Source organism: Rubellimicrobium thermophilum DSM 16684, from assembly GCF_000442315.1.
GTDB classification, from domain to species: Bacteria; Pseudomonadota; Alphaproteobacteria; order Rhodobacterales; family Rhodobacteraceae; genus Rubellimicrobium; species Rubellimicrobium thermophilum.
On record NZ_KE557320.1, the window covers coordinates 194,127 to 249,721 of the forward strand.

The following is a 55,595-nucleotide window of genomic DNA, read 5'->3' on the forward strand; positions in this document are numbered from 1 at the left end:
GGGGCGCGGGCGGGGCGGACTGGTTCTGGGCCCGCGTCTCTCCGGCGCTTGCCGATTCGCGGCCCGGCCGCCTGGCCGAGGCGCTGCAGGCCCTGGACGCGGCCCCCGGCGGCGCGGCTTTCACGCCGCCGCGCCTTCAGGCCCTGCAGGAGATCGCCCATGCCCATGGGCGCGAGATCCTGCGCGCCACCGTGGGCACGCGCGTCTCACCCGCTCTGGTTCTGGCGGTGATCGCGGTGGAAAGCGCAGGCGATCCCTCGGCCGTCTCGCGGGCGGGGGCGCAGGGGCTGATGCAGCTCATGCCCGCTACGGCGGCGCGCTTCGGCGTGCAGGACAGCCTCGCCGCGGCGCAGAACATCGCCGGGGGCGTGGCCTATCTCGACTGGCTGTTCGGCCATTTCGGCGGTGATCCGATCCTGGCTCTGGCCGCCTACAACGCGGGAGAAGGGGCCGTGCGCGAAGCCGGCGGCGTGCCCCCCTATCCCGAGACGCGCGCCTATGTCCCCAAGGTGCTGACCGCTTGGACGGTGGCGCGCGGGCTTTGCCGGACCCCGCCCGAGCTGCTGTCGGACGGCTGCGTCTTCGTGGTGGACATGCTCTGAAGGGGGCGACCTCCCGCCGGTTCGGCCGAATGCAGTTCGGCAGAATGCACCGGGGGGCAGAGGCGTTTACCGGATCTTAACCCTTTCCTGCGATGCTGGCGGCATCGAATCGGACAGGGGTATGCATCATGGTGTCGGACAGGCAGGCAGCGGGGGCAGGGGGATCGGGCCCTGTCATGCCGTGCCCTGTCCTGCCACTCCCCTCGTCTGGTGCCTTGCGGCGGGGCGGGGGGCGGTTCGCGCTCAGTCGACGATGCGCGCCTCGGTGGCGGCGCGGATATCGGCGTCGGTGACGTCCGGGGCGCATTCCACGATGCGCAGGCCGCCTTCGACCACGTCCAGCACGCCCAGATTGGTGATGATCCGGTCCACCACGCCCTTGCCGGTCAGGGGCAGGGTGCATCGGCGCAGCAGCTTGGATTCGCCGGCCTTGTTGGTGTGGTCCATTACGACGACGACGCGCCCCACCCCGGCCACGAGGTCCATCGCCCCGCCCATTCCCTTCACGAGCTTGCCGGGAATCATCCAGTTGGCGAGATCGCCTTCCTCGCTGACCTCCATCGCGCCCAGGATGGCCATGGCGATCTTGCCGCCGCGGATCATGGCAAAGCTGGTGGCCGAATCGAAATAGGCCGAATGGGGCAGTTCGGTGATGGTCTGCTTGCCGGCATTGATCAGGTCCGGGTCTTCCTCTCCCTCATAGGGAAAGGGCCCCATGCCCAGCATGCCGTTCTCGCTCTGGAGCGTGACCGAAATGCCTTCGGGGATGTAGTTGGCCACCAGCGTCGGGATCCCGATGCCGAGATTGACATACATGCCGTCGCGCAGTTCCTGCGCGGCACGTGCGGCCATCTGGTTGCGGGTCCAGGGCATCGGTGCTCCTCCTCAGGGGGTGGTGGCGGGGTGATCGTTTCCGATCTCCGTCGGAACGTCCAGTGCGATGCGTGTGCCGGCCGGGCCGGAGGTCACGGACAGGTCGGCCCCCATTCCCTCCACGAGCTGGATCGCGATGCGCCCGCCCATGCTGGCCATGTCCGGCCATGCGGTTCCGGGGGCCAGGCCTATGCCGTCATCGGCGACGATGAGGGTCAGCCGTCCGTCCTCTGCGGCGGTCAGGCGGATATCGACGGTGCCGCTTTCGCGGCCCGTGAAGGCATGTTCGAGGGCATTGGTCACGATCTCCGACAGCAGGAGGCCGAGCCGTGCCGCCAGGTCCACGCTCACAAGGGCATGATCCGCGCGGAACTGGACGCTGATTCCGGCGCGGCCATCCAGATGGGCCACGGCATTGGCCACGCGCGACAGATAGGCCTCGAGGGGGATCCGTTCGCCACGGTTGGCAAAGCCGGCTGCGCTCAGCTCCTCATAGAGGAGCTGGAGGCTCTCCACCCGCCGGACGAGGGATTCCGGATCGGCGCTGCCGCCGCGTGCATGAAGCCGGATCAGACCGACGATCATGGCCAGATGATTCTTCACCCGGTGCTGGATCTCGCGCAGGGCCAGATCGGGCGAGGCATTGGCCGCGCGTCGTGCCTCCTCTTCGGAAAGGGCCTTCTGGATACCTAGGAAATGGGTCACCTCGCCGTCCGGTCCGTGTACCGGCGCGACAAGCAGGCGGTTGCGGAAGGGCCGTCCGTCGGCCCGGTAGTTGAGCAGATCGACCGAGATCTCGCGCCGTGCCGCGATCGCCTCGCGCAGCAGGCGCACCTGATCGGGGTCGCTGTCCGGCCCCTGGAGGAAGCGGCAGTTGCGGCCTATGGCAGCACTGCGTTCATAGCCCGTCACGCGCGAGAAGGCGTCGTTGACATAGACGATGGGATTGTCCGGCAGATTGGGGTCCGTCAGGACGAGGGAGACGCCCGCGCGCAGCATCGCATCGAAGGCCGCATCATCGGCCAGGACGCCCGGAACAGGCGTGGGGGTGTCGGGGGACATGGGGAGGGCGGCTCCGATGGGGACGCGGTCATGCGCCGGAAGGAGGCATCACGACGCCGTCCCGGGGCCTGTCCCTTCGCTCGGCGTCGGTCTGGGACGGGTCGTGCGCTGTTCGATGCGCTTCTCGTGCTGGCCCTGGATCAGGCGGTGGACATAAATGCCGGGCAGATGAATGCAATCGGGGTCGAGGGTGCCGACCGGCACGATCTCCTCGACCTCGGCCACACAGACCTTTCCGCAGGTCGCGGCGGGGACATTGAAGTTGCGCGCCGTCTTGCGGAACTGGAGGTTGCCGGTGGGGTCGGCGCGCCAGGCCTTGACGATGGCGAGATCGGCCACGATCGCCCGTTCGAGGATGTAGGTCCTGCCGTCGAATTCCTTGTGCTCCTTGCCCTCGGCCACGATGGTGCCCACCCCCGTGGGGGTATAGAAGGCGGGGATCCCCGCGCCGCCGGCCCGCATCCGCTCGGCCAGGGTGCCTTGGGGGTTGAATTCGAGTTCCAGCTCGCCTGACAGGTATTGGCGCATGAACTCGGCATTCTCGCCCACATAGGAGGACATCATCTTCCGGATCTGCCGCGTCTCCAGCAGGATGCCCAGACCGAAGCCGTCCACGCCGGCGTTGTTGGACGCAACGGTGAGATCCTTCGTCCCTGCATCGCGGATGGCGGCGATCAGCAGCTCGGGGATGCCGCAGAGGCCGAACCCGCCTGCGGCGATGGTCATGCCGTCGAACAGCAACCCTTCGAGTGCGGCGCGTGCGTCCGGATAGACCTTGTTCATCCTCACCCTCCCGCGGCACCTGCCCATTGCCGGGCCGGCCCCCCCGGCCCGGCGCCACGGACCGTAGCGCTGCAGCGCCGCAAGGAAAAGAGGCGGATGCGTCATTCCTCGATCCGGTCCGGCTTGCCCGAGGCCGGTCGGGCCGTTGCCTTGCGGGCAGCGGTCCTCCCGGTCGCCGACCGTCCGGCGGATGTGCCCTCTGGGGCCGGGGCGGCCGTTTTCGCAGAGGCCTTCTTCGCTGTGCGTCTGGCGGCAGTCTTGGCCGGATCGGCGGCCGTTGCGGTCTTCCCGGTCGTGCCTCTGCCCTTGCTGCCCTTGCGCCCTGCCGCGGGGGCAGCGGTCTTCGCCTCGATCAGGGCCAGGGCGTCCTCGAGCGTCAGCGTCTCGGGGTCGCGCTCGCGCGGAATGGTGGCATTGATCTTGCCCCATTTGACATAGGGGCCGTAGCGGCCGGGCATCACCTGGATCTCGCCCCCTTCGGGATGCTCGCCAAGGCTCCGCCCTGCGGGCAGGGCGGATCGCGCACCGGCTCCGCGCCGTCCGGCCGCCTTCTGTGCGAGCAGCTCGACGGCCCGGTTCATGCCGATCTCCCAGACATCCTCGACCGAGGGCAGGGTCGCATAGAGGGTCCCGTGCCTGACATAGGGGCCGAAACGTCCGATCCCCGCCTCGACCGGTGCGCCATCCTCGGGATGGGTGCCCACCTGGCGCGGCAACGACAGAAGCCGCAGCGCAGACTCGAGCGTCATCTCCTCGGGCCGCCATCCGCGGGGCAGGGATGCGCGGGGTGGCTTGGGATTGTCGGCCGTCGCCTCGCCGCGCTGCACATAGGGGCCGAAGCGTCCGTCCCGCAGCCAGATCGGTTCGCCCCCGTCCTCGCCGAGAAGGCGTTCACCCGCCGGCGCCGCCTCGGCATCCTCGGGCGGGGGGCCGAAGGGGCGGGTATAGCGGCATTCGGGATAGCGCGAGCAGCCGATGAAGGCGCCGCCCGTGCGGGCGGTGCGCATCGACAGCCGCCCTTCGCCGCAGGCCGGGCAGCGGCGCGGATCGCCCCCGTCGGCCCGCGGGGGATAGAGATGCGGCGCCAGCACCGCATCGATCCGCTCCAGCACCTCGCCGATGCGCAGATCGGCGGTCTCTGCCAGCGCGGCGGAAAAGTCCCGCCAGAAATCCGAGAGAACCGTCTTGTAGTCGGTCTGTCCCGCGCTCACCTGATCGAGGCGATCCTCGAGGCTCGCGGTGAAGTCGTATTCGACATAGCGCGGGAAATAGGTCGCCAGGAACGCCGTCACGAGGCGCCCCTTGTCCTCGGGGATCAGGCGTCCGCCTTCCTTGCGGACATATTCGCGTTCCTGGATCGTCGAGACGATCGTGGCATAGGTGGAGGGGCGGCCGATGCCCAGTTCCTCCATCCGCTTGACGAGGGTCGCCTCGGTATAGCGTGGCGGTGGTTCGGTGAAATGCTGCGCGGGCGTGACGGAACCTTCTCCGCCCCTTCGCCGGCGGCCATCGGGGGCAGGCGCGCGTCGTCCTCTCCGCTGTCGGGGGTGTCGTCGCGCCCTTCGGTATAGACGCGCATGAAGCCGTCGAAGAGCACGACCTGCCCCGTGGCGCGCAGCCCCACCTGGCCGTCGGCAGAGCCGATCTCGACGGTCGTGCGTTCCAGCCGGGCCTCGGCCATCTGGCTGGCCAGCGTGCGCTTCCAGATCAGGTCATAGAGCCGGCGCTGATCGGCATCGGCGATTCGGAGCGATTCGGCATCCCGCGCCATGTCGGTTGGCCGGATGCATTCATGCGCTTCCTGGGCGTTCTTCGCCTTGTTCTTGTAGAGCCGCGGGGCCTTGGGAACGTAATCGGCGCCGAACCGTGCGCGAATCGCCTCGCGCGTGGCGGTGACGGCCTCGGGTGCCATGTCGATGCCGTCGGTGCGCATGTAGGTGATCAGACCCGCCTCGTAGAGACGCTGGGCCGCCGCCATCGTCGCCTTGGCCCCGAGGCCGAGCTTGCGCGAGGCTTCCTGCTGCAGCGTGGAGGTCATGAAGGGCGGCGCCGGATGGCGCGAGGCAGGCCGGGCCTCGACCGAGAGGATCGACAGGTCGCGGTGGCGCACCGCCTCGACCGCGAGGGAGGCGGCCGCCTCGTCGGCGAGGTCGAAGCGATCGAGCTTCCTTCCCCCGAGCGAGACCAGCCGGGCCGTGAACTCCTTGCCGCGGATGGTGCGCAGCACGGCCTCGACGGTCCAGTATTCGCGCGCACGGAAGGCTTCGATCTCCATCTCGCGATCGACAATGAGCCGCAGGCAGACGGACTGGACACGCCCTGCCGATTTCGCGCCGGGCAGCTTGCGCCACAGGACGGGCAACAGGTTGAACCCCACCAGATAGTCGAGCGCACGCCGCGCCAGATAGGCCTCGACCAGGGCGCGATCCACCTGACGGGGGTGCTTCATCGCCTCGGTGACCGCGGCCTTGGTGATGGCATTGAAGGTGACGCGGCTGACCACGCTGTCCTTGCGGAGCGCCTTGCGCTCCCGCAGGGCCTCGGTCAGATGCCAGGAGATCGCCTCACCCTCGCGGTCCGGGTCGGTGGCCAGGATCAGCTCGGGGTCATCCTTCAGCGCGTCGGCGATGGCCTTGAGGTGCTTGCGCGATTCGGTCGCCACCTCCCATTCCATCGCGAAGTCCCTCTCGGGATCGACCGAGCCATCGCGGGCCGGCAGGTCGCGGACATGACCGTAACTGGCCAGCACGGTATAGTCGCGCCCCAGATAGCCGTTGATCGTCTTGGCCTTGGCCGGAGACTCGACGACGACAACGGGCATGGGCACACTCCGTCCGGGCAGGGGGCGGTCTGGGGCGGCGGTATGCGGGGGGGGCTCCGGGATTGTCAATCCGGAGCTGACGGGGCTGACCGGGACGGGACCGCACAGGCGGACAAAAACAGGGGAGACCGGCATCATCCCCCCCTGGCCAGCAGGCCGCCGGGCTGGCGCCGGATGAGGCCCTCGATCTCGAGATCGAGCAGCACGGGAGCAACCGTGGCAAAAGGGATGGCCAGATCGCGGATGAGCTGATCTTCGGCCAGGGGAGAGGGGCCGAGACGCTCGAGGATGCGGCTGCGCAGATCCGTCGCCCTCGTCGGGGCGGAGGAGGGAGCGGCCACAGCCGGTGGCGGGGACAGAGACAGGCTGCAGGGCGCATTCCCGGATGCCGGGGCCGGGGCCGGCAGGGATGCGCCCCACCTCATCCCGGCAAGAGCCGGGGCAAGCGCTTCTTCCACATCGGCGGCGGAGCGGACCAGTGTCGCCCCGTCCCGGATCAGCGTGTTGCAGCCAGATGCGCGGGGATCCAGCGGATGGCCCGGGACGGCCATCACCTCCCGCCCCTGGTCGCTCGCCTGCCGGGCGGTGATGAGCGAGCCGGATCGTTCGGCGGCTTCGACCACGACGACGCCCAGCGACAGCCCCGCGATGATGCGGTTGCGAGCGGGGAAATGCCGGGCCTGCGGCTCCATCCCGACGGGATGTTCGGACAGGCGCAGGCCCTGTTCGGCGATGCGGGCGGCAAGTCCTGCATTTTCCGGCGGGTAGATGTGATCGACCCCCCCCGCCATCACCGCGACGGTGCCGGTCGGCAGGGCCGCCTCATGCGTGGCCGTGTCGATGCCGCGGGCGAGGCCCGAGACGATGACGAATCCCTTCTCCCCCAGCCCGGCGGCCAACGAGCGCGCCATGCGCAGGCCCAGAGAGGAGGCGTTGCGCGACCCCACCAGGGCGACCATCGGACGGGAGAGCAAGGCGACATCGCCCAGCGCCCAAAGGAGGGGCGGCGCATCAGGCAGAAGGGCAAGGGCGGGCGGATAGTCCGCATCCCCCCGCAGCAGCAGCCGCGCCCCCTGGGCCAGACCGCGGCGGTATTCGGCAAGGGCCACCCCCTCGGGGCAGGGGGCATAGTCCTCGATTCCGGCGGCGCGGGCCACCGACGGAAGGGCCCGCAGGGCGGCGCGGGCCGATCCGTGTTCGGCCAGAAGGCGGAAGAAGGTCGTCACGCCCACCCGGCGCGAACGCAGCAGGCGAAGCCAGGCAAGGCGTTCCTCCTCCTGCTGGATCACGGCAGGGCGGCCTGCGTTGCCGGTTGGTGCTGATCTGTCCAGGGCCATGCGGGATTCCCATCCTCCTTCAGGGAATCAGTCTGGCATGGAAAGGTTAATATAAGGTTTATGATCCCGGCTGCCGGCGCAGCGGATTCAGCCGTTGCCGTCGCGCTCCGGTTCGATCTGCCCGCTGGCTCCGAGGGCCTGCGCCACGCCATAGCACAGCAGGGCCCAGGCTGTTCCCAGCGCCCAGCCGGCCAGCACGTCGGAGGGCCAGTGCACCCCGAGATAGACGCGGCTGATCCCGACCGCGATGACGATCGATGCGGCCAGCACGAGATAGAGGGCCTTGAGCCGCCGCCGCGGTTCGGCCCGGGCGAGCATCGCGGCCAGCGTCAGCCAGGTTGCCGCGGACATCATCGCATGACCCGAGGGGAAGGAGGCGGTGAGGGCTTCGGTTCCCCAGGGGACAAGATCGGGGCGCGGCCGGTCGAACAGGGTCTTGAAGGCAGAGGACAGAAGCTGTCCGCCCGCGACGGCCGTGGCCAGCAGTCCGGCCGAACGCGGCTGCCCCCGCACGACCAGAACCACCAGCGCCACGAGCACCAGCGGCAGCAGGATGGCGACCCCGCCGAGAGCGGTGATGTCGCGCATGGCCGTCTCCACCCAGACGGGGCCGATCGGATCGGCAGGGTTGCCGGGGCTGCGCAGGGCCAGCAGCAGCGCCTCGTCAAGGGCGTGGGTGCCGCCTTCGGCCATCTCCGAAGCCAGTCTCGCAAAGCCCCACAGCAACAGAGCCACCGCCAGCAGCAGCAGCAGGCTGCGGGTCTGGATGCGGGCGAGGAGGCGGATCATGGCAATCTCCCGAAGAACTTGCGCAGCAGCTGGCACGGATCGATCCGCTGTCAACGGCCATGCGCCGGCCCCTGGCTCAGGTGGCGGCGCCGCCGACCGTCAGCCCTCCGATCAGCACAGAGGGTTGTCCCACCCCCACCGGCACCCATTGACCGGCCTTGCCGCAGTTGCCGATGCCGGGATCGAGGGCGAGATCATGGCCCACGGCGCGGATGCCGCGGAGCGCGGTTGCCCCGTCGCCGATCAGTGTGGCGCCCTTGACGGGTTCCATCACCTGTCCGTTGCGGACGCGGTAGGCCTCGGTGCAGGAGAAGACGAATTTCCCGCTGGTGATGTCCACCTGTCCGCCGCCGAAGCCTACCGCCCAGAGGCCGTCCTTCAGATCCGCGACCAGGTCCTTCGGGTCTGCGTGGCCGGCCAGCATGTAGGTGTTCGTCATGCGCGGCATGGGGATATGGGCAAAGCTCTCGCGCCGGCCGTTGCCGGTCGGGGCCATGCCCATGAGACGGGCATTCTGCCTGTCCTGCATGTAGCCGGTCAGGATGCCATCCTCGATCAGCACGGTGCGGCCGGAGGGCGTGCCCTCGTCATCCACGGTGAGGCTGCCGCGGCGCTCCGGAAGCGTGCCGTCATCCACCACCGTCACCCCCCGGGCGGCAATCTGCGTTCCCATCAGTCCGGCAAAGACCGAGCTGCCCTTGCGATTGAAATCGCCCTCGAGCCCGTGGCCGATCGCCTCGTGCAGCAGGATGCCCGGCCAGCCGGGGCCGAGCACCACATCCATGATGCCGGCCGGGGCGGGCCTTGCCTCGAGATTGACCAGCGCGATGCGCAGCGCCTCGCGCAGGGCGGCCTCCCAGGTTTCGCGCCGCATGAGCCGCGAGAGGTCATGACGGCCGCCGGTGCCGTGATGACCGGATTCGCGCCGCCCGTCCTGTTCGACGATGACCGAGACATGGAGCCGCGCCATCGGGCGCACATCCGTCACCAGATCGCCTTCCGGGCGCAGGATCGCCACCTCCTGATGCGAGGCCGAGAGGCTCGCGCTCACCTGGACCACGCGGGGGTCCATGGCGCGGGCGGTGGCGTCGATCTCGCGCAGCGTCTCGACCTTGAGGGCGAAGCCGGCCTCCTCGAGCGGATCGGCCTCGCCATAGAGGCGGCGGTTGGTGCGCGGCGGCGGGGGGGCGAGCGTTCCGCCCCCCTGACCGACGGCAAGGCGCGCGGTGGCCACGGCGCGGGCCAGCGCCGGTTCGCTGATGTCGGTGGAATGGGCATAGGCGGCCGTTTCACCCCGCACGGCGCGCAGGCCGAATCCCTGGGCCGCATCGAAGCTGGCGGTCTTCAGGCGGCCATCGTCGAAGGTCAGCGCCTCGGAGCGGCGCCGCTCGAGAAAGAGTTCCCCGTCATCGGCCCCTGCGGTGGCTGCGCGCAGATGGCGCAGGGCGGCATCGCGGTCGATGAGGTCCTCGAAGGGGCGGAAGGGCGCGGAAGGCATGGGCAGGGTCCCCTCTGGGCTGGATGCGGGCCGGCGGGGCGCGGCCTGTCGCCGCGCCGCTTGTGATGCCCCGACAGATATGGGAAGAGAGGCGCGACCGACAGGGGCTCGCGTCCGGCAGGGCGGCCGGGCCCTGCCATCCGTATGCGCGAGGAGCCGTTCATGCGCCTGACTCAGACCTTCCGGACTCTCGCCGCTGCTGCCGGGGCCTCGTTGCTCGGGGCTGCCGCCTGGGCCCAGGAGGCTGCCACGACCTTCGGCCAGTCGGCGGGCGGCGCGCTGCCCATCATCGGTCAGCCGGTGCCGGGGGGGATCAACTTCCAGCCCTCGATGAGCGAGGTGGCCCGCAACACCCGCTGGCTCGACAACATGGTCCTGTGGATCATCACCTTCATCGTGATCCTGGTGGTCGCGCTGCTGCTGTGGGTGATGCTGCGCTACAACGAGCGGCGCAATCCCGTGCCGGCCCGCTTCACCCACAATTCCCCGCTCGAGGTCACCTGGACGGTGGTCCCGATCGTCATCCTGGTGTTCATCGGCGCCTTCTCCCTGCCTGTGCTGTTCAACCAGCAGGAAATCCCCGAAGGCGATGTCCACATCACCGTCACGGGATACCAGTGGTTCTGGAACTACCAGTATCCGGACGAGGGGATCGCCTTCGACAGCTACATGATCGGCTACAACGAAGGCAACCTGAACGAGGACATCAGCGCCCAGCTGGCCGCCGCCGGCTTCTCGGACGAGCACTGGAAGCTCGCCACCGACAATGCCGTGGTGGTGCCGGTGGGGGCGACCGTGGTGATGACCGTGACGGGCGGGGACGTGATCCATTCCTGGGCGCTGCCGGCCTTCGGGGTGAAGCAGGACGCGGTGCCGGGCCGTCTGGCGCATCTGTGGTTCAGGGCCGAGGCCGAGGGCGTCTATTTCGGCCAGTGCTCCGAGCTGTGCGGCAAGGATCATGCCTTCATGCCCATCGTGGTCCGGGCTGTTTCGCCCGAGGCCTATGCCGAATGGGTCGAGGCTGCGCGCGAGCAGTTCCCGGCCAGCTGATCCGCGCGCGGGGCGGGTCATCCGCGCGACACCCTGTCGCGGCGCTGCAGGATGCCTGCGGCGCCGTCATCCGTTAGCTTCGGGGGCGATCATGAGCGATGCGAGCCTGACCACCCGTCTCGGTCCTGCGGCCGCCCCTGCGGGCGAGGGGTCCTTTGGCGATTATTTCGCGCTTCTCAAGCCGCGTGTGATGTCCCTCGTGATCTTCACGGCACTGGCCGGGATGATCGCCGCGCCGGGGGCGATGCATCCCTTTGTGGGATTCGTCGCGCTGCTGTGCATCGCGGTGGGGGCAGGGGCCTCGGGTGCGCTCAACATGTGGTGGGACGCCGATATCGACCGGCTGATGCGGCGCACCCGCGGCCGGCCGGTGCCCTCGGGGCGCATCGGGGCGGGCGAGGCGCTGGGCCTCGGTGTGGCGCTCTCGCTGTTCTCGGTCATGATGCTGGGGCTCGCGGCCAACTGGTTCGCGGCGGGGCTGCTGGCTTTCACCATCTTCTTCTATGCGGTCGTCTACACGATGTGGCTCAAGCGGCGGACGCCGCAGAACATCGTCATCGGCGGGCTGGCGGGGGCGCTGCCGCCGCTTGTCGCCTGGGTTGCGGCGACCGGCTCGGTCGCCTGGGCGCCGCTGCTGATGGTGGCCTTGATCTTCCTGTGGACCCCGCCGCATTTCTGGGCGCTGGCGCTGTTCGTCCGGGGCGACTACGGTCGTGCCAATGTGCCCATGCTGACCGAAACGCATGGCGACCGCGCAACGCGCAACCAGATCGCGCTTTATGCCGTGCTGCTGGCCCCGGCGTCGCTGGCGCTGGCACTGTCCGCGGCGGGGGGCTGGCTGACCTTCGGGGCCTCGATCCTGCTCACGGTCCTGTTCGGGCAGGCAGGATGGGCCGTCTGGCGGCGCGATGCGGCACAGGCCGAGGGCGACGGATGGGCAGCCGAAAAGCGCCTCTTCCGCCTCTCGCTGTTCTACATGGCCGGGCATTTCGCGGCCGTGATTCTCGATTCGCTGCTGGGCACGGGCTGGGGGGGCTGAGTCATGGCGATCCGTGTCGAGCACGAGCTTCACCGGCGCCGGCGGAGCCGCAACTGGGGTCTGTTCGCCGTGCTGGTCGCCTTTGTCGCGCTGGTCTTCGGCCTGACCGTAGTCAAGGTGCTGAGCCTCGACAGCATCGCCCAGTTCCAGGGCTATGACCATGTCATCCAGCCCGCCAATCTGATTCCCGAACCTCAGGCGGAGTCTGCCCCATGACCCCGAATGCCCGTGTCGCCCTTTCGGCTGTCGGTCTTGTCGCCTTCATGGGGGCGATGTCCTTTGCCGCCGTGCCCTTCTACGACTGGTTCTGCCGCGTGACGGGCTTCGGCGGAACGACATCCGTCTCCGACGGCACGGGCATCGAGCCGACGGACCAGACCGTCATCGTGCGGTTCGAGGCCTTCACCGAACGCGGCATGCCCTGGCAGTTCCGCCCCGTCCAGCGCAGCATGACCGTGCGCATCGGCGAGACCAACCTCGCCTTCTACGAGGCCCACAATCCGACTGACCGCCCCGTGGCCGGACAGGCCAGCTTCAACGTCGTGCCCTATGCGGCGGGCGGCTATTTCTCCAAGATCCAGTGCTTCTGCTTCACCGAGCAGGTGCTTCAGCCGGGCGAGACGGTGCAGATGCCCGTGAGCTTCTATGTGGATCCGGCCATCCTCGACGATCCCGACGGGCGAGGCGTGCGGGAGATCACGCTGGGCTACACCTTCTACGAGATCGACCTGCCGCCGGAGCAGGCGCAGGCCGCCCTGGCCCGCCCCGTCGCGGAGGTGCCCGAGGGGCTTTGACAGTGGCGGCGCCTGCCGCCATAGAGTGACGCCGAAGACCGCAGCCGAGACCGCAGAGGAACGCGCGCGATGGCCCATGCCAAGAACCACGACTACCACATCCTGCCGCCCTCGATCTGGCCCTTTCTTGGTGCGGTGTCGGCTTTCGTGATGCTCTTCGGCGCCGTGCTGGGCATGCACGGCACCAGCGAGAGCTTCCTTGGCAACTACTGGCTGTTCCTGATCGGCGCGGTGGGTGTTCTCTACACCATGTATGGCTGGTGGGCGGATGTGATCGCCGAAAGCCGTGTGGGGGACCATACGCCCGTCGTGCGCATCGGGCTGCGCTACGGCTTCATCCTCTTCATCATGTCCGAGGTGATGTTCTTCGCGGCCTGGTTCTGGTCCTTCTTCAAACATGCGCTCTATCCGATGGGGCCGCAGTCGCCGGCGGTGGACGGCGTCTGGCCCCCGGCCGGCATCGAGACCTTTGACCCCTGGCATCTGCCTCTCATCAACACGCTGATCCTGCTGTGCTCGGGCGCGGCGGCGACCTGGGCGCACCACGCCCTTGTGCATGAGAACAACCGGCAGGACATGAAATGGGGGCTGTGGCTGGCGATCCTGCTCGGCCTGTCTTTCACGGGTCTGCAGCTCTACGAATACAGCCATGCTGCCTTTGGCTTTGCCGGCAACATCTATGGCGCCAACTTCTTCATGGCGACCGGCTTCCATGGCGCGCATGTGATCATCGGCACGATCTTTCTGGCTGTCTGCCTGCTGCGCGTCTATCGCGGCCATTTCACGCCCGAACAGCATGTCGGCTTCGAGGCTGCTGCCTGGTACTGGCACTTCGTCGATGTGGTCTGGCTGTTCCTCTTCTTCTCTATCTACATCTGGGGCTCCTGACGGGTTTTTCTCCCTGATGAGTGTGGCGGCGCGCGGATCTGTCTCCGCGCTCCCCTCCGAGGAGATGGCGTGAAACGGCTGTGGTTCCCCTTCCTGCTTGGCCTGGCCGGTGTCGCCGTGCTCTGCTCGCTCGGGGTCTGGCAGCTTCATCGCCTCGCCTGGAAGGAGGCGCTTGTTGCCGACATCGCGGCCCGGATCGCTGCCGCCCCCGGCCCCCTGCCCGTCACGCCCGACCCAGAGCGCGATCAGTATCGTCCCGTGACGGTCGCCGGCGCCTTCGAAGGACAGGAGGCGCATGTCCTGACATCCCTGCCGGGGCGCGGCCCGGGTTTCCGCGTGATCTCGGTGCTCGAGACCGGAGAGCGGCGGCTTCTGGTGGATCTCGGCTTCGTCCCCGAGGCGCAGAAGGAGACGCCCCGCCTTGCCCGGCAGGCCGTGGTGACGGGCAACTTGTTCTGGCCCCCCGCTTCGGCCTCGGCCCCGCCGCCGGATGCGGAGCGGGGCATCTGGTTCGCCGACGACCCCCAGGCGATGGCGGCGGCGCTCGGGGCCGAGCCGGTGATCCTCGTCGCGCGCGAGATCGCCGGTGCCGATCTGGGCACCACACCGCTTCCGGTCAGCCCCACGGGGCATCCGCAATGACCATCTGGGCTATGCCGTCACCTGGTTCGGCCTGGCCGCGGTCTGGGCGGCCATGAGCGCCTGGCTGTTCTGGCGCAGTCTGCGGAGGCCCGCATGAGACAGGTCCCGCCCCAGGTCCCGCCCGGTGCCAGGGCTTGCCCCGGCCGCCCCGACTGAAGAGGAAACCCCATGCGCTATGTCTCCACCCGCGGTCAGGCGCCCGTCCTCGGTTTCGAGGAGGCGATGATGACGGGTCTGGCCGCCGACGGGGGGCTTTATGTTCCCGAGAGGGTTCCGGCGATGTCCGCCGCCGAGATCGCGGCCCTGGCCGGTCTGTCCTATGAGGAGGTGGCCTTCCGCGTCATGCGCCCCTTCGTGGGCGAGGCCTTCGGCGAGGAGGAATTCCGCGGGCTGATCGCGGAGTCCTATGCGGGCTTCGGTCATGCCGCGCGGGTGCCGATCGTGCAGATCGGGGCGAATCATTTCCTGATGGAGCTGTTCCACGGCCCGACTCTGGCCTTCAAGGATGTGGCGATGCAGCTCATCGGGCGGCTGTTCCGCGCCTCGCTGGCGCGGTCGGGACGGCGCATCGCGATCGTGGGGGCGACATCGGGCGATACCGGTTCGGCGGCGATCGAGGCCTTTCGCGGCGTGCCGGGCGTGGAGGTGTTCATCCTCTTTCCCCATGGCCGCGTGAGCGAGGTCCAGCGCCGCCAGATGACCACCCCGGCCGAGGCGAATGTCCATGCCATCGCCGTGGACGGCACCTTTGACGACTGTCAGGCACGCCTGAAGGAGATGTTCGCCGACCGCCGCTTCGCCGAGGAGGTGGGCCTTGCCGGTGTCAATTCGATCAACTGGGCCCGGGTGCTGGCCCAGGTCGTCTATTACGTGACGGCGGCAGTCGCGCTCGGCGCGCCCCACAGAGCGGTCAGCTTCACCGTCCCCACGGGCAATTTCGGCGACATCTATGCCGGGCTGATCGCAAGGCGGATGGGCCTGCCGGTCGAACGTCTGGTGGTGGCGACCAATCAGAACGACATCCTGCACCGGACGCTGACGGGCGGCGAATACCGCAAGGCGGGGGTGCGCCCCTCGATCAGCCCGTCCATGGATATCGAGGTGGCATCGAATTTCGAACGCGCCCTCCACGATGCCCATGGGGGCGACAGCGCGGCGGTGCGCGCCGACATGACGGCCCTGCGCGAGGAGGGGGGCTTTCGCGTGGCACAGGGGGCGCTGTCGGCCTTGCGCGACTGGTTCGCCTCGGGCCGGGCGTCCGAGGAGGAGACATCTGCCGCCATCGCCCGCACCCTGCGCGAGACGGGGCATCTTGTCTGCCCGCATACCGCCGTCGGCCTGCATGTGGCCGCAGGATTCCTGGGGGCAGTGCCGATGGTGACGCTGGCGACGGCTCATCCCGCCAAGTTCCCCGAGGCGGTCGAAGCGGCGACCGGTCTGCGCCCGCCCTTCCCCCGCGCATGGCCGACCTGTATGACCGGCCGGAACGGCTGACTCGGGCGCCGAACGACCTGTCCGCCCTCCAGACCCTGATCCGCAGCCGCATCGAGAGGCCGCACGCCGCATGACCGTCCGCCTTCATACCCTGCCCAACGGATTCCGTGTCGCCACCGAGGTCATGCCGGGCCTGCGCTCGGCCTCGGTCGGTGTCTGGGTCCTGGCAGGGGGGCGGCACGAACGGGCCGAGCAGAACGGCATCGCCCATTTCCTCGAACACATGGCCTTCAAGGGCACCTCGCGGCGTTCGGCCCTCCAGATCGCCGAGGCGATCGAGGATGTCGGCGGCTACATCAATGCCTATACCTCGCGCGAGATGACCGCCTATTATGCGCGCGTGCTCGAAGGGGATGTGGCCCTCGCGCTCGACGTGATCGCGGACATCCTTCTCGACCCCCTCTTCGCCGAGGAGGAGATCGAGGTCGAACGCGGCGTGATCCTGCAGGAGATCGGTCAGGCGCTCGACACCCCGGACGACATCGTCTTCGACTGGCTGCAGGAGACAGCCTATCCCGATCAGCCCATCGGCCGGCCGATCCTGGGAGAGAGCGCGCGCGTCAGCCGCTTTGGCCGCGAGGATCTGAGGCGCTTCGTGGGCGAACATTACGGGCCGGGGCAGATGATCCTGGCTGCAGCGGGCGCCGTGGACCACGAGGCCATCTGCCGCGAGGCCGAACGACTGTTCGGCCATCTGCCGCCGCTGCTGCACCCGTCCCGGCCGGAGCCTGCGCGCTGGCAGGGCGGCGAGCGGCGCGAGATCCGCGCGCTCGAGCAGGTCCATTTCGCCCTCGCCCTCGAAGCGCCGGCCTGGCGCGACCCGGACCTGCAGACCGCCCAGATCTGGGCCACGGCGATGGGGGCGGGCATGTCCTCGCGCCTGTTCCAGCAACTGCGCGAGGAACGCGGGCTGTGCTACACCATCTTTGCCCAGTCCGGTGCCCATGAGGATACGGGGATCGCCACGATCTATGCCGGCACCTCGGCCGAAGACATCGAAAGACTGGCCCTGCTGACCGTCGATGAGCTGCGCCGCGCCGCCGAGGATCTGACCGAGGCCGAGATCGCCCGCGCGCGCGCGCAGATGAAGGCGGGTCTTCTGATGGGGCTCGAATCGCCCTCCAGCCGGGCGGAACGGCTGGCGCGGATGCTCCAGGTCTGGGGCCGGGTCCCCAGCGTCGAGGAGCAGATCGAGCGGATCGACGCCGTCACCCTGCGCGATGTGCGCGATTTCGCGGCGCGCATGGCGGGGCGGACAGGCATGGCGCTGGCGCTCTACGGCCCGGCAGAGGCGGCGCCGCATCTGGACGCCCTCAGGGAGAGGCTCGCGGCCTGATGTTCTGGGGGCGGCGGGAACTGCGGCTCGAGACCGAGCGGCTCATCCTCCGCCCCCCGCGTCATGGCGACTGGCGCGCCTGGGCGGCATTGCGCGAGGAATCCGCCGCCTTCCTCCAGCCCTGGGAGCCGACCTGGGCCCCGGACCATCTCACCCGTCGCGCCTTCACCGCGCGCGTCTACTGGTCGCAGCGTTCGGTCGCCAACGGAACGGCGCTGCCGCTGTTCCTGATCCGCCGTTCGGACGATGCGCTGCTGGGGGCGATCACGCTCGACAACATCCGCCGCGGTCCGGCCCAGTCGGCCACCACGGGCTACTGGATCGGCGCGCCCCATGCCCGGCAGGGCTACATGCGCGAAGCCCTCCTGGCCGTGGTGCGCCATGCCTTCGGACCGCTCGACCTCAGCCGTCTCGAGGCCGGCTGTCTGCCCGAGAACACGCCCTCCCGCCGCCTGCTCGAGAGCTGCGGCTACAAATACGAAGGCGTCGCGCAGGCCTATCTCCAGATTAACGGACGCTGGCGGAACCATGTTCTCTACGCCAATCTGCGGCATGACCGGCGCGGACGCACCGAGGCGGGCTGAGCCGCCCTTGTGCTGCGGGGTGCAGTGAGGCACGGAAGGATCATGATGCCGTTGTCCGCCGAGGTCAGGCCCGCCGATCTCTCTCCCGCCGACGAGGCCTTTGCCGCCCGCCTGCGGGAGCGGCTGCCCCCCTCCGCCTTCCGCGAGGCGACCGAGGCCGAACTGACCGAACCGCGCGGCCGCTTCCGGGGCGATGGTCTTCTCGTGTTGCCCGGCTCGACCGCAGAGGTGGCGACGGTGCTGGCGCTCTGCCATGAGGCACGGGTCCCGGTGGTGCCGCGCGGGGGCGGCACGGGCCTGGTGGGCGGCCAGATCATGCCGCCGGGCGGGCCGCGGCCCGTCATCCTCGGGCTCGAGCGCATGGCGCGCATCCGTTCCATTCACCCCGAGGAGAATGTGCTGGTGGCCGAGGCTGGTGCGACGCTGGCCTCCGTGCAGGAGGCCGCGCCAGGGCCGGGCGGCTCTTTCCCCTTTCGCTGGCCTCCGAGGGATCGGCGCGGATCGGCGGGATCCTCGCCACCAATGCGGGGGGAACCCAGGTTCTGCGCTGGGGCAATGCGCGCGCCCTCTGCCTCGGGCTCGAGGCCGTGACGGCCGATGGACGCATCTGGCACGGCCTGACCCGGCTCAGGAAGGACAATCTCGGCTATGATCTCCGCGATCTGCTGATCGGCTCGGAAGGGACGCTCGGGATCATCACGGCGGCGGCGCTGCGCAGCGTGATGCCGCCGGCTTCGGTGGCGGCGGCGCTGCTGGCCGTGCCCACGCCCGGCGCGGCGCTGGCCCTACTCGCTCTGGCGCAGGGGCGGGTCGGGGATGCGGTCCAGGGATTCGAGCTGATCGGCCGCATGGGATGGGAATTCCTTGCCGAGACAGCCCTGGGCGTCTGCCCCCTTTCGCCCGTGCCGGACTGGTGCGTCCTCTTGGAGCTGGGGCTGCCGGCGGGCCTCGATCCGCAGGCGGCGCTGGAAGGCCTCTTCGAGGCGGCGCTGGAAGCCGGACTGACCGGCGATGGCGTGCTCGCGGTCTCGGAGGGGCAGCGCCGGCATCTGTGGGATCTGCGCGAGCGCATCCCCGAGGCCAACCGGCGCATCGGCTCCGTCTCTTCGCACGACATCGCCCTGCCGCTGTCCGAGATCGAAGGCTTCCTGGCCGAGGCCGAGCCGGCGGTCCTCGCGCTCGGGCCGCTGCGGATCAATGTCTTCGGTCATCTGGGCGATGGCAACCTGCACTGGAACGTGTTCCCCGCCCGCGGCACGGATCGCGCCGCCCATGACGCGATCCGGGAGCGGATCAAGCAGACCGTGCATGACCTTGTCCATGCCCGTGGCGGTTCGGTCGCGGCCGAGCATGGGGTGGGGCGGCTCAAGGTGACCGATCTCGAACGCTATGCCGATCCCGTCCGCCTGGCCATGATGCGCGCCGTCAAGGCGGCGCTCGATCCGCGCGGCATCCTCAATCCCGGGGCAGTGCTGCGCGTGCAGGCCCGGACGTCCTGACCGCACCATCCGGGCCGGACCATCCGGGTTCGCGATCGGCCCCGGCCCTGATCACGGGCCGCAGGGCCGGCAGGCCTCGGCGAAGGGGCCATTTCCAGGCAGGCCGCATCATCCGGGGATTTCCAGCCGATCATGCCCGGACGATCCGTGCGGGCGATGGCGGCCCTGCGCCATGGCTTGCGTTTCCTGATCATTTTTATAGGAATAATTTTTGAAAGGTATTTCCGCACAGCTCAGGGAGCGGCGATGGGGTATCCTGCCGAATTCCGCCCGCGCATGCAGGCCAGGACTCGGGCCCTGCGAACGCTGGAGCCGCTGGCCTTTCAGACCCTGGAAGGGGCCGTCGCCGATGTCTGGGCCGTCCATGGTGAGGCCGGCGGCGGTGGTCACTACATCGCTCCGGATCCGCGGATCGTGATCTTCCTTGATGACCAGCCGCCGCCGATGGTCCTGCGCGCCGGCTCGCCCGAGGCGGCACCGATCGTGGCTCAGGCGTTCTTCATGCCGGCCGATCTGCCGATGTGGGCCCGGATGCAGAGCCCCGCCCGGATGACCCATCTCGACATTCACTTCGAGCATGCCGCGCTGGAACGCCGGCTGGCGGCGGGGCGGCTGCGGGTCGATCTGGCCCGGCCCCGCCTGCTGGCCAGCAACACCTCGCTGGTCGCACTCGGGCGCATGGCCGCAGCCGAGATCCGCAGCCCCCGCGCAGGACGGATGCTGCTGGACGGTCTGCTGACGGCGGTGCTGGCCGAACTCTTTGCGGCAGGGCCGGTTGTCACCGGCCCTTCCCGGCACGAGGCGACAGGCCGCCTTGCCCCCTGGCAGATGGCGGCGGTGCGCAGGCTGGTCGAGGAGAACATGGCGCGGCCTGTGTCCGTCGCCGACATGGCCCGGGCCGCCCGTCTCTCGGAAAGCTGGTTCGCCCATGCCTTTCGTGCCGAAGTCGGCCAGCCGCCGCATCGGTGGCTTGCCGGGCTGCGACTGGAACGGGCCGCCCAGATGATCCGGGAGGGCGCGCGCCCGCTGGCCGAGGTGGCCCAGATGACGGGTTTTGCCGATCAGTCCCATCTGTCGCGTCGCTTTCGCGCCCATTTCGGGATGACCCCAACCGATTGGCGGCGCGCACAAGGCCGCAGATCCGAACAAGCCGAAGCAGGATCCTTCAAGACCGGCCGGGAAATCTGGAGTTAAACGCTCGGGATTTTTTCGACTCGAATGGACATCGCCCATGATGCTTTCCCGTCTCCTCCTGCTTGGCAGCAGCGGCCTCGCGCTGATCGCGCCGATGGCCCTGGCCCAGCAGACCGAAGAAGGCCGCCCGACCTTTCTGGGTGTGATCGATCTGGAGTTCGGCGAGAATCCCACCGCGCCGCTTGAAGGTCCCGTCGCGCGATCCGCGGCCACGACCAAGACAGGCACACCCATCGCGGAAACGCCGGTTTCGGTCTCTGTCGTGCCGCGTTCCCTGATCGAGGCGCAGGGGGCCGCCAATCTGGCCGAGGCGCTGACCTATTCCGCCGGGATCGTGGCCGAGAACTATGGCGGCGATCCCCGCTTTGACAGCCTCTATCTGCGCGGCTTCAACCTCGAGAACGACAAGTTCCTGGACGGGCTGCGCCTGATGCGTTCGACCCAGTATCCGACCAGCGCGCCCAGCTTCGAGCTCTACGGGATCGAGCGTGTCGAGGTGCTGCGCGGCCCGGCCTCGGTGCTCTATGGGGCCGGCACCCCGGCGGGTCTGGTGAACCTGGTGCAGAAGCGCGCGCAGGCCGATGGCGATTTCACGGAGCTGGGTTTCGGAGCCGACAGCAACGGATCCCTAGCCCTCTATGGCGACATGAACCGCGTCGTGGACGACCGTTTCGCCTATCGGATCACCGGCAAGCTGGGCAATCAGCGCACCGATGTGCGGGACATCGACAACGAGCGCGCCTATCTGGCCTTTTCGGCCAGCTATGCCCTGACCGACGCGACCGAGCTGGAGTTCATGGCCAGCCGTCACGACGACGCGCCGATCTCGCCCACCGGGGTGCCGAACGGCTTTGTCGGGATCTACGATCTGGACGATCTGCGAGACTTCGACTTTGCCGATCCGTCCGTGAACAGCAGCGATCGCGCGATGACCACGCTCTCCTTCGGGGTCACGCATGACTTCGGGACCGGCTGGAAGCTGAACGGCACCTTCCGCTACACCGATTTCGACTGGACCTATCGGAACATCTACATCTCCGGCAACACCGGTTCGATCGTCCATCGCGGCGTGATCGACCAGGACGAACATTTCGACAGCCTGGCCTTCGACCTGCGGCTGGCGGGCAGCCTGACCACAGGCGCGATCGATCATGCCCTGACCTTCGGGCTCGATGCCCAGCGGTTCAACGAGCAGGCGACCACGGCCTTCTCCGCCACGGATGACATCGACTACTCGCGCCCAGCCATGGCGACCTGACCATCGGCGCCCCCTGGTATCTGGCCGACAAGACGGTCGATGCCGAACAATACGGGCTGTACGGGCTGGACGAGATGGCCTGGGGCCACTGGCGCGCGACGCTGGGCCTGCGGCATGACTGGACCCATCAGTCGGGCGGCAATGCGACGACCTTCGGGGATACCGATTTCGGGCGCGACGATGAGGCCACGACCGGTCATGCCTCGGTGGGCTATGCCTTCGACAACGGGCCCTTTGTCTATCTGGCCCATGCCACCTCGTTCCTGCCGCAGATCGGCACCGATGTGGATGGCAATCCGCTGCGCCCGACCCGCGGACGGCAGTGGGAGCTGGGCGCCAAATGGCAGCCTTCGGCTCTCGAGGGGTTGTTCACCGCCGCGCTCTATGACCTGACCGAATACAACCGCACGACGGTGGTCGGACCGGGTTACCCCGCCCCCGTCGCCCAGACGGGCGAGGTCAACATCCGCGGTCTGGAACTCGAAGGCGTGGCCGAACTGGGTGCCGGCTGGACGCTCAAGGGCGCCTATACCTTTGCCGACAGCCGCATCAGCGGCGACAATGACGGCAACGAGCTGGCCAATACACCGCGCCATTCGGCGGCGCTCTGGCTTGCCCATGAGATCCAGGGCGGAATCATGGAGGGGCTCACCCTGTCGGGGGGGGCTGCGTTACATCGGCGAACGCTGGTCCTCGGATGAGAACACGACCCGGCTCGAGGCTGTCACGCTCCTCGATCTGGGCGCCAGCTATGCCTGGGACAATGGACTGGAGCTGCAGGTCAACCTGACCAATGCGGCCGACAAGGCCTATGTCTCGGCCGTCGGGTTCAGCTCCAGCTATATCGGCGATGGGCGGAACCTGCAGGCGAATCTCACCTACCGGTTCTGATCCGTGGATCGCGGGCCGCCGCCTGGTCCGGCCGGCGGTCCCGGAAGGCCGGTGACGGGGACAGGGACGGAACCGCCATGATCCCCGGCATCGGCCTCGTGACGGGGTGATTTCCCGGCCCGCAGGGGGCTGTTCCGGCCGGCCCCGTTCCGGCAGGAACCCGGCCCCACCCCCCGGGGTCGGCAGCGGGCATGCAGCGGCGTCCCACAGCGCCGGGGAGGGGGCGGCTAATGCCCCTCGAAGGCGCAGAGCGTATGGACCCGATGGCCGGCGTCCTCGAGCAGCCGCCGCCTGCCCAGGTCGGGCAGATCGACGACAAAGGCACAGCCCACGGCTTCTCCGCCCAGCCGCTCGATGAGGCGCAGTCCCGCCAGCGCCGTTCCCCCGGTGGCGAGCAGATCGTCCACCAGCAGCACCTTCTCTCCGGGCCGGATCGCATCCTCATGCGCCTCGAGCACGGCAGTGCCGTATTCGAGATCATAGGCCTGTTCGATGGTGCGGCCCGGCAGCTTGCCCTTCTTGCGCAGCGGCACGAAACCTGCCGAGAGCTGATGCGCCACGGCCCCGCCGAGGATGAAGCCCCGCGCCTCGAGCCCCGCCACCTTGTCGAAGCGTGTTCCCGCCCAGGGCAGCAAAAGCTGATCCACGGCCATGCGGAATCCCCGCGCATCGCCGAAGAGGGTTGTCACGTCGCGGAACAGGATCCCCGGCCGGGGAAAGTCGGGGATCGTGCGGATATAGTCCTTTACGGTAAAGGCCTGGGTCACGGGGAACCTCCCGGATAGTGGCGGCGCAGGGCCTCGCGGTCCTGCGGGCCGAGATGGGCGACGCTGTTGCTGTCCTCGGCAAGGACAGACAGGCTGTCATAGAGAGGGTTGCGGATATCCGTCATCAGTCCCATCGCCTGGGTCAGTTCCTCGAGCATGATGGGCAGGATGTCGGCGGGGGGGATTGTCTCAGCCATCACGATCGCGGCAGAGGTCAGAGCCATGCGATCATCCCACCAGATGGTGACGAGCGCAGCCTCGATCGGCGAGCCATCCACGCCCTCGATGCCGGTGCCGGTGATCAGCCCTCCCTCCGGCACGCGCGGCAGATGCACGGTGATGTCGGCCGCCGCGGCCGCCGCGACGCGGCGCAGGCGCAGCGCGGCACCGACGCTGTTGATCTCGGCGATGGCATGATCGAGAGCGACGGACATCCGCCGTGCCGTGCCTTGAGGATAGCCGGGGGGCGGGTCGAGCAGCGCCACGCGCAGATCGATGGCCTTTTCGGGCGGCCAGCGGACGGGGTCGAGCGTGCAGGGCCCGCCAGGCAGCGCCCGGCAGGAGACCAGGCGATAGAAATCCTCGCCCGAAAGCTTGCCTGTGGTGGCCAGCCAGTCGGCCTGCTGGGCAGGGGCCTCCGTCGCGAGAAGGCCGGCGAGGATCAGGGCGGCCCTGCGGCTCACAGGACGCGGCCGGCGATGGAGCGCAAGCGCGCCACGAGGGCGGGGTCGCGGGCCTCGGGCGCCGTGACCACGGCGTGATCGAGTGCGCGGTCGCAGCCATGCGGACAGGGATGCGGGGTCAGCTGCGCGGGCATCCGCATGGCGAGGGTCCGCCCGGCTTCGGCATTGGCCGCCAGCACCGCCAGGACGGCGGCCACATCGACTGCCCCTTCGCCCTCCCGCCAGGCGTCATAGTCCGTCACCATCGCCACGGTCGCGTAGCAGAGCTCGGCCTCCCGGGCGAGGCGGGCCTCGGGGAGCATCGTCATGCCGACCACGTCGCAACCGAGACTGCGCCAGAGGCGCGATTCGGCGCGGCTGTTGAATTGCGGCCCCTCGATGCAGAGATAGGTGCCGCCCTCATGGACCGTGGCGCCCGTTTCGCGTGCGGCGGCGGCCGCCAGGGCCGACAGGCGGGCGCAGGTGGGATGGGCCAGGCTGACATGGGCCACGCAGCCCGTCCCGAAGAAGGAGGACGGCCGCCCCGTCGTGCGGTCCACAACCTGATCGACAACCACCAGATGGCCGGGGGCCATCTCCTCGCGGAAGGATCCGACGGCCGAGATCGACAGCACATCCGTCACGCCCAGCGCCTTGAGGGCGGCGATGTTCGCGCGTGCCGGCAGCTCTCCCGGCGCGATGCGGTGGCCGCGCCCGTGCCGGGGCAGAAAGCTCACCGGCAGGCCGCCTAGCCGTCCCGTGAGGATGGCATCCGAAGGGCGGCCCCAGGGCGTGTCGATCGCGCGCCATTCCGCCCCTTCGAGCGGCAGGCCGTAGAGCCCCGATCCGCCGATCAGTCCGAGATGCATCATGAGGAAGGCCTCCGCGAATCCGCTCCGAACCTGCCGCGCGCCGCGCCAGCGTGCAACATCCCGGCCATGCGCTCCTTGTCCGGCGCATGCGCCCGTGCCATGGTCTGCCCATCCCCGGGCCGGAGAAGCGGGAGGGTTCCATGTCCATCCAGACCTACGGCGGAAGCTGCCAGTGCGGGGCGGTCCGGTTCTCTGCCGATCTCGATCTTGACCGCTCGGTGATCTGCAACTGCTCGCGTTGCCGGCGGATGGGGTTCGTCCTGGCCTTCGCCCCGATCGCCGCCTTCCGCCTCGAATCGGGCGAGGATGCGACGACGGAATACCGCTTCAACCGCGGCGTCATCGCCCATCGCTTCTGTCGGGTTTGCGGGGTGGAGGCCTATGCGACGGGCCAGGGGCCGGACGGCACGCCCATGGTGGCCGTCAATGTCAACTGTCTGGATGGCGTGGATCCGCGTGCCCTGACCCCCGGCTTCTACGACGGGGCCAGCGTCTGAGCCCGTTCAGCGCGGCCGGTCCATGGCAAAGATGTCGCGTATCACGGCGTAATCGCGGTAGCCCAGGCGCGCCACAGGGCTGTAGCGCGTGACGTCGAAACGGCCCTCCACCAGGCAGTCGTCACGCAGATGCACCCCCGTCACCGCGCCGAGCACGAGCCAGTTGGCCTCTCCCGCCAGCCGCAGGATCCGCGTGAGACGGCATTCGAGTGCGGCAGGCGCCCCGGCCACGCGGGGACAGTCGATGGTCTCGCAGCGGACCTTGGAGAGGCCGACGGCCTCGAACTCGTCCGTGCCGGCGGGCCAGTGGGCCGAGCTGGCATTCATCGCCTCGCGCTGGTCCCAGCCCACGATGTTGACGCAGAAGACCCCGGTCTCGCGGATGGCGCGCAGGCTGTCCTTGGGGTTTCCATCGGGCTTGAAGCCGTTCGAGGCGAACATGACCTGCGGCGGCTCGGCTGCGACGGCATTGAAGAAGGAATAGGGGGCCAGATTGTCGCGCCCCGCCCCGTCGCGGGTCGAGATCCAGCCGATCGGGCGGGGGCTCACGATGGCGTGAAAGGGGCTGTGGGGCAGGCCATGGCCTTCGGCCGGGCGATAGAACATGGGTCGGGTCCTTGACTGCGAGGCGCTGAAGAAGGCGTTGACTGCCGCGCCGCCCATGATACGGGCCGCGCGCGCCTCCGCCAGAGGGGGCGGGAGGGGCGGGCATGACGGTCATCGAACAGGAAACGGCCGCAGACCACGATGCTGTCGAGGCCTTGCTCGACCTGTGCTTTGCCCCGGGGCGCGAGGCCCTGTCCTCCTATCGTCTGCGCGACGGGGTGGCTCCTGTGGCGGCGCTGTGCCTCGTCGCGCGCGAGGAGGATGGATCGCTGGCCGGCGCGATCCGCAACTGGCCCGTGCGCATCCTGTCGCCGGGGGGAAAGAAATGGGCGCTGCTGCTTGGTCCTGTCGCCGTCCATCCGACGCGTCAGGGCGAAGGGCTGGGCGCAGCGCTGATCCTGCGCGCGCTCGAGGGGGCACGCAGAGACGGGTGGAGCCGGGTGCTCCTTGTGGGCGATCTGCCTTATTACCGCCGCTTCGGCTTCCGCCGGCTGGAAGGGGTGGAGATGCCCCCTCCCACCAATCCCGACCGGATCCTGGGTCTGGCGCTGCGCGAAGGCGCCTGGGACGGGGTGACGGGCCGGGTCGTCCGCGCGCCCGGCTGATCCGTCCCGCTTGCAGACGGCGACGGCGGGCGGCACTCTGACCGCGACGGATCGAGGAGGCGGCATGGATCTGGTGGCAGAGGCTGCGGCCGTGCGGGAGAGGGCCTATGCGCCCTATTCGGGGTTCAAGGTTGGTGCAGCGATCCGGGCCGAGGGGGGACGCATCCATCTGGGCGTCAATGTCGAGAATGCGGCCTATCCCGAAGGCACCTGTGCCGAGGCTGGGGCCATCGCGGCGATGATTGCGGCGGGCGATTCGCGCATCGCCGAAATTGCCGTGATCGCCGATGCGCCCCGTCCCGTCCCCCCTTGCGGCGGCTGCCGCCAGAAACTGGCCGAATTCGCCGGCCCCGAGGTGCGAGTGACGCTGGCCACCACGCGCGGGGCACGGCTCGAGACGACGGTGGGCGCGCTGCTGCCTGGTGCCTTCCTTGCTGCGGATATGGAACGGTGAAGGTCGCCAGCCCCGATGCCCGGACCGTCAATGCCCGCCTTCGCCGGGGCGAGGAACCCTCGGCCGAGGAGCTGGCCTGGTTTGCGAGAGGCCTCGCCTCGGGCGAGGTGACGGATGCCCAGGCCGGGGCCTTTGCGATGGGGATCTGCCTGCGCGGCCTGTCCGAGGCCGGGCGCGTCGCCCTCACGCTCGCCATGCGCGATTCGGGTCATGTGCTGCGCTGGGATCTCGACCGCCCGGTGCTCGACAAGCATTCGACCGGCGGTCTGGGCGATGCCGTGTCGCTGATCCTCGCCCCCGCGCTGGCCGCCTGCGGGGTGGCGGTGCCGATGATCTCGGGCCGGGGCCTGGGGCATACGGGCGGCACACTCGACAAGATGGAGGCCATCCCCGGCGTCGAGCCGAAGGTCTCCGAGGAGGCGCTGCGCCGCATCGTGGCCGAGGCGGGATGCGCCATCGTCGGCGCAACGGCCGAGATCGCCCCCGCCGATCGCCGTCTCTATGCCATCCGCGACGTGACGGGCACCGTCGAATCGATCGATCTGATCACGGCCTCCATCCTGTCCAAGAAGCTGGCGGCCGGCCTTCAGGGCCTAGTCCTTGACGTCAAGGCCGGATCGGGCGCCTTCATGAAGACCGACGCCGAGGCGATGGCGCTGGCGCGCAGCCTCGTGGACACGGCAAGGGGTGCGGGCTGTCCGACGGCCGCCTTCGTCACCGACATGGACGAGCCGCTCTGCTCCGCGCTCGGCAATGCGGTGGAGGTGGCGCTCTGCCTGCGCGTGATGGAGGGCGACCGCCTGGCCGCGCCGCGCCTGCATGACCTGACCGTCGCGCTGGGAGGGCGGCTGCTGGCCCTTGCCGGCGAGGAGGAGGGCGAGGGCGAGGAGCGCATCGCCCATGCCATCGCCTCGGGCGCGGCGATGGAGCGCTTTGCCCGGATGGTCGCCCTGATGGGCGGGCCGGCCGACATCGCGCAGGGCTGGCGCGACCGTCTTCCCCGTGCCCCGGTCGTCCGCCCGGTTCCCGCCCCGGAGGCCGGCCATGTCGCCGCCTTCGACGGCGAGGCGCTGGGCCTCGCGGTGGTCCGCCTCGGCGCCGGCCGCATGAAGGAGACGGACAGCGTGGATCCGGCCGCAGGTCTGACGGAGGTCGTCTCCCTCGGCGCCTCTGTCGAACGCGGCGACCCGCTCGCCCTCGTCCATGCCCGCGACGAGGCCTCTGCGGCCCGCGCCGTGGCCGAGGTGCAGGCGGCGATCCGCATCGGCGGGCGGCCCTGCCCTGGGCCGCTCATCCGCGCCCGGATCGGCTGAGCCGGGCTTGGCGGGCCCTTCCGCCTGCGCTAGGACCACCCGAACGCGAAGGAGAGGGAACGGCGATGGCGGCACGGGCCGGGCCATGCAGACCCGCGGGCGGCGGAAGGGCAGGGCGATGAGCCGCGCCTTCCTTGTCGTCATGGACTCGGTCGGCATCGGGGGGGCGCCGGATGCCGGGGCCTATTTCAACGGCGCCGTGCCAGATACCGGCGCCAACACCGTGGGCCATGTTGCCCGGACGGTGGGCCTGCGCGTCCCGACGCTCACTGCGATGGGCCTGGGCCATGCGCTGCGTCTGGCCTCGGGGATGGAGGTGCCCGCGCTCCTCGCCCCCGCGACCGGGGCCTGGGGCGCGGCGACCGAGCTGTCACGCGGCAAGGACACGCCATCGGGCCATTGGGAACTGGCGGGCGTCCCCGTCCCCTGGGACTGGACCGTGTTTCCCCGGACGGACCCCTGCTTCCCCCCCGATCTCGTGGCCGAGGTCTGCCGCCTTGCCGGCACGGAGGGTATCCTCGGCAACCGCCATGCCTCGGGGACCAACATCATCGAGGAGGAGGGGGCGGCGCATCTGCGGACCGGCTGGCCGATCTGCTATACCTCGGTGGACAGCGTGTTCCAGATCGCTGCGCACGAGGAGGTCTTCGGCCTCGATCGCCTGATCGCGCTCTGCGAGGGGCTGGCCCCCACGCTTCACGCCATGAAGGTGGGGCGCGTCATCGCCCGCCCCTTCGTCGGCTCGCCGGAGGAGGGCTTTCGCCGCACGCCCCGCCGCCGCGACTTCGCCATCCCCCCGCCTGCGCCCACGCTCTGCGACTGGCTTCATGAGGCGGGCCGCCGCGTGCACGCCGTGGGCAAGATCGGCGACATCTTCTCGATGCGCGGGATCGACACGCTGTCCAAGGGGCCGGACCGCGACCTGATGGGCCATCTCCACCGCCTCGCCACCGAGGCGGAGGACGGCTCGCTCGTCTTCGCCAATTTCGTCGAGTTCGACAGCGACTACGGCCATCGCCGCGATCCGGCCGGCTATGCGCGTCATCTCGAATGGTTCGATGCCGGGATCGGCGCCCTGCTGCCGCTGCTGCGCGCGGGCGACCTGCTGCTGGTGACGGCGGATCACGGCAATGACCCCACCTGGGCCGGAACCGACCACACGCGCGAACGCGTCCCCGTCCTCGCCTGGGGGATCGGCCCGCGGGAGCTGGGCCTCATGGCCTTTGCGGATGTGGCGGCCACCGTCGCCGCGCATCTGGGCGTGCCCCCACGGGGACCGGGAAGGAGCAGACTGTGAGCGACTGGCGCGACAGACCCAAGCTGGAACTGCATCTCCATCTCGAAGGGGCAGCCCCCCCGCCCTTCATCCGCGGTCTGGCCGCGGAAAAGGGTCAGGACCTGTCGCGCCTCTTCGACGAGAGGGGCCATTACCGCCGCGGCAGCTTCGAGGAATTCCTGCGCCTCTATGAGGCCGCCTGCACCGTCCTGCAGACACCCGAGGATTTCCGCCGCCTCACCCTGGCCGTGCTGGAGGACAGCGCCTCGCACGGGGTGATCTATTCGGAGGCCTTCCTGTCGCCGGATTTCTGCGGTGGGGGCGATCTCGAGGCCTGGCGCGACCATCTCGCCGCCATCGCGGATGCCGCGGCCGAGGCCGAGAAACAGTCCGGCATCATCCTGCGCGGCATCGTCACCTGCATCCGCCATTTCGGCCCGGATCAGGCCAGACGCATCGCCCGCTGCGCCGCAGAGACGGCGGGGGACTTCCTCACCGGCTTCGGCATGGCCGGGGCCGAGACGGTGGGCCGGCCGAAGGATTATGCCTGGGCCTTCGACTGCGCGCGCGAGGCCGGGCTGCGCCTGACCTGCCATGCCGGCGAATGGGGTGGCCCGGACATGGTGGCCGACACGCTGCGCGACCTGCGCCCCGAACGGATCGGCCACGGCATCGCCGCCGCCCGCGACCCCGCCCTGATGGACCGGCTGGCCGAGGATGGCATCGTGCTCGAGATCTGCCCCGGCTCCAACGTCTATCTCGGGTCCGCGCCCTCCTGGGACCGCCATCCCATCGCCCGTCTGCGGGAACGGGGGGTGAAGGTCACCGTCTCGACCGACGATCCCCCCTGGTTCCACACCACCATGACCCGCGAATGGGAGGAGCTGGAGCGTGCCTTCGGCTGGGGCGAGGCCGACCTCGCCGAGCTGAACCGGGTGGCGCTCGGGGCCGCCTTCTGCGACGAGGCGACGAAGGAGCGCATCCGCAAGCGTCTGGAGGCCGCATGACCGACATCTCTACAGCTGCGACCCCCGCCCCCGCGATCCCCGAGGGCGTCACGGTCGTCACCCACCCGCTCGTGCAGCACAAGCTGACGATCATGCGCGAGCATGACACCTCGACCGCCTCCTTCCGGCGGCTCCTGCGCGAGATCAGCCTGCTTCTGGCCTATGAGGTCACGCGCGACCTGCCCCTCACGACCAAGCGGATCGAGACGCCCCTCGCCCCGATGGAGGCGCCCGCGATCGAGGGCAAGAAGCTCGCGCTCATCTCCATCCTGCGGGCCGGCAACGGCCTGCTCGACGGCATCCTGGAACTGATTCCCGCCGCGCGCGTGGGCTTTGTCGGCCTCTACCGCGATCCCGAGACGCTCCGCCCCGTGCAGTATTACTTCAAGGTGCCGAGCCAGCTCGAGGACCGCATCTGCATCGTCGTCGATCCGATGCTGGCCACGGGCAATTCCTCGGCCGCCGCCGTGGACCTGCTCAAGCAGGCCGGTGCGCGGGACATCCGGTTCCTCTGCCTGCTTGCCGCGCCCGAAGGCATCGCGCGGATGCGCGCTGCCCATCCCGATGTGGCGATCGTCACGGCGGCCATCGACAGCCATCTGAACGATCACGGCTACATCGTTCCCGGCCTCGGCGATGCCGGCGACCGGATGTTCGGGACGAAATAGCCCCGCCAGGACCAAGTCCTTGCCGCCCGGGCGCGATTCCGTTCGTGCCTTTACAGGCGAATCGTTGTCGGGCAGATTCGGCCGCAACAGCCTCCCGCGCGCGATCCTCTCCTGCGCGGAACGGGGCCGCAGGCGGGGGAACGGATCATGAGGGCTTCGCGCGGCATGGCGGCGGGATTCGCGGTCTGGGCGCTGCTTGCCGCCGGAGGGGCCGGGGCGCAGGGCGGCCCGGCTGAACTGCCGCCGGAGTCCTTTGCGGGCGCCCAATATGTGGACAGCCGGGGCTGTGCCTTCGTCCGCGCCACCCTTTCGGGAGAGACGGTCTGGGTGCCGCGCCTGACCGCCGAACGCAGGCCGGTCTGCGGCCTTGCGCCCAGCCTGGCCGGCGGCGTCTCTCTCGCCGAAGCGGCATCGCCCGCAGCGGCCCCTGCAGAAGAAGGCGCCGCTGCACCTTCGGGCCGCACGGGATCCGGCCCCGGCGCGCCGATCCCGACGGTTGCCCTGACGATGGCGACCCAGCGCCCTGCCTCTTCCGCTGCGCCGATGCCGGTCCGTTCGCCGGCCGGCGCGGCTGCCGCCACCACCCCGATGCCGGTTCCCGGCGCGGCCGGCTGCCATTACGAGATGGTGGGCGGCGCAGCCTATGTTCCGGCCGGTCCGCATTGCGGGGCGGGGCGCGGGGGCACGGTCGTGGTCGTCCCGGTCGAGGCGGCCCAGACCCTCACCCGCACGGCGCAGGCCACGCGCGGGATGGCGTCGCCCGCCTTCGATCCCCTGCTTCCGTTCGATTCCCCGGTCCCGGCTTCCAATCCCGTGGGCCTTGTGCCGCAGGAGGTGGCGCCTCCACCGGGCTATGAACCGGTCTGGGATGACGGCCGCATCAATCCCTGGCGCGGCCTGCCCCGGCCTGTCTCGGGGCCCGTGCTGATGGGCGGGTCGGCGATTCTTCCCTATCCGGGCTGACGGAATCCTGACGGAGCGCGGTGGAGAGCGCGGCAAAAGGGCTTCGCCTCAGCCGCCGCAGATCCCCTGAAGGCTGACCCATTCGGCATCCGTCAGCAGCGGAACCTGCCCCGGCAGGGCCGGGGGGCCGATTTCGGTCATGGGGTCGATGTCGCGGGCATAGGGGCCGGGCGGCACCCCGGCGGCCAGAAGGACAGGCGCCATCTCGTCCGGCGGAGGCGGGGTCGGGGGCGCGCGATCAGCCGTGCCGCATGAGCCTCGAGGACGCCGGGCGCGAAACTGCCTGTTGCCAGAAGCCGCAATGTGGCGAAAGGCCCCGCCGCGTCGAGGACATGGCCCAGCGCGTCGCCGGCGGCCGCCCGTGCGGCCAGCACATGGCCGGCCAGAACCGCCGGTTCGGCCGCCCGCTCCACGATCCTGCGCGGCAGCACCACGATGTCTCCGGGAAGGGCGACCGGCTGGTCCGGGCCGAGCGGCAGCACGACGATCTGCCCTGGTGCCCCCTCGCCGAAGAGCCGGGTCTGCAGGCGCCGCAACGCCTCGGTGCCCAGCTGGTCGCGGCAGGCGGCGCCCAGATCGCGGCTCAGATGTCCCAGGATCGTGGCACCGATCTCGCTGCGCCTGGCGGGGGGGACAACCGCCAGCGCCTCGCGGCGCAGCGCGCCGGGCGCCCAGAACAGGGCTAGGCCCGCCGCAAGGAGCAGCATCCCGGCCAGGACGCCCCGCCTCAGCCGGCGTGACCCCGGATGCCTCCGGGCGACATGGCGGCGCACCGTCTCGATGGCAGAGACCATCAGGTCGTCCTCGATCTCGATGCTTTCGCTGCCCGTCTCGTCGGGGGCAAAGCGCGCGGGCTGCCCACCGGGATTGAGCCGTGTAATCGCCGGCAGGGACCAGTGCGCCACCGGATTGCCGGCGAAATCGGTCATCACCAGCGTGGCATCGCCCAGCGATACCGCGACTTCGACCGCCTCTCCCGTCGCATCGGGGCGCCAGAGCCCCGTGGTCTCGAGCCGTGCATATCGGGTGAGTGCGGTCATGGCCCCATCGATCGTTCCTTCCTGCGACTCTAGCCGAGGGCGGGGGCAGAACGGAAGGCGGGGCCCCGGGATCGCCGATGCCGCGCCCGCGGCAGGTGATTGTGTTGCCGCGGCAGCCCGCTACAGAAGAGCCAGCAGAGGAGAGCAGGTCATGGGCGAGGGATCGGGCCGCACGGGCGAGGCAGCGCTGCTCGTCACCGGCGGCATGGCATTGTTCGGCCTCATCGACAATTTCATGCGCCTGGCGGCCCCAGGACGGGGGGGCTGTGGCAGTTCTATCTCCTGCGCTCGCTTGTGGCCGTGGCGATTCTCCTGCCCCTTGCCCGGATGTTCGGCGCGGCGCTGACGCCGCTTCGCCCCGGCCGGGTGGCGATCCGCTCGGCCCTTCAGGCAACGGCCATGGCGATCTATTTCGGCTGTCTGGCGTTCATGCCCATCGCCCAGGCCGTGGCGGGACTGTTCACCGCACCGCTCTTCGTCGTCCTGTTTTCCGCGCTGTTCTTCGGGGAACGCCCCGGCCTGCGGCGATTGTTCGCGGTGCTGCTCGGCTTTGCGGGGATCCTGCTGGCGCTCGGCCTGGATCCTGCGACGGTGACGGCATGGTCGGCGCTTCCCGTGCTGGCAGGGGCGACCTACGGGGCAGGCAATCTCGTCACGCGCCAGTGGTGCGCCGAGGAGGGGACGGCCGCCCTGCTTCTCGGCTTCTTCCTGACGACGGCGCTGTTCGGGGCGCTGGGTTCGGTCGTCCTGTGGCTCTGGCCGCAGCCGGTGCCGGAGGGGGCGGCCGGTTTCGCCCTGCGCGGCTGGGTCCGGCCCGAAGGCTGGTTCCTGGCCATGATCCTGGTGCAGGGCGCGGGTTCGCTTCTGGGGGTCGGCCTGGCGATCCGCGCCTATCAGATCGCCTCGGCCAGCGTCGTCGCCGTGTTCGAGAATGCCCTGCTGGTCTTTGCCACGCTGTGGGCCGTGCTGCTCTGGCGCGAGGTGCCCTCGCCGCTCGAGGCATTCGGCCTGCTACTCGTGGTGGCGGCGGGCGTGCTGATCGCGCTGCGGGTCCCGCCTGCGGTGCCGCTGCGAGAGCAGGCGCCATGATCGTCTCGCCCAGGCGAGGCTATATCTTCGTTCACATCCCCAAGACCGGGGGCACTGCCATGGCCCTCGCCCTCGAGGCGCGGGCCCGCCCTGATGACATCCTGATCGGCGACACGCCCAAGGCCCGCCGCCGCCGCCACCGGCTCGCGGGCGTGCAGACCGCGGGACGGCTGTGGAAACATTCCACCCTGGCCGATATCGAGGGTCTCATCCCGCGCGAGGCCTTCGATCGCTTCCTCATCTTCACCCTGGTGCGCAATCCCTGGGACCGGGTGGTGAGCTATTATCACTGGCTGCGCGTCCAGAGCTTTGCCCATCCGGCCGTCGCACGTGCCCGCGCGCTCGATTTCGGGGGATTCCTGCGCCATCCCGCAACGCTGGCCGAACTGGCCGCATGGCCGGCCCGCCGCTATGTCACCGACGGCGCCGGGCAGGAAAGGCGCACCCTGTTCATCCGTCTCGAGCGGCTGGCCGAGGAGATCGCCCCGCTCGAGGCGCATCTGGGCTTTCCCCTCCGCCTGTCCCGCAGCAACGAAAGCGACCGCCCGCGCGACTGGCGCCCACTCTATACCGATGCCGAGGCCGAGCTGGTGGGGGCGGCATTGGCCGAGGATGCCGCCCGCTTCGGTTATGGCTTTGACGGGATCATCGCCTCCTGAGAGGCCGCCATCCCGCAGGGCCGCTCAGGCCGCCCGGGCCGCCCTTCCGTCGCCATAGAGGCCGTAGAAGGTCTCGCCCGCCTCGGCCATCCGCCGCAGGAGCCGCGGCGGCGCAAAGCGCTCGCCATGCGCGGCGGCCAGCGCCTCGGCCCGCGCAACCGCCTGCGGAAGCCCCTGGATGTCGAGCCAGGAGAACGGCCCCCCGACAGGGGGCAAAGCCCCAGCCCAGGATCGCGCCGACATCCCCTTCGCGGATATCGGTCAGCACCCCGTCCTCGAAGGCGCGGACGGCCTCGAGCACCTGCGCATACATCAGCCGGTCCTGCACCTCCTGCAGGCTGGGCTGACGGGCCGCGCGGGGATGGCGCTCGGCAAGGCCGGGCCAGAGGCCCTGCCGTTCTCCCTTCGCGTCATAGTCGTAGAAGCCCGCCCTGGCCTTGCGGCCCAGGCGTCCCGCTTCGGCCATCGGGAACAGGACGGCATCCACGGCCTCGTCCCTGTAATCCGGCCCCAGCGCCGCCTTGGTGGCCTTCGCGATCCGGATCCCGAGATCGAGGCTGATCTCGTCGATGAGCTGCAGCGGCCCCACCGGCATCCCGGCCAGCCGCGCCGCATTCTCGATCAGGGCGGGGGCCACACCCTCGCCGATCATGCGGATGCCCTCGTTGAGATAGGGCAGGATGCAGCGATTGGCATAGAAGAAGCGGGCATCATTCACGACGATCGGTGTCTTGCCGATCTGTCTCGTGAAATCGAGCGCCTTGGCCACCGCCCGTTCGCCCGTCCTTTCGCCCTTGATGATCTCCACCAGCATCATCCTGTCCACCGGCGAGAAGAAATGGATGCCGATGAACTGCTCGGGCCGGTTCGAGGCGCGGGCCAGCTCGGTGATGGGCAGTGTGGAGGTATTGGTGGCAAAGATGCAGTCCTCGGGGACGTGCCGGAGCACCGAGCGCGTGACCTCGGCCTTCACGGCCGGGTCCTCGAACACCGCCTCCACGATCAGGTCGCAGTCCCGCAGGGCGGCATGATCCGTGGCCGGAAGGATGCGGGCCAGGATCCCGGCCTTCTGCTCCTCGGTCATCTTCCGACGCGACACCGCCTTGGTCAGCAGCCCCTCGCTGTGCGCCTTCCCGCGTTCGGCCGCCTCCTGCGTCGCATCGATGAGGACGACATCGATTCCGGCCATGGCGGCCACATGGGCGATGCCCGCGCCCATCATGCCTGCGCCCAGCACACCCAGCCGCTTCACCGACTGGTCGGGCAGGCCGGCGGGGCGTTTCGCCCCCTTGCCCAGCGCCTGCATGTTGAGGAACAGCGACCGGATCATGGCCGAGGACGAGGGGTTCAGCAGCACGCTGGTGAACCACCGGGCCTCGATGCGCAGGGCGGTGTCGAAGGGGACCAGGGCCCCCTCGTAGACCGCCGACAGAAGCGCCTTGGCCGCGGGATAGACGCCCCAGGTCTCCCGGTTGACCATGGCCGAGGCGCCGACGAAGGTCTGGAAACCGGCCGGGTGATAGGGCGTGCCGCCCGGCATCCTGTAGCCCTTGCGGTCCCATTCCTTCGACAGATCCGCGCCCGAGGCGGCAGCCTCGAGCACCCAGGCCCGGGCGCGGTCCATCAGCGCATCGGGTGGAACCACCTCGTCGATCAGACCTGCGGCCTTGGCGCCCTGCGGGTCCGGCGTGCGGCCCTCGAGGAGGAAGGGCGCCGCCGCCATCGCGCCCATCTTGCGCACAAGGCGCGTGGTGCCCCCCGCGCCGGGAAAGATGCCGACCTTGATCTCGGGCAGGCCGATCTTCGCCTTGGGATTGTCCGCGGCGATGATGCGGTGACAGGCCAGCGGGATCTCGAAGCCGATGCCCAGCGCCGTGCCGGGCAGGGCGGCGCAGACCGGCTTGCCGCCCTTGAGCGTCTTCGGATCCATTCCGGCCCGTTCGATCCGGCGCAGCACGGCATGCATCCGCATCACGCCGTCGAAGATCGCCTGCGCGCCGCCTTCGCGCATCCGCGCGATCACGGCCAGGTCCATGCCGGCGGCGAAATCCTTCTTGGCCGAGGTGATCACGATCCCCTTCACCGCCTCGTCGGCCAGAGCCTGCGACACAAGGGTGTCGAGCGTCTCGAAGGCTTCCATCGACATGACATTCATCGAACGGTCGGGGACATCCCAGACGATCACGGCAACGCCGTCGTCGCCGACCTTCAGGGTGAAGTCGGTCATGGCCGGTGGCCTCCTGTGATGGGGGTGGGGGTCAGCCTGCGGCCGGCAGGGCCTCGGCGTCCGGTTGCTCCGGCGTCTCTGCGGGTGCCGACTGGCTGAGGAAGTCGATCATCTCGATGGCGAGGCAGCCCCCCGGGCAGCGCGAGAGATAGAGCAGGTCCGTGCCGCCATCCGTGGTCGTGCCGTCGGCCAGGTGATGGGTCCATTCCGCCCAGACCCGGATGCGTCCTGACCGGCCGAGATCCTGCGCCGCCACGCGCGCGGTGATCGTCCGGACGCCGCGTGCCCACTGATTGCGGCGCCATTCGCCCACGGTGCGGATCAGGTCCTCCGGGCGCAGATAGATGCGCATCGTGCCCTGCGCCTCGTAGACTGCGGGATAGCGATGCAACTGTGCGAACGCCTCCAGATGGCCTTCGGAAAGAAGGCTGGCCATCCGGTCCAGAAAGGCGCTCACACGAAGGTTCAAGGCTCTCCGTCCCTGGTGCGGTGCAGGCCGGTCTGCCCCCGGGCCGATCTGCCGCTCTGCGGGGCAGATTAAAAAAAGATATGAAAAGGGGAACCGCGGCCGGCCGGTCTGCGGAAGCGATCGGAACAACCTGTGGCATTCACGCATCTCTCCTCAGCGCGGTCCGCTCCAGGGGCTGCCGTCGCGATGGAGGAATCGCGTCTCGCCCCCTTCGCGGAGGATGACGAAGTCGTGCTCGGCATAGCTGACCCGTTCGTCGGGTGAGGCTGTCCCGACGACGAGGAACCGCGCCGGCGCGGCCGACCGGTTCTCGAAGCGGTGATGCAGGCCGGTTCCGCAGGGCCAGGCGGCGCAGTCGCCGGGGTGCATGATGGTCTCGCCCGTGTCCTCGACCAGCACCAGCTCCCCCTCGAGGACCCAGGCGAATTCGTCCTCCCGCTCATGCGCATGGCGCAGGCTGGCGACCGCCCCAGGCTCCAGCGTCACGAGGTTCACGCCGAACTGCGTCAGCCCCCCCGCCGCGCCGAGCCGCCGGGACGAGCGGCCCTTCATCATCGACGCGTAAGGTTCGGGATAGATCGACCCCGTCCTGATGGGCACCGCCTCGATGTCGATCCTGGGCATCACAGCCTCTCGATGATCGTGGCTGCCCCCATGCCGGAGGCGATGCAGAGCGTGGCCAGCCCCGTGCCCACGCCGCGCCGTTCCATCTCGTCCAGAAGCGTGCCGAGGATGATCGCGCCGGAGGCGCCGAGGGGATGGCCCATGGCGATGGCACCGCCATTGACGTTCACCCGGTCATCCGGCACCCCGAAGGCCTGCAGGAAGCGCAGCACGACCGCCGCGAAGGCCTCGTTGACCTCGAACAGGTCGATGTCGCCGATCGTCATGCCGGCGGCCTTCAGGACCTTCTCGGTCGCCGGAATCGGCCCCGTCAGCATGATCGTCGGGTCCGATCCCACCTTGGCGGTGGCGCGGATCCGTGCACGGGGCCGCAGCCCGTGTCGCTCTCCGAACGCGGCCGAGCCGACCAGCACCCCCGCCGCTCCGTCCACGATGCCGGAGGAGTTGCCCGCATGATGGATATGCTCGATCCGCTCCAGATGCGGATATTTCAGGATCGCCACGCGGTCGAAGCCGGGCATCGTCTCGCCCATCGCCCGGAAGGAGGGTTCGAGCGCCGCCAACTTCTGCATGTCCGTGTCGGGGCGCAGGGTCTCGTCGCGATCGAGGATCGTCAGGCCGTTGATGTCGGTCACCGGGATCACCGACCGGGCAAAGCGGCCTTCGTCCCAGGCTGCCTTGGCGCGCTTCTGGGACTGGACGGCATAGGCATCGGCCTCGTCGCGGGTGATGCCGTATTCGGTGGCGATGATGTCGGCGCTGATCCCCTGCGGCACGAAATAGGTCCTGAGGGCCAGAGACGGATCGACGGCGATGGCCGCCCCGTCCGATCCCATCGGCACGCGTCCCATCATCTCGACGCCGCCGGCGATATAGGCCTCGCCGGCGCCGGCACGGATCTGGTTGGCGGCCAGGTTCACCGCCTCGAGCCCGCTGGCGCAGAAGCGGTTGATCGACAGGCCGGGCACGCTCTCGTCCAGCGAGGAGGCGAGGACGGCCGACCGGGCCAGGCATCCGCCCTGTTCGCCCACCTGCGTGACATTGCCCCAGATCACGTCCTCGACCGCATCGCCCGGCAGCCCGTTGCGTTCGCGCAGCGCGTCGAGCACCAGCGCGGACAGCCGCAGCGCCGTGACCTCGTGCAGCGCGCCGTCCGGCTTGCCCTTGCCGCGGGGGGTGCGGATCGCGTCATAGATGAAGGCCTCGGCCATCGGTCCCTCCCAAGAACGGTGTTGCCGCGTTGCGGTCCTCTCTATCAGGCTTTGCGGCCTGCTTCGCCCCCTGCCGCTGCCCTGCGCCGCAACGTCACCGGACATGGCGGCCGAGATCTCACCCGGCGGCGAGGGCGAGCGACGGGCTCAGCCCCTCGCGCCGGGGCATCATGTCATAGGGATGTCGCCAGCCCGGCAGGGCCGCGATCCGGTCGAGCCAGGCCGCGATGGCGGGCCATTCGTTCCGGTCAAAGCCGAAGGGCTCGGGATAGTAGAGATAGCCGCAGCAGGCGAGATCGGCGATCGTCGGTTCCCCCCCCTGCCAGCCAGTCGCCTTCGCTCAGCCGCGCCTCCAGCACCGTGAGGGCCGCGCGCAGCCGCCCCGACAGCCAGTCGATCACGGCCGGTTCGCGTTTCCCGGGGGGCAGGAAATTGCGCAGGAAGCGCAACGTTCCGGCCTGACCCGAAATCTTGTGGTTGTCGAAGAACAGCCAGCGCAGCGTCTCCTCGCGGTCCGGGCCGAGAAGGCGCCCCGTCCGCTCCGCCGCCCAGATCTGGATCGCACCGGACTGTGTCAGCACCCGGTCTGCCAGTTCCAGCACCGGCACTTCGCCCATCGCATTGAGGCGACGAAAGGCCGGCATCCGCGTTTCGCCGTTGAAGAAGTCCACGAAGACCGGCTGCCAGTCGATGCCGCAGAGCGTGAGCGTCAGGGCGGCCTTGTAGGCATTGCCCGATTCGCCAAAGCAGTGAAGTCGCGCGATCATCTCCGGCCTCCGGAAAAGGCGTCGGCGGGGCCCGGCTTCCGGCCGAAAGCCGGGCCGGGAACAGGGCGGAAAGACCGACGGCATTTACGCAATCTTAACCTTTCCCTGCTAGAAGGGGATTCGCGGCACAGGCCGGGGGCCGATGGCCGCGCAGGGAAGGGCGGTTCCGCCCGCGCTGGCGTTCCGCCCCGGATTCCGGGCTCGGGCATGGGGGCTGTCATCGGCGCCGATGCTGTCCGGCAGTCTGCCGGGCGGAGCCGGAGGCGTCCCTGCATCCATCCCCCGCCCGCAACCCGTCATCGTCATCCCCCACCGCAGGAGAATCCGTCTTGACGTTCCGACCCCTCTCACAGCTTCCGCTCCGGCAGCTCGGCCTTGAACAGCCGCAGCCGGTGGCCGAGGGTGTCGGCATCGGTCACGCTGTCGAAATGCTCGAAGAGGAAGCTCAGCGCCTCGCCCTCTTCCAGCCCGGCCTCTGCCGCAAAACGGCGCAGGCGGCGGAAGGCGTCTTCGGTCATGGCGACCGGAAAGCGGCGCGTCAGGCGCAGGCGCTTGGGCATCGGCTCTCTCCCCTTGCGGGGAGCAGCCTAGAAGGCTTCCGGCGGAAGCGCCATGACCGTCTCGCCGCCTGCGCGGATGCGGGCCAGATGCAGCGCCGTCGCCGGCAGGACGCGGGCGGCATGGTAGCGCGCCGTGGCCAGCTTCGCCTCGAGGAAGGCACGATCGCCCCGCCCTTCGGCCAGGGCCCGGCGTGCCGCGGCCGCCATGCGCGCCCACATCAGGCCGAGGCAGACATGCCCCATCAGATGCATGAAGTCGGTCGCCCCGGCCAGGGCATCCTGCGGCGCCTTGGCCGCGCGCTCCATGAACAGCATCGCCGCGGCCTGAAGGTCCTTGGATGCGGCCTTGAGCGGTTCGAGAACCGAAGCGCGGATGTCCGCGTCGTCTTCATGTGCGCGGATGGTGCCCTTCACCTCCTCGAGGAAGGCCATGAAGGGCTTTCCCCCCTGCAGCGGGAGCTTGCGCGCCACGAGGTCGAGCGCCTGGATGCCGTTGGCCCCTTCGTAGATCATGGCGATGCGGGCATCGCGCACGAACTGGGAGATGCCGGTCTCCTCGATATAGCCATGTCCGCCGAAGATCTGCTGCGCGGCGACGGTCATCTCGAAACCGCGGTCGGTCAGGAATCCCTTGAGCACCGGGATGAGCAGCGACACAAGGGCTTCGGCCTCGGCATCGCCCTGCCGTCGGGACCGGTCGATCAGCATCGCCGCCCAGTAGGCGAAGGCCCGTGCGCCTTCGACAAAGGCCTTCTGGTCCATGAGATTGCGGCGGATATCGGGATGCACGATGAGGGGGTCGGCGGTCGGTCCGGCATTGTCGGCACGCCTGAGGGGGTCGCGCCCCTGCAGCCGCTCCTTCGCCCAGGCCCGGGCGTTCTGGTAGGCGATCTCGGCCTGTGCGTAACCCTGAAGTCCCACGCCCAGCCGCGCCTCGTTCATCATCGTGAACATGGCGCGCATCCCCTTGTGCTCCTCCCCGAGGAGCCAGCCGGTCGCCCCGTCGTAGTTCATGACGCAGGTGGCGTTGCCGTGGATGCCCATCTTGTGCTCGATCTTCCCGCAGGAGAGCGTGTTGCGCTCTCCGGGGCGAGCCGTCCTCCCGCGGGAGGAACTTCGGCACGATGAAGAGGGAGATGCCCTTTGTCCCCTCCGGTCCGCCGGGGATCTTGGCCAGCACGAGATGGACGATGTTATCCGCCAGGTCGTGCTCTCCGGCCGAGATGAAGATCTTCTGCCCCGTGATGGCATAGGTTCCGTCGCCCTTCGGTTCGGCCCGCGTGCGCATCAGGCCCAGATCCGTGCCCGCATGGGGCTCGGTCAGGTTCATGGTGCCTGTCCATTCGCAGGTGGTGAGCCTGGGCAGGTAGAGGGCTTTCTGCGCTTCGCTGCCATGGGCCGCGATGGCCGAGTAGGCGCCATGGGTCAGGCCCTGATACATGTTCAGCGCCATGTTGGCCGAGACGAAGGCCTCCTGCGCGGCGGTATGCATCAGATGGGGCAGGCCCTGTCCGCCATATTCGGGGTCGCAGTCCATCGCGGTCCAGCCGCCTTCGCGCAGGGCCTCGAAGGCCTCGCGAAAGCCCGGCGGGGTGCGCACGATGCCGTTCTCGAGGGTGCAGCCCTCGCGGTCGCCGACTTCGTTGAGGGGAAGGAGGCGTTCCTCGGCCAGCTTGCCCGCTTCGCCGAGGATGGCGGCCGTCGTGTCGCGATCGAGATCGGGATAGCCGGGCACGTCCTGGGCGGCGACATCCAGCACCTCGTGCAGGACGAACTGCATGTCCTCGATCGGGCTGCGGTAAAGCTGCATCTCTCCCCCTCTGTGTGGCGCTGTGGGGCCTCAGGCGGCGTCCGCCTTGCGGTCCTCCTGCTTCAATTCGGCCCGTCCCCGGGCCAGTTCCGCCTCAAGCTCCGCGATGGCCGCCTCGAGTCGGGCGCGTTCCGCACGCATCCGGGCCAGATGGGCCTCGCCCAGTTCGATCGCCCGGGCGAGCTGGGCCTCGCGTCCCCGGCCGCCGTCCCACATGTCGAGAAGCTGGCGGATCTCCTCGAGCGAGAAGCCGAACCGCTTGCCCTTGAGGATCAGGGCCAGGCGCGCGCGGTCGGCCTTGCGGTAGAGCCGCCGCGTTCCCTGGCGGATGGGGAACAGCAGCTCCTTCGCCTCGTAGAATCGCAAGGCGCGCGGGGTCACGTCATAGGCCTCGCACATCTGGCGGATGGTCATGATCTGTTCGGTCATCGGTTCGGTTATCCCTGCCGGGTGAATATTGTCCGGCGGGCCAGATGGGCCGTCCTGCGTTCCTGCACAAGCTCTTACCCGACAGGATTGCGTGATGCGCAGTATGACGCCGCGTCACGGAGGCGGCTGCGCCGTGACGTCATCGACAGCAGGGCAAGTGGCGCCGGGCTGCCCGGCACCAGGGCTGCCGTGTCGGGCGCCCTGGGGCGCCGGGGTGCTGCCGGATGCGGCAGAGGGGGGGCTTCAGTCCCGGCCGGGCAGGGTGGTTCCGGGCAGGGTGGTTGCGGTCTCGTCGCGCAGGCGGCGCAATTCGGCGATCGTGTCCTCGAGGTTCCGCTTCTGCTGTTCGAGAGCGATGATCTGACGGTCGGCCAGTTCCAGCCAGCGGCGCATCTGCGCCTCGGTGCCTTCCTTCTCGTAGATGAGGAGCCACTGACGGATCTCCTCGAGCGAGAAGCCGAATCGCCGCCCGCGCAGGATCAGGGTCATCCGTGCCAGCTCGCGTGGGCCGTACCACCTTGCCCGCCCTTCCTTCTCGGGGCGGAGCAGCTCGATATACTCGTAATAGCGCAGCGTCCGGGGTGTCACCTCGAAGCGCGCGCACATCTCCTTGAAGGACAGCCGGACCCGGGTCTTGTCGTCTGTCATGCCTTTCTCTCGCATCGGGCGAATCTACTCTTCTCCCGCCGTGGGGACAACTGCCGCCCCCGGCGTCCGGTTCGCCAGGGGCTTGCGCCTGCCGTGTCGGCTGCCATAGCTGTCTCTCATGCAGGTTGCGAACCCCGAGGACAGGGACCGGATTGCGCGTGCCTTTCTGGCCGCACTTCCCTTTGCACGCGAACTGGGGATCACTTTGGCCGAGATCGGCGAGGGATCGGCCCGGATGACGATGCCCTGGGATGCCCGTCTCGTCGGCGATCCGGAAACGGGGGTCATCCATGGCGGGGCGGTGTTCGCGCTGATGGATACCTGTGCCTCGGCGGCGGTTCTGTCGCATCCGGGCCGTCCCCGCCACACGGCGACACTGGATCTGCGGATCGACTACATGCGCCCTGCGATCCCCGGAAGGACGATCGAGGCGCGGGCGGAATGCTATCACATGACACGCACCGTAGCCTTCGTACGGGCCAGCGCCGGGGATGGGGACGAGCGCCCTCTCGCCACGGCGACGGGTACCTTCGCGGTCGAAGGGGCGCTCTGATGGCCCGGCCGGAGCCGGTGCAGGTCGTCAAGGAACGGCGCGATGCGGCGCTGGCGCGGCTGGTCGACGGCGTGCCCTTCGCGGCTTTCCTGGGCATGCGCTTCGACCGGCGCGGGGACGAACTGACAGCCCTGCTGCCCTATCGGGACGGGCTGATCGGCAATCCCGTGCTGCCGGCGCTGCATGGCGGCGCGACAGCGGCCTTTCTCGAGACGGCCGCCATCATCGAGCTGGCCTGGGCCCAGCTCTGGGAGGCGATGGAGGCCGGCCGCCTGCCGCCCGAGGGACGCCTGCCGCTGCCCAAGACGATCACCTTCACGGTGGATTATCTGCGAAGTGGCTTGCCCCGTGACGCCTATGCCCGGGCCAGGGTCGCCCGTTCGGGGCGGCGATTCGCCTCGGTTCATGTGGAGGCATGGCAGGATACACGCAGTCGCCCCTTCGCCCAGGCGACCGGCCATTTCCTGATGCCCGAGGCGGCGGGGCAGGGCTCGGAGCCGGCCGGTGCCCGGCCGTCGGACGGGTGAGCGCCGCCGCCCCGGGCAGCCCGGCCGCCGCGCCCCAGCCGGTCACGCATGGCCGGGTGCTGCGCATCGCCCTGCCGATCATCCTGTCGAACCTGACGGTGCCCCTTCTTGGGGCCGTCGATACCGGTGTCGTAGGTCAGCTCGGGCAGGCCGAACTCATCGGGGCCGTGGGCCTTGGCGCCACGCTGCTGGCTGCGATCTACTGGCTCTTCGGATTTCTGCGCATGGGAACCACGGGCCTGACGGCACAGGCCGTGGGCGCCGGCGACAGGACCGAGGTCGCCGCCCATCTGTGGCGGGCGCTGCTCGTGGGGCTCTCGGGGGGGCTGCTGCTCGTGCTGCTCCAGCCCCTCCTGATCGGGGGTGCCCTGGCACTGTCTCCTGCCGGCCCCGAGGTGGAGATGCTAGCCCGGGACTATCTGGCCATCCGCATCTGGACGGCCCCTGCGGCCATTGCGCTCTTCGGGATCAATGGCTGGCTCATCGGACAGGAAAGGACAGGTGCGGTCCTTGCCGTTCAGCTTGGCATGAACGGGCTGAATGTCGCGCTCGACCTGTGGTTCGTTCTTGCCCTCGGCTGGGGGGTCAGGGGTGTTGCCGCGGCCACCGCTCTGTCCGAACTGGCCGGATGCCTGTGGGGGCTGTGGTTGTGCCGCGCCGCCTTCTGTGGCCGGATCTGGCGCGAAAGGGCGCGTCTCTTCGCGCCGGCGCCGCTGCGGCGGATGGCGGCCGTCAACCGTGACATCCTCGTCCGCGGCCTGCTGATCGAGGCGGTGTTCGTCGCCGCCCTGTTCCAGGGAGCCGCGATGGGCGATGTCACGCTGGCCGCCAATCAGGTGCTGATGCAGTTCCTGACCCTGTCGGCCTATGCACTCGACGGTTTTGCCTTCGCGGCCGAGACGCTTGTGGGGCAGGCCTTCGGCGCCCGGATGCGGGGAATGCTGACGCGTGCCCTGCATCTGGCGGCCCTGTGGGGGGCAGGGGGCGCGGCCTTGCTGTCACTAGGGTTCCTGCTTGCCGGCCCCAGGCTGATCGATCTGATGACGACAGCCCCGGATGTACGCCTGGCAGCACGGATCTGGATGCCCTGGGCGGCATTGGCCCCGCTGTCGGGCGTGGCGGCCTTCATGCTCGATGGGGCCTTTGTCGGGGCCACGCGCACGCGCGACATGCGGGACATGATGGCGCTGGCCGTGATCCTCTACTTCGCGGCCCTCTGGCCGCTTGTCCGGGTCTTCGGCAATCACGGGCTCTGGGCCGCCCTGCATCTGAGCCTTGTCGCCCGAGCCCTGTTCCTCGGGCTGCGCTTTCCGGCTCTGCTGCGCGCGGCTGGACAGGCAGGATGATCAGGGCTTGATGGGCGCCATGACCGATCCCCTTCTTCTGGCCCGTGCCGTGGCCGCGGGCGACCGTCGTGCCCTGTCGCGCGCGATCACGCTGGTCGAAAGCACGCGGTCCGATCACCGCGCTGCGGCCGAGGCGATGCTGGCCGCGCTGCCCCGGCGCGATCCCGCGATCCGGCTTGGTCTGACCGGCACGCCCGGCGCAGGCAAGAGCACGCTGATCGAGGCCCTGGGAACCCGTCTCACGGCGCAGGGGCGGCGTGTTGCCGTTCTGGCCGTGGATCCGTCCTCGGCCCGTTCGGGGGGCTCGATTCTCGGCGACAGGACGCGGATGGACCGTCTCGCCCGCGATCCGCGCGCCTATGTCCGGCCTTCGCCGGCGGGGGCAGAGCTGGGCGGCGTGGCCCGGCGCACGCGCGAGGCGATCCTGCTCTGCGAAGGGGCGGGATTCGATGTGGTGATCGTCGAGACCGTTGGCGTCGGCCAGTCCGAGACCCTGGCGGCGGGAATGACGGATCTCTTCGCCCTTGTCCTGGCCCCCCATGGCGGGGACGATCTGCAGGGCATCAAGCGCGGCATCGTGGAGGTGGCGGATCTCATCCTTGTCAACAAGGCCGACCGCGATCCGCAGGCGGCCCGGCAGGCGGTCGGCGATTATGCCGCGGCGTTGCGGCTGCTGCGCGCCAGGACCGGCGATCCCGAGGGCTGGCCTCGGGCGATGGCCGTCTCGGCCATGACCGGCGAGGGACTGGACGAGGCCTGGCAGGCGCTTGCGGATCTTTGGCTCTGGCGCTGCGAGAGGGGCCTGCTCGAGCGGCAGCGCGCGGCCCAGCGGCGCGCCTGGTTCGAGGAAGAGTTGCACGCACAGGCCCTCGAGAAGGCCCTGGCCGACCCGGCCCTGGCCGCAGCGATCCCCCGCCTCGCCGACGAAGCCGCGGCGGGCCGCCTTCTGCCGGGCGAGGCGGCGCGGCGGGCGCTTGGCGGATGAACGGCCCGGTTCCGGTCTTCGAGGGAGAACGGCTCCGCGCCACGCTGTTTCCCGGCCGCGCCGACCGGGTGATCGTCACCTTCGACTGGCGGCGCGAAGGGCGGACGGGCTTTGCTCCGCTCGATCATGCGACCGGCTTTGCCCGGCAGGGCTTCACCCAGATTGCCGTGCGCACGGCGGCGAATGACTGGTTCCTGAACCGGGAAACCCTCGCCCTCGAGGCTGCGCTGGCCCGCGCCGTGGAGGGTCGGGGACGGGTGCAGATGCTCGGCTTCTCGATGGGGGCCTATGCGGCGCTGCGTTTCGCCCGCGCCCTGGGCGCCCGGCAGGCCGTCGTGGTTTCCCCCCAGTTCTCGCTGGCTGCGCCATGGGAAAGGCGCTATCCGGAAGCCGCCCTCTGGGACGAGACGCTGGGCGCGCTGGCTCCGCGGGCGGTTCCGGGACTCAGGGGGCTGCTCATCTACGATCCCTTCGTGCCAGAGGACCGTCTGCATGCCGAGGCGATCCGCTGTCTGTTTCCCGCCCTGCAGGGCGTCCGGCTGGGTCATGGGGGGCATCCGGCAATCCGCACCCTTCGGGGTGCGGGGGGGATGCGTCATGTCTTCGAGCAGGCCGGGGTCCGGGCCGCGCGGGCGGGCCCGATCCTCGCGGCGCATCGGGCCGCGCGGCGCGGCTCGCGCGGGTGGTGGCTGCGCCTTGCCGCCCATGCAGCCGCGCGGCGTCCCGCCCTGGCCGCCCTTGCCCGTGCGCGGGCCCAGCACCTGCCGCCGGCGGCCGGCGATGACGCCAGCGAGCCTTGACCTTGCTGCAGAATCCGCCTAAGGCCCGCGAACCTGTTTCCGGCGCCTCCTTTCGGGGCAGGCGCCAGCCATGACGTGCCGCGGTGCCTCGCGGCCCCTTCGAAGGACGAGACCGATGTCGCGCCGCTGCGAACTGACCGGGAAGGGCCCGATGACGGGTCACAAGGTGTCCCACGCCCAGAACAAGACCAAGCGCCGCTTCCTGCCCAACCTGCAGGAGGTGACGCTCGCCTCCGAGACGCTCGGCCGGACGTTCCGTCTGCGCATCTCGAATCACGCGCTGCGCTCTGTCGATCATCGCGGCGGCCTCGATGCCTATCTGGCCAAGGCCCGCGACGAGGATCTGTCGCCCGCGGCGCTGGCCATCAAGAAGGAAATCGCCAAGGCGCAGACCGCCGCTGCCTGAGCGGCGCGGCCGGGCTGCAACGGATCGGGGTGGCTTCGGCCGCCCTTTTCCTTGTAGACTTGCAGGATCCCCGAGACTGCCTAGCTACCCCCTCACGCAATCGGGAGTGGGTCATGACCGTCTATCTTCTGCTGGCCGCGGGTCTTGTGCTGCTGACCCTCGGCGGCGAGATCCTTGTCCGCGGGGCAGTCAACGCGGCACGCGGTCTCGGTGTCTCGCCGCTGCTCGTCGGCCTGACGGTCGTGGGCTTCGGCACCTCGACCCCCGAACTCGTCACCTCGCTCACCGCGGCCTTTCAGGGCTCGCCGGGGATCGCTGTGGGGAATGTGGTCGGCTCCAACATCGCCAACATCCTGCTGATCCTGGGCGTCACGGCGCTGATCCTGCCCCTGACCGTCGCCCGCGAGGCCTACCGGCGCGACGGGCTGATGCTTGTCCTGACGACGCTGGCCTGCCTCGGGGCGGTCCTGACCGGCTTCCTCGGCCGATGGCTCGGGGTGGGGTTCCTGCTTGCCCTTCTGGCCTATATCGCATGGGCCTATTTCAACGAACGCGACAGCGCCGATGCCGAGGCCGAGCGTCAGGTCCACCAGGCTGAGGATGCGGCCCGCAGCACCATGCCCGTGCTGACGGCGCTGCTTCTGACGATCGCGGGCATCGCGCTGACGGTCTTCGGAGCGCGCCTCCTCGTCTCTGCGGCGATTGCGATTGCACAGGGCTTCGGTATCTCCGACACGATCATCGGCCTGACGGTGGTGGCTGTCGGCACCTCGCTTCCCGAACTCGTGGCCTGTGCCATTGCCGCCCTGCGCCGCCATTCCGATGTCGCCCTGGGGAATGTCGTGGGCTCCAACATCTACAATGTGTTGGGTATCCTCGGGGCGACGGCGGCCGTCCATCCGATCCCCGTCCCGCCCCAGATCGCCCGCCTCGACATCTGGGTTCTGGTCGCGGTCACGGCGCTGCTGCTGCTGTTCCTGCGCACGGGGCTGACGCTGAAGCGCTGGGAAGGCGGGGTGTTCCTCCTTCTCTACATCACCTATGTCGGCTGGCTCGTGGCCGGTGCGTCCTGAACGGGTCCGAGCGCACGCCAGCCGATGTCCCGGCGGCAGAACAGCCCCGGCGCGTCGATCGCATCCACCAGCGCATAGGCCCTGTCCCGGGCCTCCTGCAGGGTGGTCCCCCGCGCCGTGGCGTTGAGCACCCGTCCGCCTGCCGCCACAAGCGTCCCGTCCTGCAGCGCGGTTCCGGCATGGAACAGCATCTGGACCGAGGATCGGGGCAGTCCCTCGGTTCCCCGGATCGGCACGCCGGTTTCCACCCTTCCGGGATAGCCCCGTGCCGCCAGGACCACCGTCAGGGCGTGATCATCCGCCCAGGCGACCGAGACCTCGTCCAGCCGTCCCTCCGCAGCGGCCTGGATCAGATCGAGCACCTGCCCCCCCAGACGCATCATCAGGACCTGGGCCTCGGGGTCTCCGAAGCGGACATTGTATTCGATGAGGCGGGGTTCGCCGTTCTCGATCATCAGGCCGGCATAGAGCACCCCCTGGAAGGGCATGCCGCGCCGGCTCATCTCTCGCAGGGTGGGACGCACGATCCGTTCCATCGCGCGCTCCTGCACGGCTTCCGACAGGACCGGGGCAGGGGAATAGGCGCCCATGCCCCCGGTGTTCGGGCCGGTATCCCCTTCGCCCACGCGCTTGTGATCCTGCGCGGTGCCAAGAGGCAGCGCCGTCTTTCCGTCGCAGAGGACGAAGAAGGACGCTTCCTCGCCCTGCAGCATCTCCTCGATGACGACACGTCCCTGTCCGCCGGCGAAGATCGCATGAGGGCCGCTTCGGCTTCGGCCACGGTCAGGGCCACCGTCACCCCCTTGCCGGCGGCAAGCCCGTCCGCCTTGACGACGATGGGTGCCCCCTGACTGCGGACATGAGCAAGCGCCGGAGCGAGGGCGTCGAAGCGGGCCCAGCGGGCCGTGGGCGCCCCGCAGGCATCGCAGATCTCCTTGGCAAAGGCCTTGGAGGCCTCGAGCCGGGCCGCCGCCGCCGAGGGGCCGAAGACCGCGATGCCCGCTGCCCGCAACCTGTCCGCGACACCGGCCGCGAGGGGGGCCTCTGGCCCCACGATCACCAGATCGACAGCCTTTTCCCCGCAGAAGGCGACCACCGCATCGCCGTCAAGGATGTCGAGAGCGGCACATTCGGCGATGGCCGCAAGGCCGGGATTGCCCGGCGCCGCGATCAGCCGGTCGCATTTGGGGTTCTGGCGCACGGCCCAGCCCAGGGCATGCTCACGCCCGCCACCGCCCAGGATCAGGATGTTCATGGCCCCCGCGCTCCGCTTTTCCTTGGTCGCGGGGCGTTCTAGGCTCGCCTTCCGAACCGCACAAGGACAGTCCCATGGTCCTGATCGAGGATGGCGCGCCCGACGGGCGTCCCAATGCACCCGAATATTCGGTCTCCGAACTTTCGGCCGCCGTCAGACGCATGGTGGAGGGGGAATTTCCCTTCGTCCGGGTCCGGGGCGAGGTGGGGCGCGTGTCGCGACCCGGTTCCGGACATCTCTACTTCGATCTGAAGGATGCCAATGCTGTCCTGGCCGCTGTGGTATGGAAGGGACAGGCCGCACGTCTGACCGCCCGTCCCGAGGAGGGGCAGGAGGTGGTGGCCATCGGGCGGCTGACCACCTTTCCCGGTTCGTCGAAATATCAGATCATCGTGGAGGATCTGGTGCCGGCCGGGGCGGGCGCGCTGATGGCTCAGCTCGAGGCACGGCGTCGCAAGCTCGCGGCCGAGGGCCTGTTCGATGCGGCTCGCAAGAAGCCGATTCCCTACCTGCCGCGGGTGATCGGGGTTGTCACCTCGCCATCCGGTGCGGTGATCCGCGACATCCTGCACCGTCTGCGGGACCGCTTTCCCAGCACGGTTCTCGTCTGGCCGGTCGCCGTCCAGGGGGCCGCCTGCGCGCCCGAGGTGGCTGCCGCCGTGCGGGGATTCAATGCCCTGCCCGAGGATGGCCCGATTCCGCGCCCCGATCTGCTGATCGTGGCGCGGGGTGGAGGCTCGATCGAGGATCTCTGGGGCTTCAATGACGAGGCCGTGGTGCGGGCTGTCGCCGATTCGGCGATTCCCGTCATCTCTGCCGTCGGGCACGAGACGGACACCACCCTCATCGACCACGCTGCCGACCTGCGCGCCCCCACGCCCACGGCGGCGGCGGAACTGGCCGTGCCCGTGCGGGCCGAGCTGCTCGAGCGGGTCGAGGGCGCGGGTGCGCGGCTCTCGCGGGGGATGCGCATCGCGCTCCGGCAGCGGAGCCAGCGCCTGGGCGATCTCGGTCGAGCGCTGCCGCGCGGCGAAGCCCTGATTGCGAGAACGCAGCAGCGGCTCGACCTGCTTGCCATCCGTCTGCCGCGTGCCCTGCAGGGGGTTGCGGCACGGGGGCGGGTGCGGCTTGCGGATCTGCGCCTGAGCCCCTCTCTCCTGCGCCGCCAGCTCCGGGATGGGCGGCGGCGCCTGGAAGGGGCGGCGGAGGAGATGACCCCGGCCTGCCTTCGGGGGATGCAGCTCCGGCACGACCGGCTGGCTGCTCTGGGCAGCCGGCTCGACCGGACCCTCGAGGCACGTCTGGATCGCCCACGCGACAGGCTTGCGGCGGTGGCCCCCCGGCTGCTGCCTGCTGCGGCGCGGCTCTGGCAGCGGGCTGGCCGGGACTTCGACCGTACCGCGGCCCTGCTGACCCCCGATCTGCCCCGCACCCATCTGGCCCGTCTGCAAGGCCGGCTCGACGCGCTGGCCCGCCTCAACGAGACGCTGAGCTATCGGGCCACGCTGGCACGCGGTTATGCTGTCGTGCGCAGCGAAGGCGGTATCGTCACCACCGCGGCCGGGGCGGCGCGTCACCCGCTGCTGCAGATCGAATTCGCCGATGGGGTGGTTCCGGTCGTTCCACGTGGGGGGGCGCCGGCTTCACGCCGCCGATCTTCGGGGTCGGGCGGAGAGCAGGGCAGCCTCCTCTGACCCTTCAGGCCCCGACGCCCCCGCAGACCAGCCCGTCGGGCGCCTCGCCGATCTCGTAGAGCACCGATTCGTCGCCGCCCAGAAACACGGCCCGAAGCCGCTCACCCTCCTGATAGACCTGCCAGCACTGGGGCGAGGACGGATCGTCGTCATAGACGAAACAGATCGCCGGATCGTCTGACGGCCCCTCCTCGTACCAGCGGCCCGAAAGGCATTCCGTGCTTCCGGCCCAGGCCCAGGTGACGCGGCGGTCGGGATGATAGTGCTCGATGCCGTAGGGCTCGGTCCCCTGCATGCCATAGGTCAGTGTCCTGCCCTCGACCAGGATCTCGAATTCGGCCGCGCCCAGCGGCTCGGGGTCCTGCGCGGCAACGGGCAGGGCAGAGGCGATCAGGAGGAGGACAATGCGCAGCATGGGCCAAGGGTAGGCTGCCTGTGCCGCTCCTGCCAGTCACCTCCGCGGGAGTCCGGCCCAGGCGGCAGCCCGCCGGTCCATGATCCGTCGCCACAGCGGCGGCAGAAGCGCGATCGTGCCCATCACCGGCAACGAACGGGGCAGCATTGGCGCCGGCTCGGGCAGGCGCAGGGCCGGATAGGGGCGTGCCGGGTTGGCATGATGATCCGAATGGCGCGGCGCATTCAGCATCAGCGCCGAAGAGACCGGATGCGGGCTGTTCCAGGAATGCCGCGCGCTGACCGGTTCGGGTCGCCCATCGGGCCGCACCGCGCGCACAAGGCCGTAATGCTGGACATAATCCGACAGCAGGAGCTGTCCTGTCGCGATCAGCCCGATTCCAATCCAGACCGCCACGCCCCGCCAGCCGCCGAGACCGAAGACGAGCGCCCCCCAGGCCCAGGTGGCCGCCAGATAGCCAGCATAGGGATGGCGCCACCAGGGCCTTCCCGCCCGGCGCAGCCGGTCCCGCTCGGCAAGAAAGCCCTTGCGCAGCGATCCCCGCCAGGCCCGGCCCGCAAAATGCCAGTAGCCTTCGCCCAGCCGGGCGCTGTTGGGGTCTGCAGGGGTTGCAACATGGACGTGATGGACAAGCGGATGGGCCGATGCATGGTGACCGAACAGCACCGCCGCGTAATGGAGTGCCCCCAGCCGGCGAAGGGCACGGCTCTGGCGATGGATCAGTTCATGAGCGGCGGCATTGCCTACCTGCCCGAGATAGAAGGCCGTTGCCAGTACCATGCCGGCCCGTTCCCAGAGGGCGAAGGCCCCGCTCCCGATGGCCTTCACCGTCAGCGCGAGCAGCAGAAGCCCCCCCGCCGCGACCGCAACCAGAAGGGTGTCCGAACCGGGAAACTCCGCCTCCGGATCGGCCGCGGGGACCTGCTGCACCAGCCGGTCCAGAAAGGCCACCAGCACCGACATCCCGAGGAAACCCGCCCATGCCCATTCACCCCCCAGGGCGGTGCCGGCCAGGGCAAGGAACAGCGGCGTCAGCGTGGCGGCAGCAAAGAAGGACATGATGGCCGCACTCTAGCATGGGAAGACCGCTCCGGAAGACGCTGTGGAGCCACGTGCCGTCTTCCCGTGGCGGCGGCGTTCCGTCCTGCTCGGGCTTTCCGTCCTTCCTGCGTCGCGCGCGCTTGGCCTCGGGCTTCCGAGATATTAGGTGAGCCCTGATCCGATGCGGAGTGTCCATGTCCTTCTTCGGCAAGCTCAGGGAGCGCCTGTTCAAGTCCTCCTCCCGTCTCGAGGAGGGGTTGAGTGGCATCGTGGGCGGTGGCTCCGCCGCATCCGGTCCGGCAGAGGGGGCGGCCGCCGCGCCCCTGGCGGACGCGGAGACGGTTCCCGCGCCTTCAGGACAGCCGTTGGAGCCCGAAGCAGGGCGCCCCGGTCTTCTCGGCCGTCTTCTGGGGCATCAGGCTGCGGCCGACCTGCCGCGCCGCGTTCTCGACGATGCCATGCTCGAGGAGATCGAGGATCTGCTCGTGGCCTCCGACATGGGGGTGGACACCGCCCGGCGCGTGACGGCGAATCTCGCCGAAGGGCGTCTTGGCCGCCGCCTTTCGGTACCCGAGATCAAGGCGCTGCTTGCGGCCGAGATCGCGCGCATCATGGAGGGGGTCGCACGCCCCATGCCGCTGTTTCCGAAACGCCCGCAGGTGGTGCTGGTGGTCGGGGTCAACGGCTCGGGCAAGACGACGACGATCGGCAAGCTGGCCAGCCAGTTCCGTCAGGCGGGCAAGTCGGTCGTGATCGCGGCGGGCGATACCTTCCGCGCGGCGGCGGTGGAACAGCTTCAGGTCTGGGGTGCACGCGCAGGGGTTCCCGTCCTGACCGCAAGGCCGGGATCGGATCCGGCCAGCCTTGCCTTCGAGGCGATGGAGCATGCGGCCCGCGAGGGCGCGGACCTGCTGCTGATCGACACGGCCGGGCGGCTTCAGAACCGGCAGGATCTCATGGAGGAACTTGCCAAGATCGTTCGTGTCATCCGCAAGAAGGATCCGTCTGCTCCGCACAACACGCTGCTGGTCCTGGATGCGACGACAGGCCAGAACGCGCTCTTGCAGGTGGAGATCTTCCGGCGGGTCTCGGATGTGACGGGCCTGGTGATGACGAAGCTGGACGGGACTGCCAAGGGGGGTGTCCTTGTCGCGCTGGCCGACCGGTTCGGCTTGCCGATCCATGCGATCGGCGTGGGAGAGCAGATAGACGATCTGCAGCCCTTTGACCCAGAGGAATTCGCGCGCGCCCTGACGGGGCTGTGACGGCGGTCCGGGGGCTCTGTCCGGTCAGGCAGGGTTGTCGTCGCGCCCGGTTTCGGGATCGTGATGGCGCTCGATCGCGGCCACCACCGCCAGAAGGATCAGCACCAGCCCTGTTGCCAGCATGGCCAGCGGGATATGGCCTGCCCCCGCAGCCAGGCCGATGGCCCCAGCCAGCCAGAGCGAAGCGCCCGTGGTGATGTTCCTGACGCGCCCGCCTGCGGTGAAGATCAGCCCTGCTGCCAGGAAGGCGACGCCTGCCGTGGTGGCTTCGATGAGACGCAACGGATCGACCTGCATGTTGCCTACGACGCCGAAATCGGTCTGGGCCAGCTCCATGCCCACGATGTGGAACAGGCAGGCGGCGAGCGACACAAGCATATGGGTGCGCAGTCCTGCAGGCTTGCGGCGCCATTCGCGTTCGGCCCCGATGAGGCCACCCAGCAGGATGGCGGCGAGGATGCGGATTGTGGCGACCTCGAAGGGAACTGCGCCGAAGCTGCCCAGGAATTCGGCCCTCAGGGCGTCGAGCATGGTCACTTCCTCTTGCATGGCGGGCTCTTGCGGCGTCGTTCCCCTGC

53 protein-coding genes and 7 pseudogenes are annotated in these 55,595 nt (G+C 69.5%); 35 read left to right on the forward strand and 25 right to left on the reverse strand.

The genetic code is table 11. From position 1 onward, the window contains the following. Window positions 1-602, forward strand: a 602-nt coding sequence (locus RUTHE_RS01915) for a lytic transglycosylase domain-containing protein (protein WP_021096552.1), incomplete at its 5' end; no start/stop codon positions are given. Window positions 603-845: 243 nt separating this feature from the next. On the opposite strand, the gene RUTHE_RS01920 is transcribed toward RUTHE_RS01915, so the two are convergent. From RUTHE_RS01920 to tldD, 7 genes and pseudogenes are all read right to left on the reverse strand, one after another. After that, window positions 846-1,475, reverse strand: a complete 630-nt coding sequence (locus RUTHE_RS01920; protein WP_021096553.1) for a CoA transferase subunit B — start codon at window positions 1,473-1,475, stop codon at window positions 846-848. Window positions 1,476-1,487: 12 nt separating this feature from the next. Next, complete coding sequence (locus RUTHE_RS01925; protein WP_021096554.1) at window positions 1,488-2,537, reverse strand: PAS domain-containing protein; 1,050 nt, start codon at window positions 2,535-2,537, stop codon at window positions 1,488-1,490. Between the two features lie 48 nt (window positions 2,538-2,585). Next, window positions 2,586-3,320, reverse strand: a complete 735-nt coding sequence (locus tag RUTHE_RS01930; RefSeq protein ID WP_021096555.1) for a CoA transferase subunit A — start codon at window positions 3,318-3,320, stop codon at window positions 2,586-2,588. Window positions 3,321-3,421: 101 nt separating this feature from the next. After that, window positions 3,422-6,141: pseudogene (topA, locus tag RUTHE_RS01935) on the reverse strand (type I DNA topoisomerase). Between the two features lie 134 nt (window positions 6,142-6,275). Continuing rightward, window positions 6,276-7,478: a DNA-processing protein DprA gene (gene dprA, locus RUTHE_RS01940; protein ID WP_021096558.1), complete on the reverse strand. Its 1,203-nt coding sequence runs from the start codon at window positions 7,476-7,478 to the stop codon at window positions 6,276-6,278. Between the two features lie 87 nt (window positions 7,479-7,565). Beyond that, window positions 7,566-8,267, reverse strand: coding sequence for a phosphatase PAP2 family protein (locus tag RUTHE_RS01945; protein ID WP_021096559.1), 702 nt, complete (start codon window positions 8,265-8,267; stop codon window positions 7,566-7,568). 76 nt (window positions 8,268-8,343) lie between these two features. Then, on the reverse strand, window positions 8,344-9,765 hold the full coding sequence (gene tldD / locus RUTHE_RS01950) for a metalloprotease TldD (protein ID WP_021096560.1): 1,422 nt from the start codon (window positions 9,763-9,765) through the stop codon (window positions 8,344-8,346). Between the two features lie 162 nt (window positions 9,766-9,927). Between tldD and coxB the strand changes: the two genes are divergently transcribed. The 15 genes and pseudogenes from coxB to RUTHE_RS18140 all read left to right on the forward strand — a co-directional run bounded on the left by coxB (window position 9,928) and on the right by RUTHE_RS18140 (window position 22,434). Then, window positions 9,928-10,815, forward strand: coding sequence for a cytochrome c oxidase subunit II (gene coxB / locus RUTHE_RS01955; RefSeq protein WP_021096561.1), 888 nt, complete (start codon window positions 9,928-9,930; stop codon window positions 10,813-10,815). A gap of 91 nt (window positions 10,816-10,906) precedes the next feature. Further along, the gene (locus RUTHE_RS01960; protein WP_021096562.1) at window positions 10,907-11,854 is read left to right on the forward strand and encodes a heme o synthase; all 948 of its coding nucleotides are present in this window, start codon (window positions 10,907-10,909) and stop codon (window positions 11,852-11,854) included. A 3-nt stretch (window positions 11,855-11,857) separates the two neighbouring features. Further along, window positions 11,858-12,070, forward strand: coding sequence for a hypothetical protein (locus RUTHE_RS01965; protein WP_021096563.1), 213 nt, complete (start codon window positions 11,858-11,860; stop codon window positions 12,068-12,070). Beyond that, window positions 12,067-12,648 (forward strand): cytochrome c oxidase assembly protein, encoded by a 582-nt coding sequence (locus RUTHE_RS01970; RefSeq protein WP_021096564.1) that lies wholly within the window; start codon window positions 12,067-12,069, stop codon window positions 12,646-12,648. Before RUTHE_RS01965 ends, RUTHE_RS01970 begins: the two co-directional genes overlap by 4 nt. A 69-nt stretch (window positions 12,649-12,717) precedes the next feature. Further along, window positions 12,718-13,536: a cytochrome c oxidase subunit 3 gene (locus RUTHE_RS01975; RefSeq protein WP_021096565.1), complete on the forward strand. Its 819-nt coding sequence runs from the start codon at window positions 12,718-12,720 to the stop codon at window positions 13,534-13,536. Window positions 13,537-13,605: 69 nt separating this feature from the next. Then, a complete protein-coding gene (locus RUTHE_RS01980) occupies window positions 13,606-14,178 on the forward strand; it encodes an SURF1 family protein (RefSeq protein ID WP_021096566.1) in 573 nt (190 codons plus the stop codon). After that, complete coding sequence (locus RUTHE_RS18135; protein WP_342662198.1) at window positions 14,123-14,275, forward strand: SURF1 family cytochrome oxidase biogenesis protein; 153 nt, start codon at window positions 14,123-14,125, stop codon at window positions 14,273-14,275. The genes RUTHE_RS01980 and RUTHE_RS18135 overlap by 56 nt, the downstream gene beginning before the upstream one ends. Window positions 14,276-14,346: 71 nt before the next feature. Further along, window positions 14,347-15,746: pseudogene (gene thrC / locus RUTHE_RS01985) on the forward strand (threonine synthase). Next, a complete protein-coding gene (locus RUTHE_RS01990; protein ID WP_021096568.1) occupies window positions 15,743-17,008 on the forward strand; it encodes a M16 family metallopeptidase in 1,266 nt (421 codons plus the stop codon). The pseudogene thrC and the gene RUTHE_RS01990 overlap by 4 nt, the downstream one beginning before the upstream one ends. Continuing rightward, window positions 17,008-17,592 (forward strand): GNAT family N-acetyltransferase, encoded by a 585-nt coding sequence (locus tag RUTHE_RS01995; protein WP_021096569.1) that lies wholly within the window; start codon window positions 17,008-17,010, stop codon window positions 17,590-17,592. Before RUTHE_RS01990 ends, RUTHE_RS01995 begins: the two co-directional genes overlap by 1 nt. Before the next feature lie 45 nt (window positions 17,593-17,637). After that, window positions 17,638-19,091 (forward strand): annotated as a pseudogene (locus RUTHE_RS02000) (FAD-binding oxidoreductase). 132 nt (window positions 19,092-19,223) lie between these two features. Beyond that, window positions 19,224-20,285 carry an AraC family transcriptional regulator gene (locus RUTHE_RS02005; protein ID WP_245542179.1) on the forward strand — a complete coding sequence of 354 codons (1,062 nt, stop codon included), beginning with the start codon at window positions 19,224-19,226 and terminating at the stop codon, window positions 20,283-20,285. 37 nt (window positions 20,286-20,322) lie between these two features. Further along, the gene (locus RUTHE_RS17300) at window positions 20,323-21,543 is read left to right on the forward strand and encodes a TonB-dependent receptor (protein ID WP_021096573.1); all 1,221 of its coding nucleotides are present in this window, start codon (window positions 20,323-20,325) and stop codon (window positions 21,541-21,543) included. A 74-nt stretch (window positions 21,544-21,617) separates the two neighbouring features. Continuing rightward, window positions 21,618-22,244 carry a TonB-dependent receptor domain-containing protein gene (locus RUTHE_RS17305; RefSeq protein ID WP_021096574.1) on the forward strand — a complete coding sequence of 209 codons (627 nt, stop codon included), beginning with the start codon at window positions 21,618-21,620 and terminating at the stop codon, window positions 22,242-22,244. Then, entirely contained in the window at window positions 22,162-22,434 is a 273-nt protein-coding gene (locus RUTHE_RS18140) for a hypothetical protein (RefSeq protein WP_342662200.1), read from the forward strand. The genes RUTHE_RS17305 and RUTHE_RS18140 overlap by 83 nt, the downstream gene beginning before the upstream one ends. Before the next feature lie 227 nt (window positions 22,435-22,661). On the opposite strand, the gene RUTHE_RS02015 is transcribed toward RUTHE_RS18140, so the two are convergent. From RUTHE_RS02015 to mtnP, 3 genes are read right to left on the reverse strand one after another with little or no spacing between them, the layout of a single operon-like run. Beyond that, window positions 22,662-23,201, reverse strand: coding sequence for an adenine phosphoribosyltransferase (locus tag RUTHE_RS02015; protein WP_021096575.1), 540 nt, complete (start codon window positions 23,199-23,201; stop codon window positions 22,662-22,664). Then, the gene (locus tag RUTHE_RS02020) at window positions 23,198-23,884 is read right to left on the reverse strand and encodes a hypothetical protein (protein WP_021096576.1); all 687 of its coding nucleotides are present in this window, start codon (window positions 23,882-23,884) and stop codon (window positions 23,198-23,200) included. The genes RUTHE_RS02015 and RUTHE_RS02020 overlap by 4 nt, the downstream gene beginning before the upstream one ends. Next, window positions 23,881-24,735 (reverse strand): S-methyl-5'-thioadenosine phosphorylase, encoded by an 855-nt coding sequence (gene mtnP, locus RUTHE_RS02025; protein WP_021096577.1) that lies wholly within the window; start codon window positions 24,733-24,735, stop codon window positions 23,881-23,883. The genes RUTHE_RS02020 and mtnP overlap by 4 nt, the downstream gene beginning before the upstream one ends. A 140-nt stretch (window positions 24,736-24,875) precedes the next feature. On the opposite strand from mtnP, the gene RUTHE_RS02030 reads away from it, so the two are divergent. After that, entirely contained in the window at window positions 24,876-25,232 is a 357-nt protein-coding gene (locus RUTHE_RS02030; protein ID WP_021096578.1) for a GFA family protein, read from the forward strand. Between the two features lie 6 nt (window positions 25,233-25,238). On the opposite strand, the gene RUTHE_RS02035 is transcribed toward RUTHE_RS02030, so the two are convergent. Further along, window positions 25,239-25,838 carry a flavin reductase family protein gene (locus RUTHE_RS02035; protein WP_021096579.1) on the reverse strand — a complete coding sequence of 200 codons (600 nt, stop codon included), beginning with the start codon at window positions 25,836-25,838 and terminating at the stop codon, window positions 25,239-25,241. Between the two features lie 104 nt (window positions 25,839-25,942). On the opposite strand from RUTHE_RS02035, the gene RUTHE_RS02040 reads away from it, so the two are divergent. The 7 genes from RUTHE_RS02040 to RUTHE_RS15235 all read left to right on the forward strand — a co-directional run bounded on the left by RUTHE_RS02040 (window position 25,943) and on the right by RUTHE_RS15235 (window position 32,124). Next, on the forward strand, window positions 25,943-26,443 hold the full coding sequence (locus RUTHE_RS02040; protein ID WP_021096580.1) for a GNAT family N-acetyltransferase: 501 nt from the start codon (window positions 25,943-25,945) through the stop codon (window positions 26,441-26,443). A 64-nt stretch (window positions 26,444-26,507) separates the two neighbouring features. After that, window positions 26,508-26,897: a cytidine deaminase gene (locus tag RUTHE_RS02045; protein ID WP_021096581.1), complete on the forward strand. Its 390-nt coding sequence runs from the start codon at window positions 26,508-26,510 to the stop codon at window positions 26,895-26,897. Beyond that, on the forward strand, window positions 26,894-28,210 hold the full coding sequence (locus tag RUTHE_RS02050) for a thymidine phosphorylase (protein ID WP_021096582.1): 1,317 nt from the start codon (window positions 26,894-26,896) through the stop codon (window positions 28,208-28,210). Before RUTHE_RS02045 ends, RUTHE_RS02050 begins: the two co-directional genes overlap by 4 nt. 118 nt (window positions 28,211-28,328) lie before the next feature. Next, on the forward strand, window positions 28,329-29,507 hold the full coding sequence (locus RUTHE_RS02055) for a phosphopentomutase (RefSeq protein WP_021096583.1): 1,179 nt from the start codon (window positions 28,329-28,331) through the stop codon (window positions 29,505-29,507). Then, window positions 29,504-30,493, forward strand: coding sequence for an adenosine deaminase (locus RUTHE_RS02060; protein ID WP_021096584.1), 990 nt, complete (start codon window positions 29,504-29,506; stop codon window positions 30,491-30,493). The genes RUTHE_RS02055 and RUTHE_RS02060 overlap by 4 nt, the downstream gene beginning before the upstream one ends. After that, window positions 30,490-31,161, forward strand: coding sequence for a uracil phosphoribosyltransferase (upp, locus tag RUTHE_RS02065; RefSeq protein WP_021096585.1), 672 nt, complete (start codon window positions 30,490-30,492; stop codon window positions 31,159-31,161). Before RUTHE_RS02060 ends, upp begins: the two co-directional genes overlap by 4 nt. A 147-nt stretch (window positions 31,162-31,308) precedes the next feature. Then, a complete protein-coding gene (locus RUTHE_RS15235) occupies window positions 31,309-32,124 on the forward strand; it encodes a hypothetical protein (protein ID WP_021096586.1) in 816 nt (271 codons plus the stop codon). Between the two features lie 137 nt (window positions 32,125-32,261). Here RUTHE_RS15235 and RUTHE_RS02075 read toward each other — a convergent pair whose 3' ends face one another. Next, complete coding sequence (locus RUTHE_RS02075; protein ID WP_021096587.1) at window positions 32,262-33,164, reverse strand: hypothetical protein; 903 nt, start codon at window positions 33,162-33,164, stop codon at window positions 32,262-32,264. 300 nt (window positions 33,165-33,464) lie between these two features. Between RUTHE_RS02075 and RUTHE_RS02080 the strand changes: the two genes are divergently transcribed. Both RUTHE_RS02080 and RUTHE_RS02085 read left to right on the forward strand, forming a co-directional pair. After that, the gene (locus RUTHE_RS02080) at window positions 33,465-34,253 is read left to right on the forward strand and encodes a DMT family transporter (RefSeq protein ID WP_021096588.1); all 789 of its coding nucleotides are present in this window, start codon (window positions 33,465-33,467) and stop codon (window positions 34,251-34,253) included. Beyond that, on the forward strand, window positions 34,250-34,912 hold the full coding sequence (locus RUTHE_RS02085; protein WP_021096589.1) for a sulfotransferase family 2 domain-containing protein: 663 nt from the start codon (window positions 34,250-34,252) through the stop codon (window positions 34,910-34,912). The genes RUTHE_RS02080 and RUTHE_RS02085 overlap by 4 nt, the downstream gene beginning before the upstream one ends. A 24-nt stretch (window positions 34,913-34,936) precedes the next feature. Here the strand turns inward: RUTHE_RS02085 and RUTHE_RS02090 are convergent. From RUTHE_RS02090 to RUTHE_RS02130, 9 genes and pseudogenes are all read right to left on the reverse strand, one after another. Beyond that, a pseudogene (locus RUTHE_RS02090) lies at window positions 34,937-37,139 on the reverse strand (3-hydroxyacyl-CoA dehydrogenase NAD-binding domain-containing protein). Window positions 37,140-37,170: 31 nt separating this feature from the next. Further along, window positions 37,171-37,608, reverse strand: a complete 438-nt coding sequence (locus RUTHE_RS02095) for a hypothetical protein (RefSeq protein ID WP_021096591.1) — start codon at window positions 37,606-37,608, stop codon at window positions 37,171-37,173. Window positions 37,609-37,761: 153 nt separating this feature from the next. After that, window positions 37,762-38,232 (reverse strand): cupin domain-containing protein, encoded by a 471-nt coding sequence (locus RUTHE_RS02100; protein WP_021096592.1) that lies wholly within the window; start codon window positions 38,230-38,232, stop codon window positions 37,762-37,764. Then, a complete protein-coding gene (locus RUTHE_RS02105; protein WP_021096593.1) occupies window positions 38,232-39,443 on the reverse strand; it encodes an acetyl-CoA C-acetyltransferase in 1,212 nt (403 codons plus the stop codon). Before RUTHE_RS02105 ends, RUTHE_RS02100 begins: the two co-directional genes overlap by 1 nt. 118 nt (window positions 39,444-39,561) lie before the next feature. Further along, window positions 39,562-40,210: pseudogene (locus RUTHE_RS02110) on the reverse strand (glutathione S-transferase family protein). A 347-nt stretch (window positions 40,211-40,557) separates the two neighbouring features. After that, window positions 40,558-40,770 (reverse strand): hypothetical protein, encoded by a 213-nt coding sequence (locus RUTHE_RS02115; RefSeq protein WP_021096595.1) that lies wholly within the window; start codon window positions 40,768-40,770, stop codon window positions 40,558-40,560. A gap of 27 nt (window positions 40,771-40,797) precedes the next feature. Then, window positions 40,798-42,580 (reverse strand): annotated as a pseudogene (locus tag RUTHE_RS02120) (acyl-CoA dehydrogenase C-terminal domain-containing protein). A gap of 30 nt (window positions 42,581-42,610) precedes the next feature. Continuing rightward, window positions 42,611-43,009 (reverse strand): MerR family transcriptional regulator, encoded by a 399-nt coding sequence (locus RUTHE_RS02125; protein ID WP_021096597.1) that lies wholly within the window; start codon window positions 43,007-43,009, stop codon window positions 42,611-42,613. Window positions 43,010-43,252: 243 nt separating this feature from the next. After that, complete coding sequence (locus tag RUTHE_RS02130; protein ID WP_021096598.1) at window positions 43,253-43,657, reverse strand: MerR family transcriptional regulator; 405 nt, start codon at window positions 43,655-43,657, stop codon at window positions 43,253-43,255. Between the two features lie 118 nt (window positions 43,658-43,775). Between RUTHE_RS02130 and RUTHE_RS02135 the strand changes: the two genes are divergently transcribed. The 7 genes from RUTHE_RS02135 (at window position 43,776) to RUTHE_RS02165 (ending at window position 49,347) form a co-directional block, all read left to right on the forward strand. Then, window positions 43,776-44,210 carry a PaaI family thioesterase gene (locus RUTHE_RS02135; RefSeq protein WP_021096599.1) on the forward strand — a complete coding sequence of 145 codons (435 nt, stop codon included), beginning with the start codon at window positions 43,776-43,778 and terminating at the stop codon, window positions 44,208-44,210. Further along, window positions 44,210-44,737, forward strand: coding sequence for a PaaI family thioesterase (locus RUTHE_RS02140; protein ID WP_021096600.1), 528 nt, complete (start codon window positions 44,210-44,212; stop codon window positions 44,735-44,737). The genes RUTHE_RS02135 and RUTHE_RS02140 overlap by 1 nt, the downstream gene beginning before the upstream one ends. Further along, the gene (locus RUTHE_RS02145; RefSeq protein ID WP_021096601.1) at window positions 44,734-46,083 is read left to right on the forward strand and encodes an MATE family efflux transporter; all 1,350 of its coding nucleotides are present in this window, start codon (window positions 44,734-44,736) and stop codon (window positions 46,081-46,083) included. The genes RUTHE_RS02140 and RUTHE_RS02145 overlap by 4 nt, the downstream gene beginning before the upstream one ends. A 10-nt stretch (window positions 46,084-46,093) precedes the next feature. Further along, complete coding sequence (meaB, locus tag RUTHE_RS02150) at window positions 46,094-47,068, forward strand: methylmalonyl Co-A mutase-associated GTPase MeaB (RefSeq protein WP_021096602.1); 975 nt, start codon at window positions 46,094-46,096, stop codon at window positions 47,066-47,068. Continuing rightward, a complete protein-coding gene (locus RUTHE_RS02155) occupies window positions 47,065-47,868 on the forward strand; it encodes a hypothetical protein (protein WP_021096603.1) in 804 nt (267 codons plus the stop codon). The genes meaB and RUTHE_RS02155 overlap by 4 nt, the downstream gene beginning before the upstream one ends. A gap of 115 nt (window positions 47,869-47,983) precedes the next feature. After that, the gene (gene rpmB, locus RUTHE_RS02160) at window positions 47,984-48,274 is read left to right on the forward strand and encodes a 50S ribosomal protein L28 (protein ID WP_021096604.1); all 291 of its coding nucleotides are present in this window, start codon (window positions 47,984-47,986) and stop codon (window positions 48,272-48,274) included. 113 nt (window positions 48,275-48,387) lie between these two features. Beyond that, on the forward strand, window positions 48,388-49,347 hold the full coding sequence (locus RUTHE_RS02165) for a calcium/sodium antiporter (protein ID WP_021096605.1): 960 nt from the start codon (window positions 48,388-48,390) through the stop codon (window positions 49,345-49,347). Here the strand turns inward: RUTHE_RS02165 and purD are convergent. Further along, window positions 49,314-50,602: pseudogene (gene purD / locus RUTHE_RS02170) on the reverse strand (phosphoribosylamine--glycine ligase). The gene RUTHE_RS02165 and the pseudogene purD overlap by 34 nt on opposite strands. A gap of 74 nt (window positions 50,603-50,676) precedes the next feature. Here purD and xseA point away from each other — a divergent pair. Next, window positions 50,677-52,296 carry an exodeoxyribonuclease VII large subunit gene (gene xseA, locus RUTHE_RS02175; protein ID WP_021096607.1) on the forward strand — a complete coding sequence of 540 codons (1,620 nt, stop codon included), beginning with the start codon at window positions 50,677-50,679 and terminating at the stop codon, window positions 52,294-52,296. A gap of 4 nt (window positions 52,297-52,300) precedes the next feature. Here xseA and RUTHE_RS02180 read toward each other — a convergent pair whose 3' ends face one another. Continuing rightward, the gene (locus RUTHE_RS02180; RefSeq protein ID WP_021096608.1) at window positions 52,301-52,711 is read right to left on the reverse strand and encodes a hypothetical protein; all 411 of its coding nucleotides are present in this window, start codon (window positions 52,709-52,711) and stop codon (window positions 52,301-52,303) included. 36 nt (window positions 52,712-52,747) lie between these two features. After that, a complete protein-coding gene (locus tag RUTHE_RS02185; protein ID WP_021096609.1) occupies window positions 52,748-53,770 on the reverse strand; it encodes an alkane 1-monooxygenase in 1,023 nt (340 codons plus the stop codon). A gap of 176 nt (window positions 53,771-53,946) precedes the next feature. On the opposite strand from RUTHE_RS02185, the gene ftsY reads away from it, so the two are divergent. Then, complete coding sequence (gene ftsY, locus RUTHE_RS02190; RefSeq protein ID WP_021096610.1) at window positions 53,947-55,017, forward strand: signal recognition particle-docking protein FtsY; 1,071 nt, start codon at window positions 53,947-53,949, stop codon at window positions 55,015-55,017. Window positions 55,018-55,041: 24 nt separating this feature from the next. Here the strand turns inward: ftsY and RUTHE_RS02195 are convergent, their stop codons facing one another. Next, on the reverse strand, window positions 55,042-55,548 hold the full coding sequence (locus RUTHE_RS02195) for an MgtC/SapB family protein (protein WP_040644938.1): 507 nt from the start codon (window positions 55,546-55,548) through the stop codon (window positions 55,042-55,044). Window positions 55,549-55,595 lie beyond the last annotated feature (47 nt).

Coding starts and splice junctions, on each gene's coding strand:
- RUTHE_RS02125 (WP_021096597.1), bottom strand. CDS start 43,009: ATGACCGAACAGATCATGACCATCCGCCAGATGTGCGAGGCCTATGAC.
- RUTHE_RS02105 (WP_021096593.1), bottom strand. CDS start 39,443: ATGGCCGAGGCCTTCATCTATGACGCGATCCGCACCCCCCGCGGCAAG.
- RUTHE_RS01970 (WP_021096564.1), top strand. CDS start 12,067: ATGACCCCGAATGCCCGTGTCGCCCTTTCGGCTGTCGGTCTTGTCGCC.
- meaB (WP_021096602.1), top strand. CDS start 46,094: ATGGGCGCCATGACCGATCCCCTTCTTCTGGCCCGTGCCGTGGCCGCG.
- RUTHE_RS01975 (WP_021096565.1), top strand. CDS start 12,718: ATGGCCCATGCCAAGAACCACGACTACCACATCCTGCCGCCCTCGATC.
- RUTHE_RS17305 (WP_021096574.1), top strand. CDS start 21,618: ATGGCCTGGGGCCACTGGCGCGCGACGCTGGGCCTGCGGCATGACTGG.
- RUTHE_RS02195 (WP_040644938.1), bottom strand. CDS start 55,548: ATGCTCGACGCCCTGAGGGCCGAATTCCTGGGCAGCTTCGGCGCAGTT.
- RUTHE_RS02030 (WP_021096578.1), top strand. CDS start 24,876: ATGTCCATCCAGACCTACGGCGGAAGCTGCCAGTGCGGGGCGGTCCGG.
- coxB (WP_021096561.1), top strand. CDS start 9,928: ATGCGCCTGACTCAGACCTTCCGGACTCTCGCCGCTGCTGCCGGGGCC.
- rpmB (WP_021096604.1), top strand. CDS start 47,984: ATGTCGCGCCGCTGCGAACTGACCGGGAAGGGCCCGATGACGGGTCAC.
- RUTHE_RS02115 (WP_021096595.1), bottom strand. CDS start 40,770: ATGCCCAAGCGCCTGCGCCTGACGCGCCGCTTTCCGGTCGCCATGACC.
- RUTHE_RS02085 (WP_021096589.1), top strand. CDS start 34,250: ATGATCGTCTCGCCCAGGCGAGGCTATATCTTCGTTCACATCCCCAAG.
- xseA (WP_021096607.1), top strand. CDS start 50,677: ATGGTCCTGATCGAGGATGGCGCGCCCGACGGGCGTCCCAATGCACCC.
- RUTHE_RS17300 (WP_021096573.1), top strand. CDS start 20,323: ATGATGCTTTCCCGTCTCCTCCTGCTTGGCAGCAGCGGCCTCGCGCTG.
- RUTHE_RS02040 (WP_021096580.1), top strand. CDS start 25,943: ATGACGGTCATCGAACAGGAAACGGCCGCAGACCACGATGCTGTCGAG.
- RUTHE_RS18140 (WP_342662200.1), top strand. CDS start 22,162: ATGAGATCCAGGGCGGAATCATGGAGGGGCTCACCCTGTCGGGGGGGG.
- RUTHE_RS02005 (WP_245542179.1), top strand. CDS start 19,224: ATGCCCGGACGATCCGTGCGGGCGATGGCGGCCCTGCGCCATGGCTTG.
- RUTHE_RS02130 (WP_021096598.1), bottom strand. CDS start 43,657: ATGACAGACGACAAGACCCGGGTCCGGCTGTCCTTCAAGGAGATGTGC.
- dprA (WP_021096558.1), bottom strand. CDS start 7,478: ATGGCCCTGGACAGATCAGCACCAACCGGCAACGCAGGCCGCCCTGCC.
- RUTHE_RS02180 (WP_021096608.1), bottom strand. CDS start 52,711: ATGCTGCGCATTGTCCTCCTCCTGATCGCCTCTGCCCTGCCCGTTGCC.
- upp (WP_021096585.1), top strand. CDS start 30,490: ATGACCGACATCTCTACAGCTGCGACCCCCGCCCCCGCGATCCCCGAG.
- RUTHE_RS01995 (WP_021096569.1), top strand. CDS start 17,008: ATGTTCTGGGGGCGGCGGGAACTGCGGCTCGAGACCGAGCGGCTCATC.
- RUTHE_RS02100 (WP_021096592.1), bottom strand. CDS start 38,232: ATGCCCAGGATCGACATCGAGGCGGTGCCCATCAGGACGGGGTCGATC.
- RUTHE_RS01925 (WP_021096554.1), bottom strand. CDS start 2,537: ATGTCCCCCGACACCCCCACGCCTGTTCCGGGCGTCCTGGCCGATGAT.
- RUTHE_RS02165 (WP_021096605.1), top strand. CDS start 48,388: ATGACCGTCTATCTTCTGCTGGCCGCGGGTCTTGTGCTGCTGACCCTC.
- RUTHE_RS02140 (WP_021096600.1), top strand. CDS start 44,210: ATGGCCCGGCCGGAGCCGGTGCAGGTCGTCAAGGAACGGCGCGATGCG.
- RUTHE_RS01965 (WP_021096563.1), top strand. CDS start 11,858: ATGGCGATCCGTGTCGAGCACGAGCTTCACCGGCGCCGGCGGAGCCGC.
- RUTHE_RS02185 (WP_021096609.1), bottom strand. CDS start 53,770: ATGTCCTTCTTTGCTGCCGCCACGCTGACGCCGCTGTTCCTTGCCCTG.
- RUTHE_RS15235 (WP_021096586.1), top strand. CDS start 31,309: ATGAGGGCTTCGCGCGGCATGGCGGCGGGATTCGCGGTCTGGGCGCTG.
- RUTHE_RS02035 (WP_021096579.1), bottom strand. CDS start 25,838: ATGTTCTATCGCCCGGCCGAAGGCCATGGCCTGCCCCACAGCCCCTTT.
- RUTHE_RS01945 (WP_021096559.1), bottom strand. CDS start 8,267: ATGATCCGCCTCCTCGCCCGCATCCAGACCCGCAGCCTGCTGCTGCTG.
- RUTHE_RS02045 (WP_021096581.1), top strand. CDS start 26,508: ATGGATCTGGTGGCAGAGGCTGCGGCCGTGCGGGAGAGGGCCTATGCG.
- RUTHE_RS02135 (WP_021096599.1), top strand. CDS start 43,776: ATGCAGGTTGCGAACCCCGAGGACAGGGACCGGATTGCGCGTGCCTTT.
- RUTHE_RS02055 (WP_021096583.1), top strand. CDS start 28,329: ATGAGCCGCGCCTTCCTTGTCGTCATGGACTCGGTCGGCATCGGGGGG.
- RUTHE_RS01920 (WP_021096553.1), bottom strand. CDS start 1,475: ATGCCCTGGACCCGCAACCAGATGGCCGCACGTGCCGCGCAGGAACTG.
- tldD (WP_021096560.1), bottom strand. CDS start 9,765: ATGCCTTCCGCGCCCTTCCGCCCCTTCGAGGACCTCATCGACCGCGAT.
- RUTHE_RS02155 (WP_021096603.1), top strand. CDS start 47,065: ATGAACGGCCCGGTTCCGGTCTTCGAGGGAGAACGGCTCCGCGCCACG.
- RUTHE_RS01960 (WP_021096562.1), top strand. CDS start 10,907: ATGAGCGATGCGAGCCTGACCACCCGTCTCGGTCCTGCGGCCGCCCCT.
- RUTHE_RS02075 (WP_021096587.1), bottom strand. CDS start 33,164: ATGACCGCACTCACCCGATATGCACGGCTCGAGACCACGGGGCTCTGG.
- ftsY (WP_021096610.1), top strand. CDS start 53,947: ATGTCCTTCTTCGGCAAGCTCAGGGAGCGCCTGTTCAAGTCCTCCTCC.
- mtnP (WP_021096577.1), bottom strand. CDS start 24,735: ATGATGCATCTCGGACTGATCGGCGGATCGGGGCTCTACGGCCTGCCG.
- RUTHE_RS01990 (WP_021096568.1), top strand. CDS start 15,743: ATGACCGTCCGCCTTCATACCCTGCCCAACGGATTCCGTGTCGCCACC.
- RUTHE_RS01930 (WP_021096555.1), bottom strand. CDS start 3,320: ATGAACAAGGTCTATCCGGACGCACGCGCCGCACTCGAAGGGTTGCTG.